This is a genomic window from Stenotrophomonas sp. STEN018 (assembly GCF_056760235.1).
Genome location: NZ_JBRREK010000020.1, coordinates 1 through 57,671 on the forward strand (window position 1 = coordinate 1; position 57,671 = coordinate 57,671).

General features: G+C 62.5%; 46 protein-coding genes and 1 pseudogene (1 of these 47 running past the window's edge). 23 read left to right on the forward strand and 24 right to left on the reverse strand.

Features of this window, described 5'->3' with window-relative positions; translation table 11 throughout:
• Positions 1 to 198 precede the first annotated feature (198 nt).
• From motA to ACVOMB_RS09555, 4 genes are all read left to right on the forward strand, one after another.
• A complete protein-coding gene (gene motA / locus ACVOMB_RS09540) occupies positions 199 to 1,053 on the forward strand; it encodes a flagellar motor stator protein MotA (RefSeq protein WP_481530952.1) in 855 nt (284 codons plus the stop codon).
• A gap of 10 nt (positions 1,054 to 1,063) precedes the next feature.
• On the forward strand, positions 1,064 to 2,017 hold the full coding sequence (gene motB, locus ACVOMB_RS09545; RefSeq protein ID WP_481530953.1) for a flagellar motor protein MotB: 954 nt from the start codon (positions 1,064 to 1,066) through the stop codon (positions 2,015 to 2,017).
• A gap of 67 nt (positions 2,018 to 2,084) precedes the next feature.
• A complete protein-coding gene (locus ACVOMB_RS09550; protein ID WP_481530954.1) occupies positions 2,085 to 2,564 on the forward strand; it encodes a hypothetical protein in 480 nt (159 codons plus the stop codon).
• 14 nt (positions 2,565 to 2,578) lie between these two features.
• A complete protein-coding gene (locus tag ACVOMB_RS09555) occupies positions 2,579 to 2,854 on the forward strand; it encodes a DUF4031 domain-containing protein (RefSeq protein ID WP_481530955.1) in 276 nt (91 codons plus the stop codon).
• 117 nt (positions 2,855 to 2,971) lie between these two features.
• Here ACVOMB_RS09555 and ACVOMB_RS09560 read toward each other — a convergent pair whose 3' ends face one another.
• A complete protein-coding gene (locus ACVOMB_RS09560; protein WP_481530956.1) occupies positions 2,972 to 3,514 on the reverse strand; it encodes a DUF6630 family protein in 543 nt (180 codons plus the stop codon).
• Positions 3,515 to 3,655: 141 nt separating this feature from the next.
• On the opposite strand from ACVOMB_RS09560, the gene ACVOMB_RS09565 reads away from it, so the two are divergent.
• A complete protein-coding gene (locus tag ACVOMB_RS09565) occupies positions 3,656 to 3,904 on the forward strand; it encodes a DUF3297 family protein (protein WP_481517905.1) in 249 nt (82 codons plus the stop codon).
• 174 nt (positions 3,905 to 4,078) lie between these two features.
• On the opposite strand, the gene ACVOMB_RS09570 is transcribed toward ACVOMB_RS09565, so the two are convergent.
• On the reverse strand, positions 4,079 to 5,725 hold the full coding sequence (locus ACVOMB_RS09570; protein ID WP_481530957.1) for a Na+/H+ antiporter: 1,647 nt from the start codon (positions 5,723 to 5,725) through the stop codon (positions 4,079 to 4,081).
• A 191-nt stretch (positions 5,726 to 5,916) separates the two neighbouring features.
• Entirely contained in the window at positions 5,917 to 6,714 is a 798-nt protein-coding gene (locus ACVOMB_RS09575; RefSeq protein ID WP_481530958.1) for a DODA-type extradiol aromatic ring-opening family dioxygenase, read from the reverse strand.
• Between the two features lie 98 nt (positions 6,715 to 6,812).
• Between ACVOMB_RS09575 and ACVOMB_RS09580 the strand changes: the two genes are divergently transcribed.
• Positions 6,813 to 7,712, forward strand: coding sequence for a LysR family transcriptional regulator (locus tag ACVOMB_RS09580; RefSeq protein ID WP_481530959.1), 900 nt, complete (start codon positions 6,813 to 6,815; stop codon positions 7,710 to 7,712).
• Here the strand turns inward: ACVOMB_RS09580 and ACVOMB_RS09585 are convergent.
• Complete coding sequence (locus ACVOMB_RS09585) at positions 7,704 to 10,616, reverse strand: bifunctional diguanylate cyclase/phosphodiesterase (RefSeq protein ID WP_481530993.1); 2,913 nt, start codon at positions 10,614 to 10,616, stop codon at positions 7,704 to 7,706. The two genes, ACVOMB_RS09580 and ACVOMB_RS09585, sit on opposite strands and share 9 nt — an antisense overlap.
• Before the next feature lie 354 nt (positions 10,617 to 10,970).
• Between ACVOMB_RS09585 and ACVOMB_RS09590 the strand changes: the two genes are divergently transcribed.
• The gene (locus ACVOMB_RS09590; RefSeq protein ID WP_481530960.1) at positions 10,971 to 13,076 is read left to right on the forward strand and encodes a M13 family metallopeptidase; all 2,106 of its coding nucleotides are present in this window, start codon (positions 10,971 to 10,973) and stop codon (positions 13,074 to 13,076) included.
• 431 nt (positions 13,077 to 13,507) lie between these two features.
• Here ACVOMB_RS09590 and ACVOMB_RS09595 read toward each other — a convergent pair whose 3' ends face one another.
• Positions 13,508 to 14,434 (reverse strand): oxygenase MpaB family protein, encoded by a 927-nt coding sequence (locus ACVOMB_RS09595; RefSeq protein WP_481530961.1) that lies wholly within the window; start codon positions 14,432 to 14,434, stop codon positions 13,508 to 13,510.
• Positions 14,435 to 14,765: 331 nt separating this feature from the next.
• On the opposite strand from ACVOMB_RS09595, the gene ACVOMB_RS09600 reads away from it, so the two are divergent.
• A complete protein-coding gene (locus ACVOMB_RS09600; protein WP_481518011.1) occupies positions 14,766 to 15,368 on the forward strand; it encodes a hypothetical protein in 603 nt (200 codons plus the stop codon).
• Between the two features lie 48 nt (positions 15,369 to 15,416).
• On the opposite strand, the gene ACVOMB_RS09605 is transcribed toward ACVOMB_RS09600, so the two are convergent.
• The 10 genes from ACVOMB_RS09605 to ACVOMB_RS09650 all read right to left on the reverse strand — a co-directional run bounded on the left by ACVOMB_RS09605 (position 15,417) and on the right by ACVOMB_RS09650 (position 25,192).
• Entirely contained in the window at positions 15,417 to 15,746 is a 330-nt protein-coding gene (locus ACVOMB_RS09605) for a hypothetical protein (RefSeq protein WP_481530962.1), read from the reverse strand.
• Positions 15,747 to 15,774: 28 nt separating this feature from the next.
• Positions 15,775 to 16,548 (reverse strand): LytR/AlgR family response regulator transcription factor, encoded by a 774-nt coding sequence (locus tag ACVOMB_RS09610; protein WP_481530963.1) that lies wholly within the window; start codon positions 16,546 to 16,548, stop codon positions 15,775 to 15,777.
• A complete protein-coding gene (locus ACVOMB_RS09615; RefSeq protein ID WP_481530964.1) occupies positions 16,538 to 17,851 on the reverse strand; it encodes a histidine kinase in 1,314 nt (437 codons plus the stop codon). The genes ACVOMB_RS09610 and ACVOMB_RS09615 overlap by 11 nt, the downstream gene beginning before the upstream one ends.
• A 237-nt stretch (positions 17,852 to 18,088) precedes the next feature.
• Positions 18,089 to 20,062 (reverse strand): hypothetical protein, encoded by a 1,974-nt coding sequence (locus ACVOMB_RS09620; RefSeq protein WP_481530965.1) that lies wholly within the window; start codon positions 20,060 to 20,062, stop codon positions 18,089 to 18,091.
• Positions 20,063 to 20,324: 262 nt separating this feature from the next.
• A complete protein-coding gene (locus tag ACVOMB_RS09625; RefSeq protein WP_481530966.1) occupies positions 20,325 to 21,974 on the reverse strand; it encodes a M28 family metallopeptidase in 1,650 nt (549 codons plus the stop codon).
• A 65-nt stretch (positions 21,975 to 22,039) separates the two neighbouring features.
• Positions 22,040 to 23,290 (reverse strand): RNA polymerase sigma factor, encoded by a 1,251-nt coding sequence (locus ACVOMB_RS09630; RefSeq protein WP_481530967.1) that lies wholly within the window; start codon positions 23,288 to 23,290, stop codon positions 22,040 to 22,042.
• A 225-nt stretch (positions 23,291 to 23,515) separates the two neighbouring features.
• A complete protein-coding gene (locus ACVOMB_RS09635) occupies positions 23,516 to 23,872 on the reverse strand; it encodes a DUF1428 domain-containing protein (protein WP_481530968.1) in 357 nt (118 codons plus the stop codon).
• Between the two features lie 13 nt (positions 23,873 to 23,885).
• On the reverse strand, positions 23,886 to 24,299 hold the full coding sequence (locus ACVOMB_RS09640) for a VOC family protein (protein WP_481530994.1): 414 nt from the start codon (positions 24,297 to 24,299) through the stop codon (positions 23,886 to 23,888).
• On the reverse strand, positions 24,296 to 24,730 hold the full coding sequence (locus tag ACVOMB_RS09645; protein WP_481530969.1) for a VOC family protein: 435 nt from the start codon (positions 24,728 to 24,730) through the stop codon (positions 24,296 to 24,298). The genes ACVOMB_RS09640 and ACVOMB_RS09645 overlap by 4 nt, the downstream gene beginning before the upstream one ends.
• A 30-nt stretch (positions 24,731 to 24,760) precedes the next feature.
• Positions 24,761 to 25,192 (reverse strand): YciI family protein, encoded by a 432-nt coding sequence (locus ACVOMB_RS09650; protein ID WP_481530970.1) that lies wholly within the window; start codon positions 25,190 to 25,192, stop codon positions 24,761 to 24,763.
• A gap of 165 nt (positions 25,193 to 25,357) precedes the next feature.
• Here ACVOMB_RS09650 and ACVOMB_RS09655 point away from each other — a divergent pair, with 165 nt between their 5' ends.
• The 5 genes and pseudogenes from ACVOMB_RS09655 to ACVOMB_RS09675 all read left to right on the forward strand — a co-directional run bounded on the left by ACVOMB_RS09655 (position 25,358) and on the right by ACVOMB_RS09675 (position 36,032).
• Entirely contained in the window at positions 25,358 to 25,732 is a 375-nt protein-coding gene (locus tag ACVOMB_RS09655) for a YciI family protein (RefSeq protein WP_481530971.1), read from the forward strand.
• 30 nt (positions 25,733 to 25,762) lie between these two features.
• A pseudogene (locus tag ACVOMB_RS09660) lies at positions 25,763 to 25,858 on the forward strand (DUF1187 family protein); the annotation flags it as partial.
• A 126-nt stretch (positions 25,859 to 25,984) separates the two neighbouring features.
• Positions 25,985 to 29,092 (forward strand): TonB-dependent receptor, encoded by a 3,108-nt coding sequence (locus tag ACVOMB_RS09665; protein WP_481530972.1) that lies wholly within the window; start codon positions 25,985 to 25,987, stop codon positions 29,090 to 29,092.
• Between the two features lie 521 nt (positions 29,093 to 29,613).
• The gene (locus tag ACVOMB_RS09670; RefSeq protein ID WP_481530973.1) at positions 29,614 to 32,643 is read left to right on the forward strand and encodes a TonB-dependent receptor; all 3,030 of its coding nucleotides are present in this window, start codon (positions 29,614 to 29,616) and stop codon (positions 32,641 to 32,643) included.
• A 353-nt stretch (positions 32,644 to 32,996) separates the two neighbouring features.
• On the forward strand, positions 32,997 to 36,032 hold the full coding sequence (locus ACVOMB_RS09675) for a TonB-dependent receptor (RefSeq protein WP_481530974.1): 3,036 nt from the start codon (positions 32,997 to 32,999) through the stop codon (positions 36,030 to 36,032).
• Positions 36,033 to 36,136: 104 nt separating this feature from the next.
• Here the strand turns inward: ACVOMB_RS09675 and ACVOMB_RS09680 are convergent, their stop codons facing one another.
• Positions 36,137 to 38,221 carry an NHL repeat-containing protein gene (locus ACVOMB_RS09680; protein ID WP_481530975.1) on the reverse strand — a complete coding sequence of 695 codons (2,085 nt, stop codon included), beginning with the start codon at positions 38,219 to 38,221 and terminating at the stop codon, positions 36,137 to 36,139.
• An 87-nt stretch (positions 38,222 to 38,308) separates the two neighbouring features.
• Here ACVOMB_RS09680 and ACVOMB_RS09685 point away from each other — a divergent pair, with 87 nt between their 5' ends.
• Positions 38,309 to 38,770, forward strand: coding sequence for a hypothetical protein (locus ACVOMB_RS09685; RefSeq protein WP_481530976.1), 462 nt, complete (start codon positions 38,309 to 38,311; stop codon positions 38,768 to 38,770).
• Positions 38,771 to 38,943: 173 nt separating this feature from the next.
• On the opposite strand, the gene ACVOMB_RS09690 is transcribed toward ACVOMB_RS09685, so the two are convergent.
• On the reverse strand, positions 38,944 to 39,717 hold the full coding sequence (locus ACVOMB_RS09690; protein ID WP_481530977.1) for a lytic transglycosylase domain-containing protein: 774 nt from the start codon (positions 39,715 to 39,717) through the stop codon (positions 38,944 to 38,946).
• A gap of 123 nt (positions 39,718 to 39,840) precedes the next feature.
• Here ACVOMB_RS09690 and ACVOMB_RS09695 point away from each other — a divergent pair, with 123 nt between their 5' ends.
• Positions 39,841 to 40,149 (forward strand): ASCH domain-containing protein, encoded by a 309-nt coding sequence (locus ACVOMB_RS09695; protein WP_481530978.1) that lies wholly within the window; start codon positions 39,841 to 39,843, stop codon positions 40,147 to 40,149.
• A 313-nt stretch (positions 40,150 to 40,462) separates the two neighbouring features.
• Here ACVOMB_RS09695 and ACVOMB_RS09700 read toward each other — a convergent pair whose 3' ends face one another.
• Entirely contained in the window at positions 40,463 to 41,533 is a 1,071-nt protein-coding gene (locus ACVOMB_RS09700; RefSeq protein ID WP_481530979.1) for a chitinase, read from the reverse strand.
• 187 nt (positions 41,534 to 41,720) lie between these two features.
• On the reverse strand, positions 41,721 to 42,686 hold the full coding sequence (locus ACVOMB_RS09705) for a hypothetical protein (RefSeq protein ID WP_481530980.1): 966 nt from the start codon (positions 42,684 to 42,686) through the stop codon (positions 41,721 to 41,723).
• 184 nt (positions 42,687 to 42,870) lie between these two features.
• Here ACVOMB_RS09705 and ACVOMB_RS09710 point away from each other — a divergent pair, with 184 nt between their 5' ends.
• The gene (locus ACVOMB_RS09710) at positions 42,871 to 44,619 is read left to right on the forward strand and encodes an acyl-CoA dehydrogenase family protein (protein WP_481530981.1); all 1,749 of its coding nucleotides are present in this window, start codon (positions 42,871 to 42,873) and stop codon (positions 44,617 to 44,619) included.
• A gap of 266 nt (positions 44,620 to 44,885) precedes the next feature.
• On the opposite strand, the gene ACVOMB_RS09715 is transcribed toward ACVOMB_RS09710, so the two are convergent.
• The gene (locus ACVOMB_RS09715) at positions 44,886 to 46,379 is read right to left on the reverse strand and encodes a SulP family inorganic anion transporter (RefSeq protein ID WP_481530982.1); all 1,494 of its coding nucleotides are present in this window, start codon (positions 46,377 to 46,379) and stop codon (positions 44,886 to 44,888) included.
• Positions 46,380 to 46,694: 315 nt separating this feature from the next.
• On the opposite strand from ACVOMB_RS09715, the gene ACVOMB_RS09720 reads away from it, so the two are divergent.
• Positions 46,695 to 47,537 carry a class I SAM-dependent methyltransferase gene (locus ACVOMB_RS09720; RefSeq protein ID WP_481530983.1) on the forward strand — a complete coding sequence of 281 codons (843 nt, stop codon included), beginning with the start codon at positions 46,695 to 46,697 and terminating at the stop codon, positions 47,535 to 47,537.
• Positions 47,538 to 47,718: 181 nt separating this feature from the next.
• A complete protein-coding gene (locus ACVOMB_RS09725) occupies positions 47,719 to 48,360 on the forward strand; it encodes a CDGSH iron-sulfur domain-containing protein (RefSeq protein WP_481530984.1) in 642 nt (213 codons plus the stop codon).
• Between the two features lie 121 nt (positions 48,361 to 48,481).
• Here ACVOMB_RS09725 and ACVOMB_RS09730 read toward each other — a convergent pair whose 3' ends face one another.
• The 4 genes from ACVOMB_RS09730 to ACVOMB_RS09745 all read right to left on the reverse strand — a co-directional run bounded on the left by ACVOMB_RS09730 (position 48,482) and on the right by ACVOMB_RS09745 (position 54,050).
• Positions 48,482 to 49,747, reverse strand: coding sequence for a serine hydrolase domain-containing protein (locus ACVOMB_RS09730; RefSeq protein WP_481530985.1), 1,266 nt, complete (start codon positions 49,745 to 49,747; stop codon positions 48,482 to 48,484).
• A gap of 176 nt (positions 49,748 to 49,923) precedes the next feature.
• Positions 49,924 to 52,224: a TonB-dependent hemoglobin/transferrin/lactoferrin family receptor gene (locus tag ACVOMB_RS09735; RefSeq protein WP_481530986.1), complete on the reverse strand. Its 2,301-nt coding sequence runs from the start codon at positions 52,222 to 52,224 to the stop codon at positions 49,924 to 49,926.
• Between the two features lie 156 nt (positions 52,225 to 52,380).
• Entirely contained in the window at positions 52,381 to 53,229 is an 849-nt protein-coding gene (locus ACVOMB_RS09740; protein ID WP_481530987.1) for an EF-hand domain-containing protein, read from the reverse strand.
• A 26-nt stretch (positions 53,230 to 53,255) separates the two neighbouring features.
• On the reverse strand, positions 53,256 to 54,050 hold the full coding sequence (locus ACVOMB_RS09745) for a DUF4198 domain-containing protein (protein ID WP_481530988.1): 795 nt from the start codon (positions 54,048 to 54,050) through the stop codon (positions 53,256 to 53,258).
• 700 nt (positions 54,051 to 54,750) lie between these two features.
• On the opposite strand from ACVOMB_RS09745, the gene ACVOMB_RS09750 reads away from it, so the two are divergent.
• The 5 genes from ACVOMB_RS09750 to ACVOMB_RS09770 form a co-directional block, all read left to right on the forward strand.
• Positions 54,751 to 55,863, forward strand: coding sequence for an alpha/beta hydrolase (locus ACVOMB_RS09750; RefSeq protein WP_481530989.1), 1,113 nt, complete (start codon positions 54,751 to 54,753; stop codon positions 55,861 to 55,863).
• A 128-nt stretch (positions 55,864 to 55,991) separates the two neighbouring features.
• The gene (locus tag ACVOMB_RS09755; protein ID WP_481530990.1) at positions 55,992 to 56,174 is read left to right on the forward strand and encodes a hypothetical protein; all 183 of its coding nucleotides are present in this window, start codon (positions 55,992 to 55,994) and stop codon (positions 56,172 to 56,174) included.
• A 93-nt stretch (positions 56,175 to 56,267) separates the two neighbouring features.
• Positions 56,268 to 56,549, forward strand: coding sequence for a hypothetical protein (locus ACVOMB_RS09760; protein WP_481530991.1), 282 nt, complete (start codon positions 56,268 to 56,270; stop codon positions 56,547 to 56,549).
• A 108-nt stretch (positions 56,550 to 56,657) separates the two neighbouring features.
• The gene (locus ACVOMB_RS09765; protein WP_241900157.1) at positions 56,658 to 57,503 is read left to right on the forward strand and encodes an HNH endonuclease; all 846 of its coding nucleotides are present in this window, start codon (positions 56,658 to 56,660) and stop codon (positions 57,501 to 57,503) included.
• 4 nt (positions 57,504 to 57,507) lie between these two features.
• Positions 57,508 to 57,671 carry the 5' portion of a GIY-YIG nuclease family protein gene (locus tag ACVOMB_RS09770; RefSeq protein WP_099470530.1) on the forward strand. It continues 658 nt past the right edge of the window, so only the first 164 of its 822 coding nucleotides appear in the window; it begins with the start codon at positions 57,508 to 57,510; its stop codon lies beyond the right edge, outside the window.

Sequence of the window (57,671 nt, forward strand, 5' to 3'; positions counted from 1 at the left end):
CGCCGCCCCCCCCCCGGGGGCCGCCCCGCCCCGGGCCGCGGCCCCCGCCCCGCGCCCGCCCCCCCCCCCCCCCCCCCCCCCCACTACAGGGCTTGCTGCACCCAGCCGAGCATGGCTCGGCACTACATGAGCCGCCCGGCGCTACAGATTTTCCGCTGACGGCCGACAACGGGATATCCCCATCCCTTGTCTGCCCCCATGCTCATCATCGTTGGCCTGCTCGTTGTCATCTTCGCTGTCCTGGGCGGCTACGTCGGTGCGCATGGTCGCCTGGGCGCACTGTGGCAGCCTTACGAGCTGGTGATCATCGGTGGCGCCTCGTTCGGCGCGTTCCTGATCGCCACCCCGCTCAAGACCGTCAAGCAGACCTTGCGGGCCACGCTCAGCGTGTTCAAGGGCCCGCAGTACAAGCAGCAGGACTACCTGGACGTGCTCAGCCTGCTCTACGAACTGCTCAACAAGGCGCGCCGCGAAGGCTTCATGGCGCTGGAAGAACACGTCGAGAACCCGCAGGACAGCGCGGTGTTCGCCAATTACCCCAAGGTGCTGGCCGACCACCACCTGCTGGACTTCATCACCGACTGCCTGCGGCTGATGATCGGCTCCAACATCGAGCCGCATGAGCTGGAACCGCTGCTGGAGCTGGAGCTGGAAAAGCACCACCACGAGGCGATGGAACCAGCCCACGTGCTCAATAAAGTCGCCGATGGCCTGCCCGGCTTCGGCATCGTCGCCGCGGTGCTGGGCATCGTCATCACCATGGGCTCGATCGGCGGCGACATCAAGGAAGTGGGCGCCCACGTGGCCGGTGCGCTGGTCGGCACCTTCCTCGGCATCCTGCTGGGTTATGGCTTCGTCGGCCCGCTGGCCGCGGCACTGGAAGCCCGCGCCGAACAGGACGCACGCATCTACGAATCAGTGAAGACCGCGCTGCTGGCCTGCCTGCGTGGCTACAACCCGAAGATCGCGCTGGAATTCGCCCGCAAGACCGTGCCCTCGGCACTGCGCCCGGGCTTCAGCGAGTTCGAGCAGCACCTGAAGTCGGTCAAGTAAGGCCCGCGCCATGACCGAGACCAAACCCACGGTGATCGTGCGCCGGGTGAAGAAAGTCCAGGGCGGCGGCCACCACGGCGGCTCATGGAAGGTGGCCTACGCCGACTTCGTCACCGCGATGATGGCTTTCTTCATGGTGCTGTGGCTGATGGCCGCCACCACCAAGCCAGAGCGCGCGGCGATTTCCGAGTACTTCCGCAACCCCAGCCCGCTGGCCGGCAGCAGTAGTACGCCGGCGCCGGGCATGGCCGGGCCTGGCGGTGCCAGTACCTCGATGATCAAGCTGGGCGGCGCTACCGATGTGTCGCGCGGCAACAGCAATGATCCCTTCCAGAACAAGCAGGAAGCGGTGCCCACGCCGGTGCAGGAGCGCGAACGCGACAAGCGGCGGCTGGAAGCACTGAAGCAAGAACTGCAGGAAGCGATCAGCAAGAGCCAGGCGCTGGAGCCGTTCAAGGACCAGCTGCTGCTCGACATCACCCCTGAAGGCCTGCGCATCCAGATCGTGGACAAGCAGAACCGGCCGATGTTCGACCTCGGCAGCGCGCGGCTGATGCCGTATACGCAGACGATCCTGGTGGAGCTGTCGCGCTACATCAACCAGGTGCCCAACCACATCAGCCTCACCGGCCATACCGACACCACCGCCTATTCCACCCAGGTGGGCTACGGCAACTGGGAACTGAGCGCGGACCGTGCCAACGCCGCGCGGCGTGCGCTGCTGGAAGGCGGCATGGACCCGGCCAAGGTGGCGCGGGTGGTCGGATTGGCGTCTTCGGTACTGTTCGACAAGAGCAACCCGCAGAACCCGATCAACCGCCGCATCAGCATCGTGGTGATGAGCCAGGAAGCCGAAGCAGCGGCCCTTAACCAGGCCGACAGCCTGCCGGTGCCGGTAGCCACCATCGTCCCGGCGGCCGCTGCAGCGGCGCCGGCTGACAGCGTCAGCGACGGCCCCGGCTGAGCCCTGTTCCGGCAGCAGGGGCCCGCTGCGCCTACAATGGGCATCGTTTTCCTATCAGCCGAACATCATGTCCAAGCTCTCCAAAGCCAAGCGCGACAAGCGCAAGAAGCAGGCCCCGCGCCGCCCGTTCTCCCGCCTGAACGCCCAGCAGCCGGTGCAGAACCACGCCGTGCTGGTCAACGAAGAAGGCCAGGTCGTGGCCGCCATCGGCCTGCAGGGCACCGAGTGGCTGCTGGCCATCGGCGGCCAGACCATGGGCAATGCCGACAACCCGGTGCCGATGCTGGCCATGCTCAAGCACCTGGCCAATGTGCAGGAGAAGGAAGGCCGCAAGGTCACCCTGGAGTACTCCGCAGCGCTGCAGCAGATGATCGACGACCTGGCCGCCGACGAAGGCAAGACCGCCGACGATTACCTGGCTGGTCTGGTGTCCGAGTTTGAAGGCATCGAAGGCGAAGACGCTGCTGAAGAAGCTGCCGAAGTGGCTGATGATGTCGTCGCTATCGCCGAAGAAGTACCGGCTGACGACGACAAGTCCAAGGCCTGAGTCCAAGGCCGAACGTGACGGTCTATATCGACGATGCGGTACATCCCTGGCGCGGTGAGCGTTGGGCGCATCTGATGGCCGACACCTTGCCCGAGCTGCATGCGCTGGCGCAGCAGCTCGGGATTCCGCGCAGAGCCTTCCAGAACCGCCCCAGCGGCGTGCACTACGACGTGCCGGCGCCATTGCGTGAGCAGGCGCTTGTGCTGGGAGCACAGGCGATATCGCGGCATACCGATCGCGCGCAGATGCGGCGGGTGATTGCCAATGCGCGGGCGTTGTATCAGCCCTGACCAGCGGTTTGTAGGAGCGGCGTAAGCCGCGAAGCACGTATTCCGCCAGATCACGGACATGCAGATCGCTTCCCTGATGCCAGCTTCGCGGCTTACGCCGCTCCTACAAAAACCCGCTTAGAACGGGTCGCTGCCCGGGCGGACTTCCACACCCAGCAACGAGCACAGTGCCAGCATCGCTTCGTCGTCGCGGCTCAATGCCACCCAGCCGGCGTAGGCGTCGCCACCGGTATTCCAGTTCCACACGGTGTAGCCGTGCTCGCGCAGGCGGTCATGGGCGGTGGTCATCAGCATGGGCACATCGAGGTCGTCGGTGAAGTCTTCATCATCGAAGTCGCCGCCCCAGGCGATGTTCAGATTCCAGCGCGCGGCCATTTCGTCCAGCGCGGCAACGAAGGAATCGGTGTCCTTCCAGTCCACATAGAAACCTGAACGCCAGTCGATGGCGTCCTTCAGGTCCCACAGCCATTGCTCGTCGCTCGGGTCTTCTTCGTTGCCCGCACGCGCTTCGCGCCAGGCATCGAACTGCTGCAGTGCCGCGTCTTCATCGCCGGGATTGATCAGCCACAGCAGGTTCCAGACCCGCGCCGGATGGTCGTCTTCGTCAAAATCCGGGCGCAGTTCGTCGGAGTCTTCGTAATCGGCGCTGTTGTCAGGCATGGGGCGGTTTCCACTACGTAATGGCGCGCATTTTGCCGCTCCCGGGCCGCCAACGGAAGTCATCAAAAACCGAAGCGAGGGCCGCAGCGGTTATCCTGTGCGGCAGAAGTCGGCCACGGTGGCCTGCACCCAAGAATCACGATGAGCGATACCCCTCCCGATCATTTGGCGATCAACCCGCAGAGTCCGTTCCACAATGCTGAAGCCCTGCAGCGTGGTGTTGGCGTCCGTTTCAACGGCATCGAGCGCGATGACGTGGAAGAGTATTCCGTGCAGGAAGGCTGGATCCGCGTACAGGCCGGCAAGGCCCGCGACCGCCGCGGCAACCCGATGACGCTGAAGATCAAGGGTACGGTTGAGCCGTATTTTCTTGAGTTGAAGAACGCTTAAAAGCTTAAAGGCTGCATTTTTAGCCAGGAGCCTGCCCTCACCCCAACCCCTCTCCCGCAGGCGGGAGAGGGGCTCGGATTGCGAGGGGCTCGTAGTGCACTAGCCCCTCTCCCGCCTGCGGGAGAGGGGTTGGGGTGAGGGGAAGCTTCTAGCTAAAGAAGCCCAAAACCACCCTCAATCCCTCTGCCGGGTCTCCAGCAGATCCAGATTACGGATCAGCTTGCGCGCGATCTCATCAGACACCTGTCCGCGCCGGGTCAGCCGGAACAGCTCCTCGCGCTCGGCATTCAAGCCGGCCGTACGCAGACTACGATAGGCCTGTTCCATGCGCCGCACTTTCTCCGGGTCTTCATCCGGGCCCTGACCCTTTTCCAGATTGCGCTGGTACAGCAGGCTCACCCGTGCCGCAGCATCGTTGAGCAGCTGCACGGCGCCAGTTGATTGGCCCTCGACCAAGCCCTGACGCGCCTTCTCAACCGCCGCCAAGGCCGCCTTGGACGAGGCCCTGCGGGCCAGATCTTCCTCGCGCCGGCTGTCGTCGTCCTTGGGCAGCTCCAGTCCCTTGAGCAGGCGCGGCAGCAACAGGCTGGCGCCAACCAGCGACACCAGGATCACCGCAGCAGCCAGGAAGATCACCAGATCACGCGCCGGGAACGGCTCGCCGCCGGGCACCATCAACGGCAGCGTCAGCACACCGGCCAAGGTGATCGCGCCACGCACGCCGGCCACCGACATCGCCAGCACTACCCGCCATGAGGTACTGGTCGTTTCTTTTTCGCCACGCATCCGCGCCCGCAGCAGGTTCCAGCGCAGCGACAGCCATACCCAGACCAGTCGCAGTACCACCAGCACCGCATTGATCGCCAGCACATAGACCAGCAGCCACCACGCGCTGTGATGGCCAGTGGAGGACATCGTCTCGATCGCGCGTTCAACAATGCCCGGCAGCTGCTCGCCGAGCAGCACGAAGATGATGCCGTTGAAGCTGAACTGCACCATGTTCCAGACCGCATTGCGCTGCACGCGCATGCTGCCACTGATGCGGCCGGTCAACTCCACATAGCTCATGGTGACGCCAGCGGCAACCGCGGCGAGGATGCCGGATGCATGCAGTTCTTCGGCCAGCAGGTAGGCGGCGAACGGAATCAGCAGGTTGACCAGCAGCGCCGCGCCCGGTTCTTCGCCAAAGCTGCGCCACAACCAACGCTGGAAGGTCGACACCCCCAAGGTCACCGCCACGCCAATCGCCAGCCCGGCCAAGGCCACCCACAGGAAGGTCAGCGAGGCCTGCGCCAGCGAGAACGAGCCGGTCATCACCGCTGCCACCGCGAAGCGGAAACAGACCAGACCGGAGGCGTCGTTCAACAGCGACTCGCCCTCCAGGATGTGCATCAGCCGCTTGGGAATCGGCACGCGTGAGGCAATCGCACTGACCGCCACCGGATCGGTCGGCGAGATGATCGCCGCCAACGCAAACGCCACTGCCAACGGCATCGATGGAATCATCCAGTGGATCAACAGGCCGGCACCGAGCACGGTGAACACCACCAGCCCGAACGCCAGTTCCAGGATCGCGCCCTTGTCGCGGAACAGGCCCTGTTTGGGAATGCGCCAACCATCCAGGAACAGCAGCGGCGGCAGGAACAGCAGGAAGAACATGTCCGGCTCAAGCGCATGGCCGCGATTGAACACGCCTGCAATCAGCGCGCCCAAGCCGATCTGCACCAAGGGCAATGGCAATGAGAAGGGGAGGATTCTTACCAGATAGCCGCTGGCGACTACCGCCACCAGCATCGCCAGAACTACTTCAATCGTGTGCATGCCCGTTCCACGGATTCACTACCACGACAGCAGGCTGCCGACACTGGCAGTGGCGGATGAATACCGGGAAATTACCACAGCAACCAGCCGATGCTGTCGTCGATGTGTTCGATGATCGCTCGCAATCGCATCACGCCAGGGCGAACCGGCTTGGCGTGCATCGCTTCACGCCAAGCTATCACCTGCAAACCTCATTGCGCCTCGCCATCGAAGCGATAGATGTCCATCGCCAGAAACCCCATGTCGATACCGGCATCAATCCGCTGCGCACCAAGTTCATCACTGCCGGCCGCACCCATCGCGAAGTACAGCGGCAAAAAATGCTCGTCGGTGGGATGCGCTTGGGCCGCGAATGGCGCCTGCTGGCGGTAGCCGAACATCGCAGGCAGGTCATTGGCCTCCAGCTTCTGCTCCACCCACTGGATGAACGGGCGCACATATGGCGCCTCCTTGCCCTCGTGGTATTTGCGCCAGTCATGCAGATTGTGGGTAATGCTGCCCGAGCCGATCAGCAGCACGCCCTGCTCGCGCAGCGGTGCCAGCGCACGGCCCATCGCAAACTGGTGCTTCGGGCCGAGCCCCGGTTGGATCGACACCTGCAGCACCGGGATGTCGGCCTCCGGATACAGGTAGCGCAACGGCATCCAGGCGCCGTGATCGAGTCCGCGTTGCGGGTCGATGCCAGGTTGCAGGCCGGCATCGGCCAGCCGCTGGGCCACGTCCCGGGCCAGCGCCGGTGCACCGGGTGCCGGGTACTGCAGCTTGTACAGCGCCTCGGGGAAACCACCAAAATCATGGATTGTCTCCGGCTGGGCCGCCGCCGATACCTGCGGTGCATGCCCCAGCCAATGCGCCGAGGCCATGACGATGGCGCGCGGCCGTTGTATCCCGGCAGCCACTTCAGCCAGCCGCGGCCCAACCACCCCCGGCTCCAGGGCGGTCATCGGTGAACCATGCGAGATGTAGAGGGAAGGCAGCGAACTGCGCATCGTGGGCTCCCTGAAGGATTCGGAGAGTGCAGGTTATTGCCCGGAGCCCCAGCAATAAATAATCTCAGCGGTAACGTTTTATTGCGGAAACGGAAACAATGGACACCATCGATGCCATGCGGGTGTTTGTCGCGGTGGTTGAGCGCAATGGCTTCAGCGCCGCCGCTGATGCGCTGGACATCTCCACCGCCGCTGTCACCCGTCAGATCGCCGCGCTGGAGAAGCGCCTGTCCACCCGCCTGCTCAATCGCACCACGCGCAGGGTCAGCCCGACCAGCACCGGTGCGGCCTACTACCAGCGCTGCGTGCAGCTGCTGACCGAGTTCGACGAGCTGGAGGCCTCGGTCGGTGCCCAAGCGCTGCAGCCGTCCGGACGGCTGCGTATCAATGCGCCCGTCAGTTACGGCATCGCCCGGCTGGGTGCATTGCTGCCTGCATACAGCGCGCGCTATCCACAGGTGGAGCTTGACCTGCAATTATCCGACCGCCTGGTCGACATGGTCGAGGAAGGTTATGACCTTGCCATCCGCATCACCCGCCAGCCAGCGCCAAATCTGATCGCGCGGCATCTGGCGCGAGTCCGCATCCATCTGTGCGCGGCGCCGTCGTATCTGGCCCGATACGGCACGCCGCTCACCCCGGAGGATCTGGCGGGGCACCAGTGCCTGTACTACACCTACTCCACCGCAAACGATGCCTGGCAGTTGACCGGGCCGCAGGGCGAAGTCAGCGTCCCGCTACAGCCCCACATGCGCGCCAACAATGGCGATGTGCTGCGCGAAGCCGCCATCGCCGGCATGGGCATCATCGCCCAGCCGGATTTCATCGTCGACCAGGCGCTGGCCGACGGCCGTCTGGTACCGGTACTGACGCAATGGGAAATGCCTGCCAGCATCTATGCGGTCTACACCAGCCGCAGCCACCTGGCGCCCAAGGTGCGCAGCTTCATCGACTACCTGGTCGAATGCCTGGACGAGGACGCCGACCGCTCAGCTTGAGCGGCTGTCTTCCAGCATCGTCAGCACCTGCTCCAGCGGCATCGGCCGGCCCAGCAGGTAACCCTGCACCTGGTCGCAGCCATGTGCGGCCAGCCAGCGCCGCTGGCCCTCGGTCTCCACGCCCTCGGCGATCACCGACAAGCCCATGCTGTGGCCCAACGACAACAACGCACGGCAGATGGCGGCGTTGCGCGGATTGGTTTCGACGTCGCTGACAAAACCGCGGTCGATCTTCAGCGAATCCAGCGGCAGATGCTGCAGGTAGGACATGCTGGAGAAACCGGTACCAAAATCATCCAGTGCCACGCCCACGCCATTGGCATGCAGATGGCCAAGGGTCTGCAACGCCTGGGTGGGATTGCGCATCAGCACGCTCTCGGTGAGCTCCATCTGCAGCGCACCGCGGGCCAGGCCATGGTCCTGCATGGCACGGCTGAACTCGCCTACCAGGTCGCTGTTGAACAGCTGCACGGCCGAGACATTCACCGCGATCGGCAGATGCTGCCAACCAGCGGCAGACAATTGTTTCTGCGCACGCGCGGCGGCGTGGATCACCCAGCGGCCGAGCGCGATGATCAAACCGGTGTCTTCGCACAACTGGATGAAGTCACCCGGCGCGATGAAGCTGCCATCGGCCTGCGGCCAACGCAACAAGGCCTCCAGCGCCACCGGGCTGCCCTCGGAGGCATCCATGATGGGCTGGAAGTGCAGCAGGAATTCACCGCGGTCGATGGCCATATGGATGCGCCCGGCCAACTGCAGCCGCTCGGTGTAATGCGCCGCCATACCACTGTGGAAGTGCAACAGCGCCACACCAGTCTCGCGCGCGGCATGCGCCGCCTGGGCGGCGCGGCCCAGCACCTGCTCGGCCAGTTCGCCATCCTGCGGACAGCTGGCCACACCGATGCGTGCTTCCAGCTGGTGATAGGTATCGCGACCACGGATGGGCTCTGCCACCGCCGCCAGCAAGGCATTGAGTGCCATCTGCGGATCGCCCTCGCCTTCTATCGCCAGCACGAAGTCCTCGGCCGGCTGGTGCGCCAGCAGGCCATAGCGGGCGGCAAGGCCACCCAGCCGCACCGACACCGCGCGCAGCGCCTCTTCACCGGCATCGCGGCCGAGGGTATCGGTGATCATCTGCAGGCCACGCAGCTGCACGTGGGCAATGGTGTAGCCCAGACTGCCGGCATCCAGCCGCTCGGACAGCGCGCGCACGGTCAGCAGGCCAGTGCCGGCATGGTGACTGGCGCGGTAGGCCAGTTCGTTCTCGTAACGCAGGCGTTGGCTGACATCTTCGGCCAGCACCAGGCAAGCATTGCGGCCGGCGAATTCCAGCTTGGCGAAATGCCCCTGCACATGGAAGGCGCTGCCATCCTTGCGCAGATGGGTGCTGACCTGCAGCCCCAGCAGATCACCACTCAAGGCACGGCCGGCGGTCTGGCGGATTTCATCCCACTCCGCTGCAGGGCGGATGTCGAGGATGGACATCGCCAGGAACTCATCGCGGCTATAACCGTACTGATCGATCGCGGCCTGGTTCACCTCCAGGAAGCGCAGGGTAATCAGATCGAAGATCCAGAACGGCGCCGGGTTGCGATCGAACACCAGCCGGAACTGGCGCTGCGCCTCCTGCGCCCGCGCCTCGGTGTTGACCCGCTCGCTGATATCGACCACCGCACCGGCCAGACGCTTGCCGTCACCCGCATCGTCGACCAGCTCACCGCGCGCGGACAGCCAGCGCAACGAACCATCACCGCTGCGCAACCGGAACATCGCATTCAAGGCGCCCTTGCCAGCCAGCGCGCGCACCAGCATGTCCTTCAACCAGGCGCGGTCTTCCTCGTGCACCCGCGCCAGAAATCCTTCCAGCGAGGTGCTGCGCCCAGCCACGGACAGCATCTGCTGGGTCAGCGCCGACCAATACACGATTGGTCGTTCGCCATGGATGGACCAGGTGCCGACCTTGCCGACTTCATGTGCCAATGCCAGTTCGGCATTGCCGGCCTGCAACTCTTCGCTGAGCTGCTGCTGGTGACGGGTACTGCGGTCAACCCGATACAGCAGGTAGGCAAAGCCAGCCAGATACAACAGATAGATACCGATGGAGGCATACAGCAGCAGATACCAGCCGGCCATCACCTCGCGGTAGGACAGTGAGGCGTACAGGCTCAAGGGGAAATCTGTTGGCACGCTGACCGCTGCGATGCGGCGCTGACCATCAAAAGGACTGGTCACCACACCGCGTTTCAACACCGTCGGTGATGGCTGCAGAACCTTCATCGGCCGCGCCAACGGGTTGCCAACCAAGTGTTCGGGGTCACGGCTATGGGCCAGCAACTGCCCGTAACGGTTGCCAATGGAGGCGGTGCCATCGCGGCCCAGATCCAGGCCGCTGACCACTTCCTGGAACGCTCCCAGCCGCACCCGTGTCAACAACCACTGGCCCGGCTGCACCTGCAGAGCTGCGCGCAGCACCCAATGTTTGTCGGGCGCCTGCTCCAGCGCACCGACATAGAGGCCACCATTGAGCAGGCGGTTCTCCGGAACCACCCAACTCTGCAACGTGAGGTCGCCTACCCCTGCCGACAGTGGCACGCCACGGTCATCCACCAAGGTGATGGAGGCAAGGTCCTGGTTACGCTCCAGCACACCGCGCAGGCTAGCCTCAAACAAAGCAGGCGCCTGATCAGGCACCTGTCGATAGAACTCCCTGGTGTCACTGGCGGTGCCGCGCAACGCGCGTTCCCAAGTGACCAACTGCGCGCGCAACAGACGGCTGCTGCCGCTGGCCAGCGCGGCCGACTGCCGCTGCGCTGCCTCAAGCCGGCTGTTGCGGTCGTTCCACAGCATGCTGATCATGCCGCCCGCCAACAGCAAACCCACCGCCACGCCGGCAATGATCATGACCCGCAATGGATGAGCCGGCGTCCGAGTCACCGGTGGGTCCAACGTATCAGTAGGCGGAAAGCTGGCATTGCGTATGTTGGTCCTGGCATCACTACAACTAGGAACCGGCAGGTGGGGACCTGCAACGGTCGCATGCGAACACCACATACTCCACCCTGCCAATGTCTCCCCAGACACCATCTGCAGCGCGTTCGCTCAAGCATGCAGCACAATCACCGTCGGCGTGAAGAGTGCGTGACCAATTTTCTCGCATTCCCCGCACTTGTGCACATCCGTCAAGTGCCAGAATCAATATCTTTGTGAACGGGGTTCGAGGTCTAGACTTGTCATACACATCCTCTGGATATCGTCATGGCTTTGCAACGTTCCTTCCTGGTACTGGCAATCGGCACCGCACTCGCTCTCAGCGGCTGTGCAAAAGATGCCAGCGCACCCGCCGCTGATACCAACGCAACACCCGCAGCGGCCACCGCCGCCGCCAAACCGCAGCTGGGCAGCTTTGGCTTTGATGCCGACGGCATGGACCGCAGCGTCGCCGCGGGCGACAACTTCTACGATTTCGCCAATGGGCAATGGGTGCAGCGCACCGAGATACCGGCTGATCGCTCCAGTTATGGCAGTTTCAATGTGATCGCAGAGAAAACATTGGCCGACACCCGCGCCATCATGGAAGAAGCCGGTAAAGCCAACCCCGGCGAAGTCCGCAAGATCGGTGATTATTACGCCGCATTCATGGACGAAGCGGGCATCGAAGCGCGTGGCAACGCGCCGGTGCAGCCGGCGCTGCAAGCCATTGCCGGCATTGCCGACAAGCCCGCCTTGGCCAAGGCACTGGGTGCCAGCATGCGCGCCGACGTGGACCTGCTCAACGCCACCAATTTCTACACCCCGCACCTGTTCGGCGTGTGGGTGTCGGTGGATCTGCTGCAGCCCGATCGCAACGCGCCCTACCTGGTGCAGGGCGGCCTGGGCATGCCGGACCGCGACTTCTACCTGCAGGACGGCCGCATGGCCGAGCTGCGCAAGGCCTATGAAGGCTATGTGGCCAAGCTGCTGGAGTTGTCCGGCGACAAGGATGCGGCTGCCAAGGCGGCACGCATCGTCGCGCTGGAAACCAAGATCGCCCGCGCCCACGCCACCCAGGAAGAAACCAACGACGTGCAGAAGGGCGCAAATGCCTGGAAGCAGGCCGACCTCGCCGGCAAGGCACCGGGCATGGATTGGAAGGCGTTCCTGGAAGGCGCCAACCTGGGTGCACAGCAGGACTTCATCGTCTGGCAGCCCAAGGCTGTAGCCGGTCTGTCCAAGCTGGTCGCCAGCGAACCGCTGGATGTATGGAAGGACTACATGGCCTTCCACGCACTGGATGAGGCAGCGGCGTATCTGCCCAAGGCCTTCGCCGACGCTCACTTCGCCTTCCACGGCACTGCGATGAGCGGCACCCCGCAGCAGAGCGATCGCTGGAAGCGTGCGGTGGCCGAGACCAACACCGCCGTTGGCGAGGCGGTTGGCAAGATCTACGTCGAGCGCCACTTCGATGCCAACACCAAGGCACGCGCCGATGAGATGGCCAAGAACATCATCGCTGCCTTCGCCAAGCGCATCGACGCGCTGGAATGGATGTCGCCGGAAACCAAGGCGCACGCCAAGGCCAAGGTTGCCGGGCTCAAGGTGGACATGGGCTACCCGAGCGAGTGGCGCGACTACAGTGCGCTGGAAGTGAAGGCGGACGATGCACTGGGCAACGCCCAGCGCGCTTCGCTGTTCGAATACCAGCGCAATATCGCCAAACTCGGCAAGCCGGTCGACCACAGCGAATGGGCGATGCTGCCGCAGACCATCAATGCGATGAACGTGCCGCTGGAAAACCGCCTGGTGTTCCCGGCCGCGATCCTGCAGCCGCCGTTCTTCGACGGTGCCGCTGATGATGCGATCAACTACGGCGCCATCGGTGCGGTCATCGGTCATGAAATCAGCCACGGCTTCGACAATGCCGGCGCGCTGTTCGATGAAACCGGCAAGCTGCACAACTGGTGGACGGCGGATGACCTGAAGAAGTTCAACGCTGCCGGTGATGCGCTGGCCATGCAGTTCGACAGCTACGAGCCGTTCCCGGGCGTGCACGTCAACGGTCGTCTGACCCTGGGCGAAAACATCGCCGACGTTGCCGGCCTCGGCACCGCCTATGACGCCTATCGCCTGTCACTGCAGGGCAAACAGGAGCAGACGCTGGAAGGCTTCACCCCGGACCAGCGCTTCTTCCTCGGTTTCGCCCAGGCATGGCGCAGCAAGGCACGCGAGCAGGCGCTGCGCAATTCGCTGTTGACCAACGTGCATGCACCGGGCCAGTTCCGTGCGTTGACCGTACGCAACCTGGATGCGTGGTATCCAGCGTTCGAGGTGAAGGAAGGGCAGAAGCTGTATCTGGCACCTGAGAAGCGGGTGAAGGTCTGGTAATCGGCCATGCGCTCCCTCCCTTTGGCCGAAGGCCAAGGGGAGGGTTGGCTGTGCTGCTGTCGGTAGTGGGGGGGGGGGCGGGGGGGGGGGGGGGGGGGGCGGGGGCGCGGCCCCGCGGGGGGGGGGGGGGGGGGGGGGGGGGGCGCCGCGCGGGGGGGGGGGGGGGGGGGGGGGTGGTGGGGGGGGGGGGCGGGGGCTGGCCCGGGGGGCGGCCCCGCCCCCCCCCCCCCCCCCCCCCCCCCCCCCCCCCCCCCCCCCCCCACTACAGCTTGAGCCCCTCTCCCGTTCACGGGGTGAGAGGGGCAGGGTGCGAACCACAGGTTCGCTGCCCATCGAACGCCCTTGCGCCAGCGCAAGGGCCGGGGCGCGGAGCGGGGGTTGGGGTGAGGGCGGCCTTTTGCTGGTAAAGCCCTGCCGAGCATGGCTCGGCACTACGTCAACTCAGGCCACGCTGAAAGCACCGCTGGGTCCTGCCCTACCCGCTTGCAGGCGCGGGTCGAAATGCCATCGTTCAAGGCAATCCGGAACAGCGGCGCCACGCTGCGCAGCACCCGCGCCGCCACCACCGACTGCAACTGCTGGCCGCGACTACGGCCGAGCAACTGCACCGCCCACTCCGGCAACAAGGCCGCGCCCGCAGCCAGAAACACATCGCGCGACACGCCCGGTAGTGGCACCGGCAAGCGCACCTCGCTCAGCACCTCCAACACCTCACGCGAGCGCTCATCCATGCTCAGCTGCGATTGCTGCGCCTGGAAGTACTCACGCACCTGCGCTTCGCTGGCCGGCACATCGCGCGCACCCAAGGCCTCGGCCACGCGCCGGTATTCGTCGTAGTAGCGATCAGCAATGGCGGCAGGAACCTCACGGCAATAGCGCCGGCAACCTTCCAGAAATCCGTACGCTTCGGTGACGTGCACCCAGGTCAGCAGCTGCGGATCATCGGCGGCATACGCGCGGCCGTCCGACAGCGTGCCCACCACCTGCGCATGAATGCGCCGCACCTTGGCGATCAGCTTGTCGGCCTCGGCCGCTGGCGCGTAACTGGTGCCGGCCACAAAACTGGTGGTGCGACGCAGCCGCCCAACCAGATCCTCGCGGAAGTTGGAGTGGTCATAGACCCCGGCCAGTGCACGCGGGTGCAGCAGCTGCAGCATCAGCGCGCACAGCCCGCCGGCCAACATACCGGGGAACTCGGAATGAATGCGCCAGGTGACGCTACCCGGCCCAAACCAGCCCGGATCGCCCAGCGGCGTGTCGTATTCAACGCCATTCTGGTTACGTGGAAAGGCATCCAGCACCCAGCGACGGATATGGGCGGTGGCGGCGGCAGAGACAGGACTGAACAGGGATGACATGGCGCCTATCGTACCGGTCCAGCTGCGCAGCTGGCTGACTTGAGCTGTCGATCCGGCACCCGTACAGCCGCCGTCAAGGCCCGCCGCCAGCTGCGGATACTGCATGTGCGGATGCAGCAAAGAATTCAAGGAAAACTGAAACGTCCATTGGCTTGGACGATGACGCACCGCAAAATTTCCATGCTGTCACGGCGTCACGGCAAACACCGCTGGTCAGTTCTTCGCACTGCCCCCATTGCCAAGCACGACGAAAGTGCTAGAACTGAGCCTGCCTGACCGCTTCAACCTGCATCCGTCGCTCGTTCCAGCAAGTATCTGCAAGGAGCTCACCATGATCGCACTGTTCAAAGGTTTGGGATTGTTGTTGCAAGACAACGAGCTGTACAACAGCCCGTTCGAAAAACAGGTTGATCATTGGAAGAATCTGAGCGATCAGCAGATACGTGAGGAAGTGTCGGTGCTGGCCAAGGCCAAGTGTCAGTGGCTGATGGCTTCGATCGTGCTGTGGCAGGCATCGTCACTGCTGATTCTTGGCTTGATCACCAACTACCTGTGGCGCGATGACTTCCATATCACCTTCACCCGCGTGGTGATCGTGCTCGGCTCGTGGGTGTCGATCCTGTTCGTGATCTGGTTCATGGCCAACATGTTCGACCATACCGCCGGTTTCGAGCGCTGGATGAAGGCCTTCAACAGCCGTGCCCGGATCAGCTCCGACGCCGACAGCGTGGATGAAGTGGCCGAGGCACTGGAAATGGCCAAGCACTATCCGGAAGTTCTGGATTACAAGCAGGCCGTCACCAGCACCCGCGAGCTGCGCCATGAGGACGTGCGCATCATGCGCGAACTGGGGCGCATGCGGCAGCATTCGGAACTGGTCGGAAAACTCAATCACATCGGTGACGATGGCTTACGACTACAGCCCGCGTTCTGAGCCAGTCGCACTCTCGGAAAACCCATCGCCGCGCTCGTCGCGGCGATTTTATTTCTGCAGGGTTACCTGCTGGGAATACCCGCTGGGCAAGCCGCTCAGCTGGCGGGTGGTGCCGACCACGACAACAAAATCGCCCAGGCTTTCGCGACGGCACAGTTGAGCATCGCCAGCACCACTGCAGTGCTCGCGGTACAACAGGTAATTGCAGCGACCCGTATCACTCTGCAGGCACTGGAAGCGGCTGACGCCGTTGGCCACGGTGGTGCGGCTGAGCAGGCTCTGTTCACCGCTGATGCGGGTTACCGAGGTCTGCCCGGGGGTTTCATGGATGCCCAGCATCGACAGCAGGCTGCCGATCAAAACTGTCAGGTAATGCATGGCAATACTCCGGCAAGCGGGGGCGGCATCACATGCCGCGGAACAGACTCATGAAGGATTGGCTGACCACCAGCGTTTCACTGCGCTGTTTCAGCCGTAATACGCCGCGGCCGCTGTCATCGCGGCTCACTGCTGCAACCGCCTTCATGTTGACGATGGTGGCGCGGTGGATCTGGCGGAAGCTGTTGGCATCCAGGGCAGCCGTCAGTTCGCGCAGCGAGCTGCGCAGCAGCAGTTCTTCCTCGGCAGTAACCACCACGGTGTATTTGCTGTCGGCGCGGAAATACAGCACTTCGTCCAGCATCACCAGGCGGGTTTCGCGCCCGTTGCTGGCGGTGATCCACGCCAACGGCGGTGCAGCCAGCGCTGCGGCAGGCTGCCTTGCCAACTGCTGCAGCAGCCGCTCCAGTACACCCGGGTCCGCATTGCCGTTCTGCCTGCGCGCCAACATGCGCTGACGGGTTGCCAGCAGGCGCTCATCGCTGACCGGCTTGAGCAGGTAGTCAACCGCGCCCTGCTCGAACGCGCTGATCGCGTACTGATCGTAGGCGGTGACGAACACCACTTCGGTCTGCGGGCTCAGCTGCTGCAGCGCGCGGGCTACATCCAGTCCAGTGATGCCGGGCATGCGGATGTCGAGGAAGGCCAGATCGGGCTTATGCGTTTCCAGTGCTTCCAATGCGGCAGCACCGTCTTCGCACTCGGCGACGATGTCGAGCTCGGGCCACAAGCGCTGCAACTGGGCCAACAGCGCCTGCCGCAGCAGCGGTTCGTCTTCGGCGATGAGTGCTTCAAGATGCACGTGGCAACTCCGGTATGCTCACTGTTGGCCGTACAGGTGCGCTATTAGCCATCGACGGCGGTGAAGCGACGCGCTTGGGCAGGCTGATGGTCGCGGCCATGCCGCTGGGGAAGTTGGAAACCAGCGCAAGCGTGGCCTGTTCGCCGCAGCTCAGGCGCAGGCGTTCACGCAGGTTCTTCAGGCCGATGCCGGTACCGCTGTTGTCGGTGCTGATGCCCTGGCCGTCGTCGGCGACGGTGATCGTCAGCTGACCATCCAGCTCGCGCGCCAGTATCCACACCGTGCCGCCGCCGCTCTTGGGCTCCAGGCCATGCTTGATCGCGTTCTCGACCAGGGTCTGCAGCGACATCGACGGCAGGCTGACGCCATACAAGGACTCGGGCACATCGATCTGCAGGTTGAGTCGCGAGCCCATGCGGATCTTCAGGATTTCCAGATAGGCCTGCACGCGTTCCAGTTCCTGGCCGAGCGTGGACACCGATTGGTCGATGCCCGGCAGTGAGCTGCGCAGGTACTGGATCAGGTGCCCAAGCATCTGCTCGGCACGGGCCGGATCACTGCGGGTCAGGACCTGCGCATTGGCCAGCGTGTTGTAAAGGAAGTGCGGCTCCACCTGTGCATGCAACAGGTTCAAACGGGCCACACTGAGTTCCTTTTCAGCCTCGGTGCGTGCAGCGTGCGCGCGTTCTTCGCGGCGCTGCTGGGCGACCTCGCCGCTCAAGGCGTGGGTAATGGCTTCGGCGTTTTCGTAGTTGCTGCCTTCATCGAGCAGCCACAGGTCGACCCAGGCGCCGGCATCGGGTTCGAAGAACAGGGTGACACTGCTGGTATCCGCGCCGGGAATCACGCGGGCGGTGATCTGGTTGTGCTTGATTGCCAGCCGCGCCATCGGATTCCAACGCGACGGCGGACGCTCACCATAAGGATCAGCGCGGCGCTGGGTGGCACGCAGCTGCAAGGTGCCGATTGAACGCTCCAGGCGTTCGATGCGCGGCATCTGTCCGATTACCTGTTCCAGCAGAGCGAACGCAGTGGGCGCATCCAGCGGCAGCTCGACCTGGCGGCGATGCCGATTGGCCAGCGACTGTGCATCGAGGCGATCGGCGATCAGGGTGACCCGGCGGATATGGCCGACCACCGCGGTCAGCGCGAACACCGCCAAGGCCATCGCGGCGAGGCCGAAGATCCAACCCGGCGACCGGTCCATGCCGCTGAACAGCCCACTCCACAGGAACGCGGCGACGAGAATCGTCAGCGCCCAGGCGGCGAGGATGCGGAAACCGAGAAAGAGGCTGGCGAACATGAGGCAATCACCGTAGGGATTGGGGTCGAGCATAGGCCCCGCCCCTCAGGCTGCAAGCAACCTGCGACGAAACCCGGAAAAGGGCGACCAAGCCCGGTTTGGCGGGGATGGAAAAGCCAAGACGTTGTAGGAGCGGCGTAAGCCGCGAAGCTGGCACCAATGAGCACCCGGACAAACCCGCAATCAGATGATTCACCTGCTTCGCGGCTTACGCCGCTCCTACAAACCCCACCTGCATCACCGGGACCGCCACTCTACCGGCAACGCCCAACGCACCACGCCGTCGCCGCACAGGCCAAACAGCGCATCGCCCTGCGGCGCCCAGTGCAACTGGCGCAGATCCCAGCAGGCCGAGCGGCTGGGATTCAACGACAGCGACTGCCCCGACTCAAGATTCCACACCGCCAGCACCGGGGTGCCGCCATCGTTGCCGCCCAAGGCCAACAGGCGCCCGTCAGCCGAGGCCGTTGCCGCATTCAATGAATTCAGGCCCGGCAATGCCAATGAATGCCGCAGCTTGCCGCTGGCCAGATCCATCACATGCATGCCCGGATCTCGCCGCTCACCGTCCATCAGCACGAAGCCCACCGCGACCCAAGCACCCTTGGCTGAGCCCAGCGGCGCCGGCACCCACTGCGCCATGCCGGTGTCGTCATTGCCATCGGCCTTGCCAAAACGGCGCGGCAAGCTCAGTACGCGGCTGACCCGACCGGTCGAGGCGTCCAGCTCGGTCAAGCCCGCCGGGTCCTCGATCCAGAAGCCCTGCCCCGGTCCGTCCCAGCGCACCGGCTTGACCAACGAGTTGCCGGGATAGCTGCCAACCACGCCCTGTCGTGTCGCGTCGAAGCGCTGCGCATAGACCCAGGGCTCGCCGTCGGCCGATGGCGTCGCCTGCGGCTGTAACACGCGCAGTACATCGCGAATCACGCCACCGCCATCCAAGGCATGGTCGTACGGCACAGGCCTGCCCTGCGCATCCTGCATCCACTTCCAGCCGCCGCTGATCGGCTGACGCACACCGGCTGCCCAGCGCAGCGGATGCGCCAGCGCACGTTGCTGATCCAGGCTGAAGCTGACGACCTGCTGTTGCACCGCAAGCCAGGCATTGCGGCCCTGCGCATCCACGCTCAAGCCAGCGCGGCCGACATCCGCGCTGGCCTGCCAAACCCGTTGCGGCTTATCGCCCATGTCCGGCGCCCAGCGCCACAAGGCCTCCGGGTAGCTGCTGAGCAACAGCACACTGCCATCGGCCAGCGGCCGCATGTCGTAATAGTCACCACTGCCGAAGGCCAGCAGACGTTGCGCGCCCGCCGCATCCTTGGTGTTTCCAGGCGCGGTCAAGCTCGGCTCCACGATGCGGTTGTCGGCCGCTGCTGCGGGCTGCCAATCACTGGCGTTCACGCCTATCTGCAAGGCAGCAGCGGGCAGCTTGCGCACGGCATCGTAGACCGGATTGAAAAGCGCCTCCGGCACGCGACGGCGGCTCAAGCGTGGCGACGGGCCGCCGCCCATTACATTGAACTCGCGCAGCTGGTCGACGATGCCACCATTCGGATTGGGCCAGTCATCGGTGCGGCTCAGGGTGATGACCGTGGCCGGTTTGCCCAGTGCTTCGTCGACCTGCATGACCCGCACTTCGATTGTGCTTTTGGCGCGACCGAGTACACCGTGTTTCTGTTCGGCGCTGGCCTGCCAGCTGGCGAAGCTGCCTTGCAGTTCGACCAGTTTGTCACTCATTGCATCGACCGTTGGGTCGCGCTGCAGGCGCTGCTCGCGTAGCGGCAGTTCTTCGGCCAACAATGCGCCCTGTTCCACCGCCGTACGCAATGCGGGCATGCGGTAGCGACGGATGAACTCGGCCTTCAGTTCAGGACGGCGCGCGATCAGTACATTGCCCCAGCCGTGATCCATATACGCCACGCGGGTACGTTGCACCGGTGCGTTGAACTTGCCCACCGGTGCCAGGCTGGCTTGTACCACCGGCAGCACTTGATCGAACGGCAATGCCACCAGCAACTCGACCTGCTGCAGCGGGCGCTGGTTCTTTGCCAGCAGCGGCGCCTGCAGGGCCGAAGGCAGGCCTTTCTCTGCTTCCTGCTGGACTGTGGGCAGCAGCTGCCAGTTTGCCGGCAAGGGCGCAGCGGAGGCCAACAACGAAGAGGTGATGCCGACCAGGCACAGGATCGCGCGGCAGGCGCTGGTGTTTGTCATGGGTCTTCCTTGGTGGTGCTGTTGCGGGATTCTGGAGGCGCCATATGTATGTGGGGAGCCCCGACCCTCACCCCAAGCCCTCGCCCGAAGGGAGAGGCACCTGTAGTGCCGAGCCATGCTCGGCAGGGGCACTACCGTAGCGCCCGAAGGCACGGCAGCGCTGCGCGCTGCGCAAAAGCTTCCCTCACCCCAACCCCTCTCCCGTGAACGGGAGAGGGGCTTCAAAGCATTCAAAAGCTTCAAAAGCCTGGAGCTTCGCGCCTTACTTCCGCTCAGCTGAACTCGCATCACGCGTCGCACGGAAACTTTCTTCCGGGCTCCAGTTCGGCCAGTCGCGCGAGTTGGCCAGCTTCTCACCCAGGGTGTACAGCACTTCCAGGTCACGTGCGGCGCCAGCGAAGGTCCAATCGGCCTGCCACTCATCGCCCTGCTGGTGGTAGCGCTTGGCGGTGTACTCGTCGGAGGCCTTCTTGCCAGCGGCTACGCCACCGTCAATCCAGTCCTGCCCCGCCCCGTAGGAAAGCGCAGGCACGCCGCGCTTGGCGAACGGGAAGTGATCGGAGCGGAAGAACAGGCCGGCTTCCGGTTTGGTGTCCGGGGTGTAGCGGATGTCCCAAGCCTTGGCCACGTCCTTGAGCTGGTCCAGCAGCTCGACCTTGGCCGTGCCGTAGATACCGAAGTCGCGCGACGGGCTGTACGGCGACATGCCGTCCATGTTGATCACCGCCACGGTCTTGGCCAACGGATACAACGGATTGCTGGCGTAGTACTCCGAGCCGAGCAAGCCTTTTTCTTCCGCTGTTACGGCGAGGAACACCACCGAACGCTGCGGCTTGGGCTGGGTGGCAAAACCACGTGCAAGCTCAACCAGTGCGGCAGTGCCCGAAGCGTTGTCCATCGCGCCATTGAAGATGCGGTCGCCGCGTGCGTCCGGCTCGCCCACGCCGATGTGATCCCAGTGACCGGAGTAGATAATGGTTTCGTCCGGATGGGTGCTGCCTTCCAGGCGTGCGACCACGTTGTGCGAGGTGATGACTTCGTTCTTGACCTGGTAGTTGGCCGAGAAGGTTTCGCCCTTCAGCTCCACCGGCTGGAAGTCACGCGACTGCGCCTGCTTCTTCAGCGCTTCGAAATCCAGACCGGCGCGCTTGAACAGTTCCACCGCCAGGTCGCGCTGGATCCAGCCTTCCAGCGCCGGGTGCGCTTCGGCCGGGTTCTGCCGGACCACATCGAACATGGTGTTGGTATTGGAACCGGCCACCGTCGCCCAGCCATAGGAAGCCGGTGCGGTTTCGTGGACGATCAGCACGCCGGCCGCGCCCTGGCGCGCGCCCTCTTCGTACTTGTAGGTCCAGCGGCCGTAATAGGTCATGCCCTTGCCGTCGAAATCGCCGGCGCCGGTTTCAAAATCCGGATCGTTGATCAGCACCACGGCGATCTTGCCCTTCAGGTCCACGCCCTTGAAGTCGTCCCAGTTGCGCTCTGGTGCCTTGACGCCATAGCCCAGGAACACCAACGGTGCGTTGCTGATATCCACCGCGCTGGCGCCGTTCATGGCCGCACGCACGGCGATTTCCTGGCCCTGGGTCAGCGTCTGCGGCTTGCCCTGGCTGCTCAGCGACAGCACCGGCTTGCCGACGATATCTCCCTTGAGCAACGGCACGGCCTGGGTCCACAGGCGCTTGCCGTCCTGCAGGTCACCGCCCGGCTGCATGCCGGCAGCGGCGAACTGCTTGCTCAGGAAAGCGATGGTCTTGTCCTCGCCGGCGGTCGCCGGGGAGCGGCCTTCATAGGCGTCTGAGGAAAGCTCGCGGACGTCGGCCGAGATGCGTGCACCATCAAACTTGGGCGGGGCAGCCATCAAGGCCGTGGATACCGACATCGCCAACAGGCTGATTACGACTCGTTTCACGCAGTACTCCAGTGGTAAGGCAACCTTTGGAGTGTAGCCAGCCCAGCACGCTGATGTGCAGTGTCTTATTGCAGGGTTGCCGCACGACCCAGCAGCGCCTCGCGCTCGCGCGCATTGCTGCTCAGCTCAGCGGCCTGCTCGAATGCCTGCCGCGCTTCGGGCACACGCCCAAGCCGCGCCAGCAGATCGCCGCGTACGGCCTGCAGCGGCGCATAGCCCTGCAGCTGCGGGTCATCGATCAACGCCTGCAGCAAGCGCCAGGCCGGTGCCGCGCCGTGGGCTTGCGCCACCGCTACCACGCGATTGAGCTCCACCACCGGTGACGGCATCACCTCGGCCAGACGCGCATACAAGGATGCAATGGCCTGCCAATCGGTCTGCTCGGCCTGTCGTGCGCGTGCGTGACAGGCGGCGATACCGGCCTGCAATACGTAGACATCGTCGGCCCCGCCCAGTTCTATTGCCTGATCCAGCGCGGCTTGGCCGCGCGCGATCTGCAGCCAATCCCAACGGCTGCGGTCCTGATCCAGCAATAGCACCGCCGAACCATCGGCGGCGACGCGCGCTCGCACCCGTGATGCCTGCAACTCCATCAAGGCCAGCAGGCCGAGCACCGATACCGTGTTGGGCATCAACCCGGCCAGCACCTTGCACAGTCGCAGCGCTTCTTCGCATAGCGCCGGGCGCATCCAGTCCTCGCCACTGCTGGCGGCGTAACCCTCGTTGAACACCAGATAGACCACGTCCAGCACCGACTGTAGCCGCCCGGAAAGTTCATGCAAACGCGGCACTTCGAACGGCACCTTGCGCTCGGCCAGCAGGCGCTTGGCACGGACGATGCGCTGGGCGATGGTCGGCTCTGGCAGCAGATAGGCACGGGCGATTTCGGTAGTGCTCAAGCCGCATAGCAGACGCAGGGTCAGTGCGACCCGTGCATCGGCTGGCAATTCCGGATGGCAGGCGACAAATACCAGCCGTAGCAGGTCGTCACCGATGTCATCAAGATGGTCGGACTGATCCGCACCCATGGCGTAGTCCTGTTGCTCGTCGATAACCTGCGCCTGCCGCTGCGCATGCAGGCGCCGTTGCCGCAGCCGGTCGATCGCGCGCCGCTGTGCGGTGGCCATCAACCAGGCGGCGGGATTGTCGGGAATGCCTTGCTTGGGCCAATGCTCCAATGCCGCGACCAGCGCATCCTGCGCAAGTTCTTCGGCGCTATCCAGGTCGCCGAGCATGCGTGCCAAGCGCGCTACCAGGCGCGGCGACTCCATGCGCCAAAGGGTGTCCAGCAATCGTTGCAGCTGTGGGTCGGTCATAGGGCGCGATCAGAGCATCGCGCCGCGGTCGCCGCAAGTGACAAATAGCTGCTTTTGTAGGAGCGGCGTGAGCCGCGAAGCTGGAGATACTTCATGCCTGGGCGCTTTCATTGCTCATGCACGAAGCAGCGCAAAGACTACCCCTCCCCAACCCTCCCCTCCGCCTTCGGCGCAAGGGAGGGGGCAGAGCCCGCCTTCCCTGCTCGAAGGGGAGGGAGCGACGCCTCACAATTGCACGAAAGGCTTGAACCCACCCCAGAACATGCGCTTGCCATCAAACGGCATGTTCTGCGGCCCCATGCCGGCCAAACGTGGATCGGCCATCGCCTTGGCGTTGACCTTGTCGCGGTGCGCGCGCGAACGGAACACAACGTAGGCGAAGACCACCACCTCGTCCTCCTTCAGCTTCACCGCCTGCGGAAACGAGGTGCGCTTGCCCGGCTTCACGTCCTCGGCCACCGCTTCGACATAGGCCAAGGCGCCGTGCTCTTTCCACACTTTTCCGGCCTTGCGCGCGATGCGTTTGTAGTCATCTATTTTCGCGCTGGGTACCGGCAATACATATCCATCCACGTAAGCCATGATCGTCTCCTGGTTATTGGCCCGGCTCGCCATCCATATGGGCGATTTCCCACAGGTGGCCATCCAGATCCTGGAAGCCGCGTTGGTACATGAAGCCGTAATCACGCGCCGGCATCGGTTCGCTGCCGCCTGCAGCCAAGGCCTTGTCCACCAACTCATCAACCGCCGGCCTGCTGGCCGCCGACAAGCAGGTGATCACCTCGGTCTGCCTGCGCGCATCGCTCAGCGGTTTGGTAGTGAAGGTCTGGAAAAACGGCTCCACCAGCAGCATCACGAAGATGCTGTCGCTGATCACCATGCAGGCCGCGTTGTCATCGCTGAACTGCGGGTTGAAGCTGTAGCCCAGCGCCGCAAAGAAGGTTCTGGATGCCGGCAGGTCACGCACCGGAAGGTTGACGAAGATCATCTGCGGGTTGCTCATGCTCAGCCCCCCGCCGGCATCGGCTTCATGCAGTTGACCATCCACGGCTTGCCGTAGCGGTCCAGCAACATGCCCCAGCGGTGCGCCCAGAAGGTTTCGGCCAAGGCCATCTGTATCTGCCCACCTTCGGCCAAGGCTGCAAATATGCGCTCGGCTTCGTCGATGCTGTCCACGTCGATGTTGATTGTGGTCGCACTGGGGCCGGCGCCTTGCGGACCGTCGGCGGCCATCAGCGTCGCGCCCTTGGCTTCCAGTTGGCAATGCGCCACCCAGTCCAGGGTTTCCACCGGCATCTCGCCGCAGCCTTTCATTTCATCGTTCATCGGCATATCGCGGTAGTGCATTTCCGATACCACACTGCCGCCCAGCACCTTGGCGTAGAAGGCCATCGCCTCGTGGGCCTGGCCGTTGAAGCCCAAAAACGGAATCAATTTCATTGTCCTGCTCCTGCTGCTCTGGGTTGGGGTTCAGTTGTTGCGCTCGATCTGCTCGCGTAGACGCTGCTCCTGCGCCTGCAATTCCGGGGTGAAGGCCGCACCGAAATCTTCAGCTTCAAAGAACGGCCGGATCTCCACTTCCACAGCACTGCCGTTGGTTGGGGTGAACGGCGCCCGTTTGAGCCATTCCACTGCCTCGTCCAGCGAGCGCACCTGCCAAAGCCAGAAGCCGGCGACGAGCTCGCGGGTTTCGGCAAACGGGCCATCAATGACGCTGCGGCCTTCAGCTGAAAAACGCACCCGCGCCGCATGCGAAGTGGGCTTCAAACCCTCGCCGGCCAGCATGAGGCCGGCCTTGACCAGTTCTTCGTTGAAGGCTCCCATCGCCGCGATCTCCGCCTGCGTGGGCATGACCCCGGCCTCGGTTTCAGGAGAGGCTTTCACCAGCACCATCACTTTCATCGCTGTACTCCGTTGCAGGCGGCATGCCCGCTACACAACAGGTACGACGAAGCACAGTGGGAAACCTCGACACGCTTGCGTGGCCATTTTATGAACCCGTTCATGCGGCAACGCAGCAGGTTCGATACGACATGATGTGCGCCTCCTGTGCGTGAGGCTGGACCCATGAAGTTCATGTTGTTGATCTACATCGACCCGCAACTGCTGCAGACCTTGCCCAGCGACGACTACGACGCGCTGATGCGTGGCTGCCTGCAGCATGCCGATGCCCTGCAGGCGCAGGGCACGCTGTTGATGTCACAGCGCCTGCAGTCAGCAGCCAGCGCACAGACCCTGCGCAGCCGTCAGGGGCAGTCGCGGATCATCGATGGTCCGTTCGCGGAAACCCGCGAAATCCTGGCCGGCTTCAACCTGATTGAGGCCGCCGACGCCGATGAGGCCATGCGCATCGCCAGGCAGTTCCCGTGGACGGCTTACGGCAGCATCGAGGTGCGGGCGGTGGATGACCTGGATGCTGAGAGAAGTCGCCTTCGTTTGTGACTTCCGAGCCGAGCGCCCAAGCAGCAGGTCACTACTTCAGCCAAAAATCGGGGCGGCGCGCCAACCAAATGGACCCATTACCATTGTCCCTTGACATTCAACGCGATGATTTTTAAAGAAAATTAATTTTTCTTCGAAAAATTTAATGAATGGCTATTAACTTTCATGCGTAACTAGCGTTATCTTTCGTTTACCTGGAATTTAGGTATCTAACTTGATGCCTGCCAGTGGACACCCTTTTCGGAGAGAGAGATGACCCATCGCAAGACCATTCAACGGGCTGCTTTGAGCGCTGCCCTGACCCTATGCCTCGCCGGCGGCGCCTATGCGCAGAGCACCACCGGTAGCATCTACGGCACGGTTCCATCGGCCGAAGCTGGTACCACCGTCCAGGTCACCAACAATTCCGGCTTCTCGCGCACGGTAACGGTGGGCGCTGACGGCCGCTACAACATCAGCTCCCTGCCGATCGGCAACTACAAGATCAACGTGCAGCGCGACGGCCAGATCATCGGTACACGCGACGTGTCAGTAATCGTCGGCGCAGGTACGGATGCCTCGTTCGCCAGCAGCGGCGGCAGTGCATCCACACTGGAAACCGTCAATGTCACCGCTACCGCTGCTGCAGCCATCGATCTCACTGCCGTGGATACACGCACGGTGATTACCGCCGAACAGCTCAAGCGCCTGCCAATCGGCCGTACCGCTGAAGCTATCGCCATGTTGGCGCCAGGCGCCGTTGGCGGTGCCGGCGGCTACGCCGCACTGGCCAACCTGGTTTCGTTCGGCGGTGCCGGCGCATCGGAAAATGCGTATTACATCAACGGTTACTTCACCGGCGAGCCGCTTTCCAATCTGGGTGGCTCGGGCCTGCCGTTCGTCGCTGTTGCCCAGCAGGAAACCTACACCGGCGGCTACAGCGCCAAGTATGGTCGCTCCGATGGTGGTGTGATCAACCAGGTCGGCAAAAGCGGCACCAATGAATGGCAGTTCGGTGCGCAGATCGATTGGGCACCGAAGTCCCTGCGCTCGCGCCGCGACGACCTGTACCTGCCTGACATCGATCTGTCGCAATACAACTCCAATCCCAACCTGCCGTCGACCTGCGGTACCGCCAAGAACGAAAAATGCGAATGGGGTTACTCGGATCCGAGCCTGGCAGGCACCAAGTACCAGAGCGGCAAGGGCGTGGAATTCGGCTCTACCCGCTACAGCGGCTACGTAGGTGGCCCGATCGTGCAGGACAAGCTGTTCTTCTTTGCAGGCGGTGAGTGGTACAAGACCGACTCGGTGACCAACCCGAACACCTTGGGCAACCCTCGCAGCATCCATGCCGAGGACGACAACTCCAAGTACTACGTCAAGATCAACTGGAACATCAACGACAACAACCTGTTGGAAGCAACGTGGTTCCAGCAGAACGATGACTACAGCGGCAACTACCGCGCGTATGACCTGGGCAGCTTCACTGAAGGGGCAAAGCTTGCCACCGTACCTACCCCGATCATCAAGGAAACCGATTATCGAGTCCTGAAGTACACCAGCTTCCTGACCGACAACCTGACCTTGAATGCCACCTACGGCACCAGCGATTTCACCAACCGCCAGGTCAATCCCAGCATCCTGCCGAACACCCCCTATATCGCCGGTTCGGCGTTCCAGAACCCCGCTGCCAACGGCGGCAAAGAGGTGAAGAACATCCAGGGTGGCTATCAGTCCATTGATGCGAAGGACAAAACCCGTGGCCTGCGCGCCGACCTGGAATGGGTGGTGGGCGACCACACCCTCAGCTTGGGCGTGGACAACATCAAATTCGAGGCCAAGAACGAAGGCACCTCACAGGTTGCCGACTACTGGGAATACCGGAAGGCCAGCAGCGGATCCACCAACATCTCGCCGTCGCTGGGCGTAGGTGCACCCGGCGGTGACGGCTACTACGTGCGTCAGTTGAAGTATTTCAACAACACCAGCATGTCGCTTGACCAGAAAGCCTGGTATCTGGAAGACCGCTGGAAGGTGACCGAGAACCTGTTGCTCTCGATCGGCCTTCGTAACGATGAATTCACCAACAAGAACGACGCTGGCCAGGCCTACATGGATGCCAAGGACCAGTGGGCTCCGCGCCTGGGTTTCAGCTGGGACGTAATGGGTGATGCCTCGCTGAAGGTGTTCGGTAACGCCGGCCGCTACTTCCTGGCAATGCCCAACAACGTTGCAATCCGCGGCGCATCGGCTTCTACCTATACCTATCAGTACTACACCTACACCGGGATCGATGCCAGCGGCCTGCCCACCGGCCTCGGCGAGATTTCTGGTCTCAACGGCGCACCCGCACCGGGCCCGGTATCGTCCAACGGTGAATATGGCGTGCCGATTGATGTGCTGGCCTTTGCGCCGAAAGACATGAAAAACATGTACCAGGATGAGTACATTCTGGGCTTCGAGAAGACCTGGGGTGCCGACTGGGTTTACGGCGCCAAGTTCACCTACCGCGACCTGAAGTCATCCATCGACGACATCTGCGACAGCGGCAAGATCGTCGACAAGCTCATTGCCAACAAGATCGACCCGGATTCGGTTGAAGTAGCAAGCTGCTACATGTTCAACCCGGGCGGCACCAACACCTTCAGCCTGAAGAACGTCAATGGTTCCGGCCGCACCGAAATCAAGATGAGCGGCTCCGACTGGGGCTTCGAGGAAGGCGTCAAGCGCACCTACAAGGCAATTGACCTGTACCTGGAACATCCGTTCGACGGCAAGTGGGAAGGCCGCGTGAACTACACCTACAGCAAAAGCGAGGGTAACAACGAAGGCCAGGTGAAGTCCGAGTTCGGCCAGACCAACATCTCCAAGACCCAGGATTGGGATGCTGCCGAGATGATGCGCTTCGCCAACGGCTACCTGGCCAATGATCGCCGCCATCAGCTGAAGATGTTCGGCAGCTATGCCATTACCCCGGAATGGATGGTGGGTGGCAACATCCGCGTGATGTCCGGCTCACCGATCAGCTGCCTTGGTTACTACAACCCGGACGGTGGCATCAACGAAGGCACTTCGGCCGGCGATCCGATCGGTTATGGCGCCGCTTACCACACCTGCCTGGGCAGCATTGCCAAGCCGGGTGCACGCCGCAACCCTTGGACCAAGAACATCGATCTGGCAGTGACGTACCGCCCGTCGTACTTCGACGAAAAGGTTACTTTCAGCATGCAGGTATTCAACGCCCTCAATGAGCAGAAGGTGACCCAGGTGGATGTGACTTCGGAAGAAGACGCGTTCACGGTATCCAACACCTACATGGTGCCGATCGCCCGTCAGAGCCCGCGATATGTGATGTTCTCTGCCACGTACGACTTCTAAGAAACACCAGTTGCCAGAACCAAGCGGCCCCTGATCGGGGCCGCTTCTCTACAGCCCCGGCCATCTCGCAGAACCGAACTGCTGTCCCGGTATCTGATGAGTTGTACCCGTCAACCATCCGTGGCCCACATCACTGCGCCGAAACAACCGGACCCTGTGTTGATGGGTTCTGACTGCAACTGATTTGAACCTGCTGTGGCCATCCATTCCCCAGTGGTTCGGGCGACCAACAAGATTGCTCTCTGACACGTGACTGACCCCGGCCTTGGCCGGGGTCTTTTTTTTCCGCAAACGGCCCATAGCAGCACCGAGAGCAAGTGAGAGTAACGAAAATGAACGGGGGCAAACTCTCAATCTCATAATTTTATTGATACTTATCAGTTACTTGAAATTGGTTACAGCTGATATTGCAAATAGCATCCAAGTGAAATTAATATTTCGTTCAGCTGTAACGAAAACTTCATTTCTGTGCAGCGTGGTTGCAACAGCAGTTTGCTAAATCAATGAAACAAGGAAATTTGATGACCCGCAGCACAAATGTCACCCGGCTCAAGCGCACCGCGCTGGCCATTGTCCTCACCTCCGTCATCGGCGCCGCCGCTGCCCAGAGCACCACCGGCTCCCTGTTCGGCAACGCCCCTTCGGCAGCCGGCGCCACCATCACCGTCCAGAACGAGTCCGGCCTCAAGCGCAGCGCAGCGGTTGATGCCAATGGCCGCTACAACCTCGGCTCGCTGCCGGTGGGCAAGTACTCTGTCAGTTTGGAGCGCGATGGCCAGATCGTCGACAAGCGCGAGAACGTGCAGCTGCGCGTCGGCGCTGGTACCGAGGTCTCCTTTGGCGGCGAAGGTGCAACCACTCTGGATGCAGTGACCGTCACCGCGGCCAACATCCCGAAGATCGACGTCAGCAACACCGTTTCCAAGTCGGTCATCACCTCCGAGCAGCTTGATGTGCTGCCACTTGGCCGCAGCGCTGAAGCCATCGCACTGCTGGCTCCGGGCGTCGTTGCAGGCAGTGGCCAGTTCACCAATGGCTCGCGCTCCGTGCTGTCGTTCGGTGGCTCCAGCGTCACCGAGAACGCGTACTACCTCAACGGCTTCAACGCTTCCAACCCGTTGAACAACCTGGGTGGCATCAGCCTTCCCTACGGCTCGATCGACCAGCAGGAAACCTACACCGGCGGTTACAGCTCGCGCTACGGCCGTTCGACCGGCGGCGTGCTCAACCAGCTGGGCAAGCGCGGCACCAATGAATGGCATTTCGGCGCGCAAGTAACCTGGGCACCAGACAGCTTGGCCGCCTCCCCGCGCGATATCAACTACCCGAACTACGATCTGCCCGACCGTTACGGCTATATCAATACCACGCGCCCTGGCACGCTCTATCGTTACCGTGACGGCGACACCGCAACCCGCACCACCTACAGCGGCTACGCCAGCGGTCCGCTGATCGAAGACCGCCTGTTCATCCACGTTTCCGGTGAATCGGACAAAACCGACGGTGTCTCGACGGCCAACCGCGTCGCATCACAGCAGGTGCGTAACCACTACAGCTACAGCGCGCCGAAGTTCTACGGCAAGATCGACTGGAACATCAACGACAACAACACGTTGGAGTACACGCGCTTCCAGACCACCGATCGCCAGGCCGGTTACCACAACTCGTTCGACTACGCTGACCTCTCCGAAGGCGGCCGTGCCGGCACCTATGCCGACACGATCAAGATCAAAGATGACTTCGACATCTTCAAGTACACCAGCTACATCACTGACGACCTGACTCTGAGTGCCGTCTGGGGCCGCAGCAAGGAAGTGAACCTGCAGACCAACCCGGGCAACTCGGCCAATCCGTACCTCAGCGGCGTGGCCAACCAGAACCCCGCCGCCAACGGTGGCAGCACGATCCGCAACGACCAGGCCAGCCTGTACACCAAGGCAGACGACGCTGGCAGCAAGACCCGTGGCCTGCGCGTGGACCTGGAGTACCGCATCGGCGACCACCAGCTGACCGGTGGTATCGACAACATGTACTTCAATGGTATCAACGAGGGCGAACACGTCACCGGCCCGGGTTACGCCTGGATCTATTCCAAGTCGCGGTCCCCGAGCTCAGCCATCTCTCCGGCACTGGGTGTCGGTGCGCCGGGTGGTGATGGTTACTACGTCTCCAAGTACATCCTTTCCACCACCACCAGCATGTCCGTCAAGCAGAAGGCCTACTACCTGGAGGACCGCTGGCAGGTGACGCCGAACTGGCTGCTGACCTTGGGTGTGCGCAACGACAAGTTCACCAACTACAACAGTGCCGCGCAGCCTTACGTTGACAGCGGCGACCAGTGGGCTCCGCGCCTTGGCGCAACCTGGGACGTATTCGGTGACTCCTCGCTGAAGGTATTCGCCAACCTGGGCCGCTACTACCTCGCCCTGCCGAACAGCGTCGCCATCCGCGGCGCCTCTGCATCGACCTTCACCTACGAGTACTTCAACTACACCGGCATCGACGCCAACGGAAACCCGACCGGCCTGACCGCGCTCGGCCCGGGCGCTGTGTCCTCCAACGGCGAATATGGTGCGACCCCGGATCCAGCATCGGTGGCTCCGACCGACCTGAAGTCGCAGTATCAGGATGAGCTGATCCTCGGCTTCGAGAAAACCATCGGTTCGGCTTGGAACACTGGCGCCAAGTTCACCTACCGTCGTCTGCAGTCGGCCATCGACGACATCTGCGATCCGGACAGTATGTTCGCGAAGCTGGAGTCGATGAACATCGACACCTCCAACCTCGACGTACCGCATTGCGCGATCTTCAACCCGGGCAAGACCAACACCTTCCTGGCCAAGCACCTTGATGGTTCAGGCTACACCTCGTTCCAGATGAGCGGCAGCGACTGGGGCTTCGGCGGCAACAAGGCCAAGCGTGACTACATCGCGATTGATCTGTTCCTGGAGCACCCGTTGTCCAACAACTGGTACGGCCGCGTGGACTACACTTGGTCACGTAACTTCGGCAACACCGAGGGTCAGGTGAAGTCGGATATCGGTCAGGATGATGTCTCCAAGACACAGGACTGGGACGGCTCGTACCTGATGGAGTACGCCGGCGGTTATCTCGCCAACGATCGTCGTCACCAACTGAAGGGCTACGGCGCCTACCAGTTCAACGACGAATGGACCGCGTCGGCCACGCTGCGGATCATGTCGGGTATGCCGAAGAGCTGCCTTGGTTACTACGGTGCCAACGAAGGTGATCCGATGGGTTACAGGACCGCCTATCACTATTGCGCAGGCCAGCCCTCGAGGCCGGGTGATGCCGGCCGCCAGCCGTGGACCAAGCGTGTTGACCTGGGTGTGATGTATCGCCCGGCCTTCGCCGACCACAAGCTTGCCTTCAGCTTGGATGTCTTCAATGTCCTCAACGAGTTGAAGCCCGTCCAGTCCGACGCCAAGTACAATGCTGACAGTCCGTACACCGTTTCCAACACCTATGGCATCGGCACTTACTACACCGCGCCGCGCTCAGTGCGCCTGTCTGCGTCCTACGACTTCTAAGCGCACGCCGAGCAACAACACAATCTCCCTGTAATGAAGTAATTGAGACCCCGGCCTTGCGCCGGGGTTTTTTTTGCAGCGATACCAGCAACACCGCGAATAACTGTACCCAAACTCGCGGATACAACGGCAAAGCAAGTTCATCTTCAAACATTCCGTCACTTCAAAGAATCGGTTCACGAAATTGATAAATAAAAAAAGCCCATAACAAAAATTTCAGCCCCGCATATTCATCGCAGTAATTTGCCAGGCAACAGACTGATTCGCCAAATTCACTTGGGATCGCCAACAGGCAGGCAGTCGCAACTTTGAGTTTGAGAGTCACCTGGCAACTACTTCCTTGAGGGGATTCGATGAGCACTTACACGCAGAACAGAAACTTCCTCCAGCGCACGTCATTGGCGTTGATGCTCGCTGCATGCGTGGCCTCGGCTTACGCACAGAGCACAACCGGCGACATCGTCGGCAATGGCTCCGCATCACAGCGCGTACAGGTGAAGAATCTGACAACCGGCAATGCGCGCGAGGCGCAGGTTGCAGCCGATGGCAGGTTCCGCATCTCAGCGCTGCCTATCGGAGAGTACGAAGTATCAACGCTGGATGGCGACACGGTGGTCAGCACTACCAGAGTGCGGGTGATCGCCGGGCAAGCAAACACAGCCAACTTCGCGGCTGCCGACGGTGCAACCTCACTGGACCGCATCACAGTGCGAGGGCATTGGCCGAACCAGATTGACACTACCAGCGTTGAAACCCGCACCACATTCACCGCCGAGCAGCTCAACACCTTGCCGGTAGGCCGCAACATCACCGCTGTCTCGTTGCTAACACCAGGCACGGTCGCCAGCTCTGGTTACTTTGGCCCAGCCTCTTTCGGTGGTGCTTCAGCTGCCGAGAACAGCTACTACGTCGACGGCTTCAACGTCACCAATCTGTACGACAGCCTGTCGTTCTCGGAGGTGCCATTCCAGGCCATCGATCAACTCGACATCCAGACCGGTGGCTACGGTGCACGCTATGGCTTCTCCACCGGCGGCGTTACCTCCGTCAACGTCAAACGTGGCACCAACGAATGGAAGGGGGGATTCAGCTGGAGCGGTGTTCCTGCGGGTCTGCGCGAGAAAGCACCCGACACCTTCCGCACCGATGGCAGCCTGCTGCGCTCATACGACAAGAACAGCAACAACTCCAATACCTATACCGCATGGGTGGGTGGACCGCTGATCGAAGACAAGCTGTTCGTGTTCGCCTTGGGCGAGTTCGGCCGCTCCAAGCAGACCCTTTACGGCTCCCGCGTCGGCAGCCAGATACGCAATGCTGCTGCCCCGGATACGCCAGTGGTTCCAGCCTCGTTGGACACGACTGCTTATGACTATGAGTCCAAGACCCCGTACTGGCTGGTCAAACTGGACTGGTACCCCAACGATGAAAACCACATCGAGTACACCGGTTTTGACAATAGCAGCCGCTATACCTACGACTACTTCAAGGCGGCCTATAGCAACGATGGCAGCAATGGAGAGCCATCCAAGATCAGTGGGCTGGGCCGGCTGGTTGGCAAGAGTGGCGGCCAGACCGACGTCTTCAAATGGACCAGCTACCTGACCGATACCTTGACCGCGTCGCTGCAGTACGGGCAGATGCGCAATCGCAACTCGCAGTTCACCATCAGCCCCGACGGCACCCTGAGCTACTACGATGGCAACGTCAACGGCGTCGCCGGCGCCTGCCCCTACGTGATAGGCACCAGCGGTTCGCAGATTGGCTGTGCGGCAACCAACACAGTCGGCATGAAGGGCGGAAAGGACAAACGCAAGAACACCCGCCTTGATCTGGAATGGCAATTGGGCAAGCACAAGATCAGCGGTGGCTACAGCGACGAAGATTGGGATTCCACCGCAGGTACATCCTATTCGGCGGGCGCCTATTGGCGCCTGACTCCATCCTATGCCTACCTGATAAATTTCCGCACTGGCGGCGGCATTGGCATCGACCAGAAGTCCTGGTACCTGGATGACCACTGGCAGATCACCGACAACTTCATGCTCTACGTCGGCGTGCGCAACGATTCGTTCAAGAACAAAAACGGCTCGGGCGCTACTTTCGTCAAGCAGGACAATATCTGGCAACCGCGGCTGGGCTTTTCGTGGGATCTGTTCGGCGATGGCAGCAGCAAGCTGTACGCCTCATTGGGCCGCTACTCATTGCCGATCGCCGCCAACGTTGCTCTGCGCGCCGCATCTGCCTCGTTCTACACCTACAACTACTACACCTATAACGGCTTTGACGCGGTCACCGGCGTACCCAACGTCACCGGCTCCTATGGCGACGGCGCATATGACTTTGTGGTGAACGGCGAAAATGGCGCCACACCGGACCCGAAGGCCGTCGCCACCAGGGCCCTGAAGCCCTATACACAGGATGAGGCCATTCTCGGCTATCAGTACGAGCTGCACTCGGAGAACAACTGGCTCGATGCATGGACGCTCAGTGCAAAAGCCACTTATCGCCGCGTCAACAATGTCATTGATGACACCTGCGATACCCGAGAGCTGTACAACGCTGCAGAGGACGCCGGCTATGATGTCTCCAGTTGGGGCGATGAGTGGGGCGTGCGCGAGGGCCTGCCAGGTTGCTATCTGTACAACCCCGGCCACGACCTCCGCCTGACCCTGGACGTGGATGGCGATGGCACCGCCGAAAACCTCAACGTTGCTGCCAACAAGCTGGGCCCCGATGCCAAGCGCTATTACAAGGCATTGACCCTCGCCGCAGAAAAGCACACCGACAAATGGTATGCCAGTTTCAACTACACCTGGGCCAAGCTCAGCGGCAACTACGAGGGCTTGGTGAAGAGCACCAACGGCCAGAGCGACACCGGCACCACATCGGACTTCGACTTTGCCGAGCTCATGTACGGTGCCGATGGCTATCTGTTCAACGACCATCGCCATACGTTCAAGCTTTACGGCGGCTACAACTTCAACGATGAGTGGCAGGTGGGTGCCAACATCCAGGTGCAGTCGGGCGCACCGATCAGCTGCCTGGGCGGCGGTACGGGCACATTCGGTACCGAGTATGGTTACGCGGGCGTGTTCCACACCTGCAACATTGGCGAAGACGACATCTCCAAGCTGGGCGGCTCCGGCCGCACGCCGTGGACACTCAACTTCAGCCCCAACGTGGTCTACAAACCGAAGTGGGCCGAAGGCCTGAGCATGCAGCTTTCGGTGCTCAATGCCTTCAACTCGATCAAACCGCTGCAGGTATATGAGACCAAGTACTCGACAAACTCGGTAGGCACCATCACTGACTTCTACAACTACCGGGCGGGCAAGTACTACACCACGCCGCGCTACGCCCGCCTGCAGCTGCAGTACGACTGGTAAGCAGCAAGCTGAAGCAAGGTGGCCACGGGTGACTCCATCCGTGACCACTTCCGATCAGTGCAACCCGCCATTCAACAACCTGCCGAGCAGACGCGTTCGCACAATCACTGGGCAATGCGGATATCGAGTGCGCTGCCCAGCGCGGCTTCATTGCCACTGTAGTCTTTCGCAGTGATCCGAATCGTGTAGTTTCCCGGCTGCAGCTCCATCGGCTGTAGTTCACCACTTCCCAGCAGACCATCACGCACGGTATTGGTCAGCACATAGCGGAAGCGGGTACTGCTGCTGCCATGCACGGTGATACCGCTGTCCGCCGCATAGGCGAGCTTCACCGCCTCGCGTTGTGGCGGCATGCGGTTGAAAACGATGTTGGTCCGCGGTTGTTCGTAACCGGGCAGCGCGCGGCCGGCGGCATCAAAAATCTGGTAGCCCAGACTGTAGAGGCCAAGGCGGCGTCGCGGCAGGTTGTTGTCGACCTGGTCCCAGGCTTCCACCACCAGCTGCAGACCACCGCCATCGCGCGGCACCTGCAGGCGGCCATCCACCTTCTCGGTCAATCGCTGGTTGTTGCTGTCGAGCAGGGCGATGTCATCGATTTTCGGGGCGACATGATCGGCGTAGTTGGAGAAGCCAAGACGCACTGCATTGCGTTCGTATCCTGATGGGCCCACTGCAAGATGCACATGTGCCTGGTTGTTGATGCTGCCCAGTGCATCACCGGGCTGGAAGCGCGTACCACGGCGCACGCGCACGCGATCCAATTGGCCGGCTTCGTCATATACGAGCTGCATGCGCGCTGGGTCCAGCGCACGGTTGGATGCATCGCGGCCAACCTTCATGTGGATGTAATCGAGCTTGTCCAGCGACAGGCCTTCAGCCTGGCCACCGAGTGACCAGGTCGATGCCGGGCTGCTGACCTTGGCGCTGGCGACGGCCAGCACGGCCTGGCCCACATCACCACGCACATCAAAGCCGCTATGCAGATGATGGCGGCTCTCGCCGCTGAAGTTGCCGCGCACCTCACCCAGCGTGCCGGTCACTTCATGCCAGCCCAGCTGTGGCGCCAGCGGCCAGCGCCCCTGGTTGGCGGGCAGCGGGTTATCTGGCGAGGGGCCAAGCTGCGGTGGCACATCGGCCGTCGCCGCAGTGCGCGGCAGCAAGTGATGGATTCGGTAAGCATCGGCATCGCTCAACAACAGGCTGCCATCCGGCGCCAGCGCCAGCCCCGCCGGGCGCGCGAAGCGCTGCGCATCGTTGCCGGCCACCGCCACCATATGGCCATGCGGAGACAGCTGCACCACACGTCCGCTCTGGCGCTCGCCCACGTAGACAACATCGTCATGGGTGATGGCCAAGGTCATCGGCCCCCACAGCACGCGATCGGCATTGGGCGTGCCGACGCGGGTGCTGACCAAGCCAGTGCTGCTGACCGTACGCAGCGCGTTGTTCTGCAGGTCGGCGACCCAGAGGTTGCCGTGGCTATCGAACTTGAGGTCGGTCGGCGTATCAAAACGCGCCTGTGCGCCCTGCCCGTCTTCCCAACCCGGCAGTGCGCCACCAGCCAGGGTGCTGACCGTACCGTCGATAGCAATCACCCGGATGCGGTCATTCCAGGTATCGGCGACATAGACGCTGCCGTCTGCGCCCACCGCCACACCCATCGGTCCATTGAAGCGTGCCTGCACACCCTTGCCATCGGCGAAGCCCGCCGTGCCGTCACCGGCCAAGGTAGTGACCTGGCCCTGCGTGCTGATCCTGCGGATGGCGTGGTTGCCGGTGTCGGCCACGTACAGATTGCCCTGCGTATCCAAGGCAATGCCCGAAGGCGTGTTGAACTTCGCCGCGGCGCCTTGGCCGTCGGCAAAGCCTTCAATGCCACCCGCCAGCACCTGGAAGGCCCCGTCCAGGCCGCGATACAGAATGCGATTGTTCTCACCGGCATCGGCGACGAACAACACGCCACCGCCCATCGCCAGGCCCCAGGGATCACTGAAACGGGTCTGCGTGGACTTGCCTGCGCTGTTGCCCGCCACGCCGTCGCCGCCCAGCAGCTCGATCTGCGCCTGCCAGCCCAGCGGCGTAGGCGGCGGGCCAGCTGGTGCTGGCGCCTGTGGTGCCCACACGAAGCTGGCAGCCAGCGCGGCACCAGTAACGGCGATGACGGCAATTACCCAATGTTTGCGATCCATGTACACCCAACCAACTACGGACCCGGCACGATAGACGCTCACGGCCCGCGGCGGAACCGCCGAAAGCCCTGCATGGTGGAGAACCGTATGCATCTATATCTGCAAGAAGACGCGATCCGCCTGCAAGCCGGGCGGACCACGGACATCAGCCTGCCACTGTCACTGTCCTCGCTGCTGGAGGCCGGCCTGCGGCATTTCCCGCCTTCCGAGCGTGCAGTGGAGCAGGCTATTGCCAGTACCGAAGATGCCTTGATGCCGTGGATTCCGGCCCTGCGCCTGGATTCGCTGGAGGTGCTGGAATGTGCCGATGCGGTGCTGGCGCCCTTGCCCGGCATGTTGGGCTATCCGTCGCAGGCGATCTGCGAGTTGGACATCGACGAAGTCGAGCGGGCGTTCAATCAGTTGGCGCAGGTAGCGGCGGGGATGCCCGCGAAGAGCTTGGGCCTGCCGGAGCGGCCGGATTTCGTGGCCGCGCTGGTGGTGGTGCGCGAGCTGATGCATCACGTTGGCTGGGAGCAGTTGCGGCTGCTTGAGATGGGGGCTGGCTGAACTGCAACGCCAGAGCACCCCTCCCCAACCCTCCCCTGCTGCGCAAGGGAGGGAGCTCAAGCCAAAGCAGCGGCACTGCACGATCCGCCCCCTCCCTTTGCCGCAGGCAAGGGGAGGGCTGGGGAGGGGTGCTTTTGCTCCGCTTTTGTCTTCCTCAATCCCGAAAGGCCCGACTACAACGCCGGCCGCTCCGGCCCAGTCCCCATCGCCTCGCGGTAGCGCCCATACAAGGCCAACACCTTGTCCACGTACTGCCGGGTCTCCGCATAAGGCGGCACCCCGCCATAACGCGCCACCACCCCGATCCCGGCGTTGTAAGCCGCTGCCGCCAGCGTCCGGTCACCGTTGTAGCGACGCAGCAGCGATTTCATGTAGCGCGCGCCGCCATTGATGGACTGCGCTGGCGACAAGGGATCGCTCACCCCGTACTCGGTCGCAGTCTCCGGCATCAACTGCATCACGCCCTGCGCGCCCTTGGGTGACACCGCTTTCTCATCGAACGCACTTTCGGCATGGGCGACGGCGCGCAACCAGGCGTCGTCCACACCGGTCGCCTTGGCCGCAGCGCGGAATTGAGGGGCGTGCCGATTCAACTGTGGCGTGCCCACCCGGCCCAGACCTTCATGGGCCGGCTCGCCCGGTGGCGTGGCCACGGTGAAACGCAGATAAGGCGCTGAGCCCGGCAGGTTGCGGGTGGAATAGACCAGTTTGCCGTCCTGCTCACGCTCGTACAGGGTGCCGCTGAACACACCGAAATTGCCCCATAGATTGGGCGTCTGCACAGCGTTGTCGTCAACCTCGATGGCCCTGCAACTGGAGCCTGGCTCCGGCGCGGTGGCCATGCTCACCGTGCCTTTCTGCACACAGCGGTACACCGTGCGCGCCTGCAACGGCGCACACAGCCCGTACAACAGCAGCAACAGCACAAGCGCGGCCACGCGCGGCATGGGGCCAGGTCCAATCGTGAGGAAGGAAACGATGCTGAGCCTGCCTGCTTGAACGGCAGGTGATGAAAAACACGCCAATCGCGCCCAGAATGAATACCTGCTTTCCAGCCCATTCCAGCGCCCATGACTGTGCCTCTGCTCGGCTTCGACAACCCTCAGTTCCATACCGGACGCAACACCAGCGTACGGCGAGGAGCCCGCTGGCATGGGGTGGCGCTGGCCTGTATCGAACTGGCTGAAGGCCGCCCGCTTGGCCCCTTGTCACTGCAGACCGAACTGCGGGCTTTTGATGCCCTGGATGAAGCCGATCTGCGCGATGAGCATGATCCTGGCTGTCGTACGCCTGCGGGACTACTGGCTGTGATGGAGCGCTTGTATCCCGGGTTTCGCCGCGATGAGCTGGTGACGCTGGTGCATTTCTGGGTGGAGTGAAGGCGCAGACCTGAGAGATGCGAAATAGATCGGCTTTTGGCTTTTGGCTTTTGGCTTTTGGCTTTTGGCTTTTGGCTTTGAGCTTTGGGCTTTGGCTTTGAGCCTTGGCTTTGAGCCTTGGCTTTGAGCCTTGGCTTTGAGCCTTGGCTTTGAGCCTTGGCTTTGAGCCTTGGCTTTGAGCCTTGGCTTTGAGCCTTGGCTTTGAGCCTTCCCTTCTCCCGTTCACGGGAGAAGGTGGTGCGAAGCACCGGATGAGGGGAGCTTTTGCTTTTGCTTCAACTAAAAACCAAAACCGCAAAAGCTCCCACCGCAATCAACGCCCCTGCGCCGCCCGCAGATGCCCGCCTACCGGCACCGAAAACGCACGCCCATCGGCCACATCCCAGTTGATCGACCAGGTCATCACCCCACGGAAATCCGGATGCGGCTGACTCGGCTTCACCTCATCGCATTGTGTAGCCGTGGTCAGGCAATCGAAGGCGCGATTGATATCCGCCGGCGTCGCATAACCATTGCCTGCAGCGCGCAAACCCGACGGCAACGCCAAGGCAACCTGATCCGCACGCAAGCCTGCAAACCGCCCCTTGCCACCGGCCAGATCAAAACCTTCGATCAACATCTTGGCCGAGCCCACCATCATGTCCACGCTGCCACCCGGGTACTTCTCGGCGCGGTAGGGCGTGGGCAGCCCGCCGTTGTTGTAGAGCTGCACGTGCAGCAGATCCAGCTCCTCACGCAGGCCGTCGATCAGCGGCAGATAGGCGCCCCAGATACCTTCCATCGACACAAAGCCACCCTGCACATACGGGTGCTCCGGTGCCATCGACACATACAGGTTCGGGTACATGCCGTGCAGGCGCTTCACCGCCGAGATCAGGTGCGGCGTAACCGGAGCACCGTGCACCACACCGGCAATCTTTTCCAGATCGACATCGATGCCATCGAAGCCGTAGGTGTTGATCGCATCGGCGGTGCTGCGGACGAAGTTGTCCTCATCGCGCTGCGTGTTCAAGGTCACCGTGCCCAGCTCGCCACCGAACGACAGCACCACGATCTTGCCCTGCGCACGCTTGGCGGCGATGTCGGCGATCAGCTGCGTGCGATCCAATGCGCGATCGGGAGTGAAGGCCACCTTGCCTTCGCCCTTGTCATCGGCGAAGGCCAGCACGATCACGTCCCAGCTTTCATCCACCTTGCCGACCGGCAAGACGCCAATACCGTTGTCGAAGTTATGCAGGTAGCCAACCAGCGCGTGCTTGGGCAGCGCATGGCTATGCCCGGGAGCGACGCCCACGCCTGCGGACGGCACCGGCACCGGCGTTGCCTGACAGCCAAATGTGGAAACAAGTGCCAACGTGGAGAACAACAGACCGATCGACTTCATCGCAACACCAGAAAGGGAAGACGCCCGATTCTAGGCATGCAAAACCATGAAAAGTCATTTAAAGACAATAGCTTAGGAAAGTCGTCCTGGTTTGTCCCGGTTTGTCCATCACATGACGCACAGCCTGGTCAATGAGCACCGGCAATGACGACAGCAAGGCTCGCCACTGGCCCGCGATGACCTCCGCTCAAGTGCACATTTTCATGCGTCGCTCGGCATCCCACAGCGCGCGCCGTGCCATGTCGTAGGCGCTGTCGGCAGCACTGAGCAGGCTGTGCTCTGCCTCAACCGGATCGGCCCCGTTGTTGTAACGGTATTCGGCGCGTTGCAGTGCATCCAGGTGCGTCATCACCGGGGCAAGCCACTGCCCGCGCTGCTGCGCATTGCAACGTGGATAGCGCTGCTCCAGTGCGCCCAGCGCAACACGAATGCGACGGCTGGCCTCACCCTTCATGTCCGGCGCTTTTTCGTAGCGGATGGGCGCCGCCTTATAGGCATCTCCGGTGGCTTCGCTACCGAGGTCGGACTTGCGCTCATGCAGGTTGGGGTTGAACGCCACCTCAGGCGGGCGCCGTGCCTGCGCAGGTTGAATGTCCGGGCCGTGAATCAAGCGCGCCCCCATCTGACCCAGGGTCGGCGGCTTGGTCTTGTCCTCGAACATGCCGGAGACCATTTTCTCCAGCGGCCGCTCGCCGACGCCGGTAGCCAGTTCATCACGGTGTTCGAACACGCGTTCGGTCGCACTCTTCTGGCGTGAATCTGCGCCGTCCTGGGGCACCGCCAAGTTGCCGTCCTTGCCATACAGTCGCTGCGACCACCCCGCCTGCGCTGCCGCAGGTGCGTTCGCAGCAGCCGCTACCGGCGCAGGTGGCACCTTGGCCGCAACTGCTCGTCCATCGACCACTGCCGCGACCGGTGCTGCCTGCTCATGCGACATGGCTGCTGTCGCTGTCGTCGCTTGTTGCGGCAGTGAGGCCACGGCAGGCGCCGTTGACGGCGCCAACCAGCGCAGCTGGATCCGCGTCTCTTCCCGCGCTACGTTCAGCTCCGGCAGCTGCAACATAAGGCGCGCCAGCCCTGACATGAACGCCAAAGCAATAACGCCGGCGGTCAGTCGGGTCGATAGCGGTTCGGCTGAACGGTCAGAACGCATGCAACTCCATCAGAAACACGACGCAGAGCACGAACCGGCCCTGTCACGGTACAAACGCACAGGACAGAGACCGACAAGAGCGCAACGAGTTCCACGATTGTGCCCTTCGAATGCGTGAACCTGTGGCAAGAGTGGGTCATCATCGGACAAACGCCGTCATCGTTCGCAGCACAAGGAGCCGTACGTGAATACCGTTGCAGCACAGAACCTGGATGAAAGCATCGCCAAGCAGCTGTTCTTTGGCCATATCGCCGAAGATGTATTGTTCCCCTATCCCCAGATCCGCGAGCGTGACCGCGAGATGCTGGGCGCGATGACCGATGCCATCGACCAGTTCCTGGCCGACAAGACCGCCGATCTGCGCCAGTACGACCGCGATGCCGAGCAGCCGCCGGAGTTCATCCAGGCGCTGCGTGACATGGGCTTGTTCGGCCTGATCATCCCTGAGGAATTTGGTGGACTGGAGCTGTCCAACGGCGCCTATGCACGTGTGTTGGGCCAGACCAGCAGCCATGACAGCTCGGTGTCGCTGACCATAGGTGCGCACAGCTCGATCGGCATGAAGGGCCTGCTACTGTTCGGCAATGACGAGCAGAAGCAGCGCTACCTGCCCAAGCTGGCCACCGGCGAGATGATCGCCGCGTTCTGCCTGACCGAATCCGGCGCCGGCTCCGATGCAGCCGCCATCCGCACCAAGGCACAGCGCAACGATGACGGCAGTTGGACGCTGAGCGGCGAGAAAATCTGGATCACCAACGGCGGCATCGCCGACTTCTACACTGTGTTCGCGCGTACCGACACGCCCGAAGGCAAGGTCACCGCCTTCATCGTCGAAGCCGGCTGGGAAGGCGTCAGCCACGGCCCGCACGAAGACAAAATGGGCATCCGCGCCTCGTCCACCACCACTGTCGCCTTCAGCGATGTGCGCGTCCCCGCCGCCAATGTGCTGGGCCCGGTCGGCAAGGGCTTCAAGGTGGCGATGAATATCCTCAACAGCGGCCGCACGGGTCTGGGCGGCGGTGCTGTTGGCGGCATGCGTGCACTGATCCGCATGGCCTGCGCCCAGGCCAATGAACGCAAGCAGTTCGGCCAGCCGATTGCCGAGTTTGGCCTGGTGCGCGAGAAGATCGCGCAGATGAGCGCTGACTGTTTCGCAGCCGAAAGCACGGTGTGGATGGTGGCGCACCTGATCGACAGCGGCCGCAGCGATTACTCGGTGGAAGCGGCGATGAGCAAGATCTTCGCCAGCGAGGCAGTGCAGCGCAGCTGCTACGAAGCCCTGCAGATTGCTGCCGGCAACGGCTTCATGCGCGAACTGCCCTATGAGCAGATGACCCGTGACACGCGCATCCTCTCGATCTTCGAAGGCACCAACGAGATCCTGCGCCTGTACGTGGCATTGAACGGTTTGAAGGGCGTCGGCGCGACCCTGAGCGAACTGCAGACTGCGGTGGGAGGCATCTTCAACGACCCGATCAAGGGCTTCGGCGTGCTCAGCGACTACGCCGGCCGCCGCGTGCGCGAGGCCACCGGCTACGGCACCGGCCGCATCCGCGCGCCACTCAACGAAGCACTGCGGCCGCTGGCGCGCTTGTGCGAGAAGTACACAGTGGAACTGTCCAAGGCCTCGGACCGGCTGCTGCGCAAGCACGGCAAGAAGATCGCAGACCAGCAGCATGCGCAGAAGCGTGTGGCTGATATCGCCATCGACCTGTTCGTTGGGCTATGCGTGCTATCACGCGTGGAGAGTCTGTTGCAGGCGGGACACCCGGCGGCCGATGACGCAGTGAAGATCGCCCGCCTGTTCGCCCGCCAAGCGCGTCGTCGCATGGCGCGCAACGTGCGGGGACTGGAGCGCAACGAAGATGACATCGTCGAATCGCTGGCGGCATCGGTACTGGAGCGCGGCGGCTACGCCTGGGACGTGATGTAAGCCCTCTAGTGTTTGTAGGAGCAGCGTAAGCCGCGAAGCCACTGCACCATCCGCCGAGAAAATTCCTGCAATTGCAAACTCCCAGGCAACCGGCAAGTGCATCAGCTTCGCGGTTTACACCGCTCCCACAACAGCATCACCTGTGGCCAACGCTTGTGGGAGCGGTGTAAACCGCGAAGCCACCGAACTACCGGCCGAAGAAGATCCTGTAATTGCAATCAACCTGGTGATCGGCAGTTCCACCGGCTTCGCGGCTGACGCCGCTCCTACAAAGGCAGGTCGTCTACAGCCAGCTCGCCCTCACGCAGCACCCGCCGCATCAATGCCCGCGCCTGTCGATCCAACCCCAGCACACGCGGCTTCACACCATGGTGGCGATAGCGGCTGACCACCTTCTCCAAAGCCGCCACTGCGGTGATATCCCACAGCTGCGCACCAGATAGATCAATCGTCACCTCACGCCCTTCAGCAACGCGCGGATCAAAGGCATCAATGAAGGCATCTGCCGACGCAAAGAACACCTGCCCGCGCACCACATAGCGAAGGCTGCCATCAGCCTGATCCAGCGCTTCCACACGCAGCAGGCGCGCTACCTTCAACGCGAAGAACACTCCGCTCAGCAGCACACCAACGCCAACACCGGCCGCCAGATTGTGCGTACCCAGCGTCACCGCCACCGTCGCCACCATCACCACACCAGACAGGCGCGGATGCCGTACCAGGGCGCCAAGGCTGCGCCAATCAAAGGTAGACACGCTGACCATCACCATGATCGCCACCAGTGCGATCACCGGCACCTGGCCAACCCATGGCTTCAGCAACACCATCAGCACCAGCAGGAACACGCCAGCAAACAAGGTCGAAAGCCGACCACGTCCGCCGTACTTCACGTTGCCGACGGTCTGCCCGATCATGCCGCAGCCGGCGATGCCGCCGAACAGGCTGGCGGTGATATTTGCTACACCCAGACCGGTGCATTCACGATTCTTGGAACTTGGCGTATCGGTAAGTTCATCGACCACACGCGCCGTCATCATCGACTCCAGCAAGCCCACCATCGCGATAGCCAACGCAGGCATCGCGATGATGCGCAGCGTCTCCAGATCAAACGGCAACGACGGCAAACCCATCCATTGCGGCAGCGCATCCGGCAGCTTGCCCAGATCGGCGACGGTGGGCAGATCGAGCTTCAGCCACGATGCCAGCACGCTCAGCACCACGATGCAGATCAGCGGCGAGGGAATCGCCCGCATGCCCGGTAAAGGCAGCCGCGGCAGTCCATAGATGACCAGTAGTCCCAACGCCAACATCGCCCAGGTTGCGGCCGTGGCCCCATGCAGCTGCGGCAGCTGTGCGGCAAAGATCAGGATGGCCAGCGCATTGACGAAGCCGGTGCGCACCGAGCTGCTGACAAAGCGCATCAATACGCCCAGCCGCAGCACGCCGAATACGATCTGGATGGCGCCCGCCAACAGACCCGCGGCAAACAGATACGGCAGACCATGCGCACTGATCAGCGGTGCCGCCACCAAGGCCACCGAGCCGGCAGCCGCCGTGATCATCGCCGGCCGCCCACCGAACACCGCGATGACGATGCTCAGCACGAAGGAGGCGAACAGGCCGACCTGCGGGTCCACCCCAGCCACGAACGAGAACGCGATGACCTCGGGGATCAGCGCGAAGGTGGCCACGGCGCCAGCCAACATTTCACGCAGGGGATTGGCGCGCCATTGCGCCAGTTCAGAATGCAGGAAGGACATACGGGCTGGCCGCCAGCGCTGGGAGAGCTGGCGGGATCGAAATAAGGGGCGCGAATTATGCCTGCTTGGGTTACTGGGCGCTGGCTGGGCCAGCTTCCATGAACGTCCAAAGCTACCCCTACCCAACCTTCCCCTTGCCTGCGGCAAAGGGAGGGAGCTACAGCCACACCCTGCCAGTTCGCAGCAAAGCGGCCTTTGCCCCCTCCTCTTGCCGCAGGCAAGGGGAGGGTTGGGGAGGGGTGCCCTTCGAGCAGAACCAAACCCCCAAAACCCACCCTGCGGTAGCATTCCCTCCCCCGCATCGCCTTCGCCCCCATGCCCCACTACACCGGCCCCCTGCTCACCCGCCCCCTGTTCGAGCAGCTGCAAAGCGCCCTGAAGAGAGGCAGCAGCGAGTTCAGCACCTCGCTCGACCTTGGCCGCAGCCAGGAACCGGTCAGTCTGAGCACCGACAGCTGGCAGTACCGCGGACAGCGCTACCCGTGGCCGGCCAAACTCAAGGACCGTACCATCTACTACTGGGATGGCGAGGAGTTCAGCGCCGCCTCGCGCTTCGGCAGCGGACTGTACAAGCTGGTGCCCACCGACTGGGGTATCCCCACCTTCGAGATCGACGGCATCAAGATGCTGGTCAGCGCGCAGATCTCGCCGCTGGACGACGCCCGCCGCAAGGTGGCGCTGGTGGAGCCACGCGGCAAACAGGTGCTCGATACCTGCGGCGGCATGGGTTACTTCGCCGCCTGCTGCCTGGACGAAGGCGTGGCCGCCATCCGCTCCTTTGAAAAGAGCCCGGAAGTGCTGTGGCTTCGCACCCTGAACCCGTGGTCACCGGATCCCGATGGTGAACACGCAGGTGGCCGCCTGCAGTTGAACCATGGTGATGTTTCCAAGGAAATCGAAGGCATCGCCGACGCCTCGATGGACGCCGTCCTGCACGACCCACCGCGCTTCGGCATTGCCGGCGAGCTGTATTCGCAGGTGTTCTACGACCACCTCGCCCGCGTGCTGCGCAAAGGCGGCCGTCTGTTCCACTACACCGGCGCCCCAAACAAGCTCACCAGCGGCCGCGACGTCCCCCGCGAAGTCGCCAACCGCCTGCAGAAAGCCGGCTTCAAGGCCGAGCTGGCGCTGGATGGCGTTCTGGCAGTGCGCAGATAACAAACAAACTTGTGGGAGCGGCGTAAGCCGCGAAGCTCGCCCCCTATCAGGGCCCCGTCCGATCGCCACTTCATTGGCCCCAGCTTCGCGGCTCACGCCGCTCCCACAAAAAAAACGGCTGTATACGCCCCGCCTTCACCTCTTCCGCGCGACACTGCGCATTCCGAAGCGGAGGCAGCCCATGGCAACCGAAACCGTACGCGGCAAAATCGTCACCATTCACTTCGACGGCGAGCGTTGCATCCACTCACGCAACTGCGTGCTCAGCCATCCGGACGTGTTCGTGCCAAATGTGGTGGGTGAATGGATCCACCCCGATGCGGTCGCCCCGGAAGAAGTGGAGCTGATCGCGCGCAACTGCCCCTCCGGCGCCATCCGCTACGAATACAACGACGGCACGCACAGCGAACCGGCGCCGGTAGTGAACCTGGTACACATCCGCGAGAACGGCCCCCTCGCCTTCAACGCTCCCTTGCTGATCGCCGGCAAGGATGAAGGCATGCGCGCCACGCTATGCCGCTGCGGCGAATCGCAGAACAAACCCTTCTGCGATCACCGCCATGTCGAGTGCGGTTTCATCGCCACCGGCGAACCGGCGGAGAAAAAATCCGAAGCATTGCCACAACGCGATGGTCCGCTGCAGGTGAATCCAACCAGGAACGGCCCACTGCACGTCATCGGCAATCTCGAAGTGGTCAGCGGCACCGGTCGCACAATCGATCGCCTAACCGAAACCTGGCTATGCCGCTGCGGACACTCCGGCAACAAGCCATTCTGCGATGGCAGCCACAGGAAGGCCGGGTTCCAAGCCGATGGCGGGTAGTTAGATGCATTGAACAGAACCACCTCGTTGATCCATGACCTCCGGATCAAACGCCGAACTGGGGCGCTTAGAGCATCCGGCCCGGGCAGCTTTTGCAACCGATCAGGTTGCAGAAGCTTGGTTATAGATCGTAGGAAAGCAGGTCATACCCCGTCACCGCACGCACCACGCGCTGATGCACCAACGATCCGCTGCCTCCATTGGTCAGCACCACAATCCCGCGTCTGCGTTGCGCATCACCCACCGCGAAGTTCTTGAAGATGCCGCTGTTGCTACCTGAGTGATAAAAAACCGGGCCGTCGCGGGTCTGCTCTGTATTCCAACCCAGCCCTTTCTCGGTCCATCGCCCAGGCAAGCTGATCTGCGGTGTGAGCATGGCCTGCCGCGCAACCTCGCTGATCTCCCATGACGCGCGTTGTCGCCCGGCCATCATCAGACTCAGGAAGCTCGCATAATCCTGCACCGTCGTACGCAGGCTTGCTGCTGCATTGGCGAGGATATCGCCCGGCCATGTCACCAACCCCGGTGACGCCAGCGTCAGCACTTGGGGCATCGCACGTTCGGCATCTGCGTACTTCCACGCGGACAGCGGCTTACCCCAACGATCTGCAACCTGCTGTGCGAAGCCCCATTGTTCGCGAAGCACTTGGCGTGGCGTTCCGCCATCCACACGATCATGCGCGGAATGACCATAGACCGAGCGTTCCGCCAGATCCGCATTCCATGTGTAGCTGCTGTCCTTCATGCCGGCCGGGCCGAACAGATGCATCTGCATGGACTCATCCAGACTCTGTCCGGTGATCGCCTCAACCACCAGCTGCAGCCAGACGAATGCCTCACCGGAATAATTGATGCGCGTACCAGGCTTGACCATCGGCACCAGCTTTTCAGTCGCTGGCGACTTGCGCCAATCGGGCAAACCGGTCGTATGCCGCAGCACATCGCGCGCGGTAATCAGCGCAAGCCACGGATGATCGCCGAGATAGTCGGGCCGCCGATAGCCAACCAGTGGAACATCCAGATCGATTCGCCCCTGTCCCACCAGCTGCATCACCAGATAGGCGAACACCGGCTTGCTGAGCGACGCGTCTTCAAACACCGTGCGCGCATCGATATGCGCGTGCGTCTGTGCATTGGCCAAGCCGAAACCTCGACTCCAAGCCACAGCACCGTCTTCCACGACGGCGATGCCAACACCGGGGACCGCGAAGGCCTGCATGATCCGAGGCAGCTCCGCGAGGAAGGTGTCGTTCGGAATCCATGAGCTGTTGGCAGTGTCTTTGCACGACGCAGCCAGCGCCCGCGCCGGAGGCAGCACAGCGAGAATACCCAAGGTGGTGGACTGCGCAATAAAGCGACGGCGACCTGGAACTGTGCGAATCGGCATTGCCAGCAGCCTCCGTTACGGATTGCTGAGCTTAGCCGGTGTTTGGGTAGAGTTGGGCGATACATTTGGAAGCGTTGTCGCCTGCATGTAGAACCACACCGGCCCATCCAAAGAACAACAGCGCATTGTCTGCGCTGTTGTTCCAGGGGCAAGGGGCGGGGCTCAGCCCCCACGACTCAGAACGAGTACGCGACGGTGACACGGGCGTTGCGACCCGGCTCGCTGTAGCGCCCAATGCCATCATCGTTGACGTAGCCGTACAGCGTGTTGCTGCCCTTGTTGATCACCCGCACGCGCTGCCACAGGTAGTACTCGCGATCGGTCAGGTTGTAGATGCCCGCCGTCACCCGCAGCTGCGAGGTGATGTTCCAGCTGCCGGTCAGGTCCAGCACCGTGTAGCCATCGGCCTTGCCCGTCCACGCCGGTACCACCTGCGTGCCATTGGCCGATGTGGTGTAGGCGTCGCTGGCACTCTTGCCCCAGGCATGGGTCAGGTTGGCGCTGACGTTCCACAGCGGCGAAGGTGCATAGCGCACACCCAGTACCGCGCTGGCCGGCACGATGCTCTCCAGCGGATCACCATTGTGCTTCTCGCCCTTGCTGTACGCCGCCGCCATCCGCGACGACCACGCGTCGGCAATCTGCCAGCGCCCTTCCAGCTCGGCGCCCTTCACCGTCACCTTGCCCGCATTGATCGGCATCGTGCTGTTGTAGGTGTACTGCACGGGGCCGGTTGCCGTTGTGCGGTAACCATTGGCATGCGGTACCGCCGTGGTCACCGTCTCGATGAAGTTGTCGTACTGGTCGCGGAACACAGAGAACCCCAACTGCGCGCGATCGATGGTCCAGCGGTAACCCAGTTCGATGTTGAGGCTCTTCTCTGCATCCAGGTCCGGGTTCGACATCGAGGTATCCAGCTGGATCGGTGCACCACTCACTGCATCGAAGGCGGCGCTGGCGCTGGTCGGCGAATACAGGTCGGCCACGCTCGGTGCTCGGAAGCCACGGCCCAGCTGCGCCCACAGCGCATGGTCGGGCAGGAAGCGGAACTCCGCCCCCACCTGCCAACTCGGTGCAGAGAAGCGCAGGTCACGTACGCTGCCGGTCTTGTCGACGAAAGTGCTGTCCACCTGTGGCGAATAGTCGTAGCGGTCATAGCGCAGGCCACCGCTGAGCAGCAGACGTTCGTCGAACAGGCTCAAACTGTCGCGCACGTACAGGTTCCAGGAGCGTGCATCGGTCATGGGCACCTGGCGCGGGTCATGCTCCACGCTGGCAATGTCACCGGCCGCATTCCAACGGGTATCCACCGCGGTGTAGTCGATGTCGCGCTGCTGCCAGGCCAGGCCGTAGCCAATGTCATGCCGCACCGGGCCTTCCAACACCTTGCTGAAATCCAGCGCTGCGCGGTCCAGCGTCTGCTCGGTGGCGCGGTCTTCGCTGCGCTTGCAGGGAGCACCGCCACCCGGGCAACCGCTGCCGGCCAGAATGCGGGTAACGCCGCGACTGTCGGTGATCTGGCGATCCAGCTGTGCATCAAGCGTGTCGAACAGGGCGTTGCCTGCACGCCACTGCCAGGTCGCGCCATAACGGTCGCGGTCATTGCGATCGTCGCCCTTGCGCTCCAGGTAGCCCGGCGCGTAGACGCGGGAAAGATTGTCGACCTGGTTGTGGGCGCGGCCGCGCTCGTACATGAAGCCCAGCGTGTGCGCGTCCGACAACTGCAGATCAACCTTGCCCAGCAGGTTGTCACGTGTGCTGTCGACCGGATCCGGCGTACGCCGACCGACGCCGATCTGGTCCACCGTGCTGTCGTACCAGCTTTCGCTTTCATGACCTTCGCGGCGGGTGTAGACCAGCATCGACTCGACGATGCCGGTACGGTTGGCGAAGCTCAGCGTGCCCATGCTCTCGTCGTTGGAGCCGCTGTAGCCGAGCTTCAGCCCCACATGGGTGTCGTTGCCTTCAGGCTTGAGATAGTCCGCCGGGTCCTTGGTGGTGAATACCACCGCACCGCCGAGCGCACCGCTGCCGGAGGTGATCGAATCCGCGCCCTTGATCACCTGCAGGCTCTTCAGCGTATCGATGTCCACATCGCCGCGACCGCTGCGGAAGAACTCGTAGGAGCGCGCCGTCTCCACCGATTCGGCCAGGCTCAGACCATCGACGATGACCGCCACACGATCGCTTTCAAGCCCACGGATGTTGAAGCCGTTGTCACCGAAGCGGCCCATGTCGACCACGCTGACGCCCGGGATGTAACGGATGGCATCTTCCATGTTGTTGGCCATCTCGGCATCGAGATCGGCGGCGCTGAGCACGGTCACGTTCTGGTTGCGCGACTTACTCTTCTTTGCCCGCTCGGCCTCGACCCGGACTGTGTCCAGGTTAGACGCGTCAGCCAGCGCTTCGGCGCGGGCAGTGCCGGACAGGCTGGCCAGAACGGCCAGCGCAAGCAGGGATACAGCTGCATTCATTGGAGATCTCCACAGAAAGGTAATGGCGGGAATACGCCTTTCCTGGCTGCTCGATCACATGGACCATGCCGGCTGGGGGGCATCGGCGCCGCGCGAGCGCCGTGTCATTGCAGAAACTGAAACGACCCGTAGCATGCAGCGTCCGGTACGCGGGGCTCAACGGTTGCCGTTGGCCGAATGGGCACCGGCAACCGGCTCGGGATCGCGGGCGTCAACGATGCCATCGCCATTGCTGTCAGCACGGTCGAACAGGCGCTTTCCGGACACCTGATACTCGGCAAAAGTCATGCGGCCATCTTTGTCGGCATCCAGCGAAGCGAAGCGCACACCGGCCTGGCGGCTTGCCGCGTCGCGAACCTTGCTGCGCTGCGCGTCCAGCCGGCCTTCAAACTCGGCGGTATATTCGGCCAGATCCAGCACGCCATCGCTATTGGTATCAGCAGCAGCGAAGGTCGCACCACGTGCGGCATCGAATTCAGCGCGCTCAACCAGTCCATCGCCATTGCGGTCGTACAACTCCAGCATGCCGTTGGCGGTGTGCGAGGTCGGCATCTTCAGCGGATCGCGGTTGTCACTGGCAGCGGTTTCCCGGGTGGCGTCCTGGCTCTTCTCGTAGCCGGCCCAGGTACGCTCACCGGCGGCATCGAACTCGGCCCGGCTGATGCTGCCGTTCTTGTCGCGGTCCAGCGCCTTGAAGCGGGTATCGGTCTGCCGCAGGTGGCCGGCACGCGCGTCAGCCAGGCGCACGTCGAAACGCTGAAGGTATTCGTCCACGTATTCCTGGCGATCGACGTGCCCATCATTGTTGGCATCGGTGGCGTCATAACGCTGCCGACGGAACTGCTCGAAGGCTTCCCAGCTCACTGCGCCAGTCTTGTCCGGATCGAACTGGGCCAGGAAAGCGGTAACCGTCGGCGATACCACGGGCGGCGCGGCGGCCTGCGCCGAGGCAAGCGGGGCCAGCACCGCTGCCAGCAGCGTGGCAACAGCAAAGGAGGTTTTCATCGGGGATATCCGTGTTGGAAAGCGGCTTAGGGTTCGAGCACGCGGAAGCTGAGCGTGTAGTTATTGCCATACTCCGGCGCGGCGGCCCCGGCCGGCGCCGGCCCGCGGTAGCGGATCAGGGCCAGATAGGTGCCCGGCTCCCGCAAGGCGAACGAGGCCTTACCGGCAGCATCGGTGGTCAGTTCGACCGGAGCCGGCTGGATCTCGTCATCACCGCGCGCGGCGTGGATTTCCACCTTCTGTACCGGCAACGGCTTGCCGTCGTAATGCACCTCGAAAACGAACTGCTCACCGACATACAGGTCCGATGGATGGGTTACCGGCACCAGTTCCAGGCCCTTGCCGTAGGGCACCAGGGCCTGCCGGGTCGGCTCACCGGCAGTCAGGTAGACCTCCGAGCGCGACAGGCTCTGGTAATGCGAGAGCATGGTGGCACCAGCCGGCAGCGGCTTGGCCGGATCACGGCTGCTTTCCTTGCGGCCATCCACTTCCCAGGTGCGGAACACGGCGCCAAGGCGGTTGCCGGTAGAGAAGCGGTACGTGCCCTTCTTGCCCGGCAGGGTCTGCTCGACCACGGCCCGGGTCTTCAGTCGCTGCACCACGTCGGGTGCGTGCTGCACGCCATCGGGATCGGTGACGACGAACTCGCTGTTGTCGAAGACTACTTCGGGCACGAAGAAGTGCTCGGCGAAGCTGGCATCGAGGGTAACCGTGCTGGTCGGCTGCACCTTGAAAGTGGCCGGGGCGAGGTACGGCGTATGCGCCTGGGCAGGCAGTACCGCAGCGGCCAGCAGCAGGCAGGCCAAAGGACGGAAGTTCATCGACAGGTCTCATGAAAGGGCCCGGCGCGATGCCGGCGGGCGATACGTTAAGTCAATTGCGAATGATTCGCAATACGATCTGATCGAAATCGGTACCATTAGCCAAGCCTCTCGTGGCCGACCGAGGTCCGGAGTCGGGGCAACGGCAACCACTGCCGCAACAATGGATTCGCGTGCGTCGTGCGTCGTGCCAATGAGCTTCAGGCAGATGTAGCCCTGCAGGAGTTGTATCAGGCACGGCAGCACGCGAGCCGCCAAAAGACTCCAAGGTTCGACCAACTGCAGTTCGACTATCACTGGGTAGGTGATTTGCTGCTCCAGGTTGCAGCCGCTCCAGGCTGCCGCATCGCCGCTGATACAGCACGCCTTGCTTACAACTCCCCAAGCTGGCACGCGAGGAGCACAAGACTTTCTATCGGACAAGGCAGCCCGTATAAAGCACCGGCCGTTCAGCAGAAGGGAGATACCCCATGATCAACACAGCCACTGAAGCGCTGGCCTTATCCAACTCGTGGTACGCATGTGTGAAGTCAGACAAACCAATATCTATCTTGGGCTCAAGGCCCTGACGGCCTCCATCGCAAGCGATTCGCTGGACAAAATTCGAGCCTCTCACGATCAAACGTTGAAGTGCAGCGAAGCTGAGATGGCTTGCCTGTGATTGCTGTAAAGTTCGTGAAAAAAGGGATCGGCTCGAACAATGAAACACATAGCGTTCGCTTTGGCTGCATCAATTCTTTGCTACTCCTCCTCCGCTTTGGCTGAAGAAGACCAACGATATACGCGGGAAGAAGTGAGGTCTGCAATCGGTGATATTCAGAAGATTGTGTCGCCCAATGGCGTTCAGGAGCAGCTTGAGATTCCGATCGGGGGCATAAAGCAATGGATCAGCGTTCGCGGACGTGATCGCCAAAACCCAATCCTGCTGGTCATCCACGGGGGGCCGGGTTCGGTGGAAATGCCCCTGGGCTGGATATATCAAGCCGGCTGGGAAGACTACTTCACGGTAGTTCAATGGGATCAGCGAGGTGCGGGAAAAACACACGCGTCCAATGATGCCAAGTTGGTCGAGCCAACATTGACCATTGAGCGCATGATCTCTGATGCTGGCGAGGTAGTGCAGTATCTGCAAAAGCACTACGACAAGAAAAAAGTGTTTGTGCTCGGACATTCCTGGGGGAGCGTGCTCGGGCTGAGCTTGGCCAAGCGCCATCCAGAGTGGCTCTATGCGTACGTGGGCGAAGGTCAGCTGCTGAACGGTCACGACAATGAGCGTGTCGGATACGCCAATACACTGCAGTTTGCGCGAGAGGCAGGGAACACACAGGCCACCAAGGAGCTTGAGGCCATCGCCCCATATCCGAATGTGGACGGGAGTACGCCGTTGGAGAAGGCCCGTGTGCTCAGGAAATGGTCGGGGCACTATGGAGGGCTGACTGCCGGCAGGAGCTCGCACGGCTGGTACGGCAATGCAATCGAAATGTCTCCCGAATATTCGGACAAGGACATAGAGGCCATCGATAGCGGAACGTCCATGTCGCTGAAGTCTCTTCTTCCTCAAGAGGCAAAGCTGGACCTGACCGGTTTCACCAGGTTCGATACGCCGATCATCATTTTCGCGGGTCGCCATGACAATACGACGCCCTCCGAGAACGTCGCCTCTTGGCTGCCAAAGGTCGACGCGCCCTTCAAAAAAATAGTGTGGTTTGAAAATTCGGCCCACATGATTGCAACCGAAGAGCCGGGACGAGTGCTGGTGCATCTTGTTCAAGACGTGCGCCCACTGGCCGGAAGCGACCTTCCCGATTACTAAGCGCCGATGACTGGAGTTCCCAGGATTTCCTGGACAGAGCCGGCCTTTGTTGGGACGACCTCGGGAGCCAAGACAAGATCGCGCGCTGGACTCCTGAGCTACGGGCGGCATGGGATGACGCCAAAGCATTGCGTGCAAAGATCCTTGCACGGGACCGCAACAGCGCGCGTCTCGCGCTGCTCAAGCCTGAGCAGCGTCCTATCTTCATCGCAGAGAGCGGCGACCAGGTGACGAAAGATGGTCCAGATACAGCGTGGCAGAAGATGATCACCGCTGCGATGACCGACGGCGTCAACGCAGAATCCAAGTGATTCAGCCCGCACGGCCTCAAGCATCGCGGCATCACCGACACGTCGGGAAACAGAGCCGTCAAGCAACAAAGCGGCGATCATAAGGACGAGGGAATGCTCGACTCCCATGATCACGACGTTCCAGTCGTCGAAGCAAAAAAATACCCGATTTCTCGGGACATTTTTCAGGAGTCTCCAACATCACCAAGAAGCAAAACGGATAAACCGTTGAGCCGCAAGGCGTTTAGTGGTGGCCCACCATCAATCACATTCATTCCACAAGAGATTGTTGGGGAAGAACTTTTCTCAGGCGGCCAGCTGCGGTTACTCGCACCGTTACTCACATTCCCCAGAAGGGGACTGGATTCGAAGCCTGACGATCGCTGTGAGCAGTGAAGCAATAGTCCCACGCTGTACAGGAAAGTACTATCCAGTCTTCTTCATCGCGCCGCGCGTGGGCTGACCTCCATGGGCCGTGGCGACAATTGGCAGGGGACGTAGCCGATGGCCGCTACACAGAAGCCGGGACGCGATGGCGTCAAGTATTGGCGAGCCGTAGACGCCATTGAGGCCTTGGGCAGCGCGTCGCTGGCCGAGGTCGAGGAGTGGGACCTGTCGCGCCACCCTCACGACCCGCTGGGCAACGCCCGCGCTGACCTGGAGTTGTTCACGGTCAATTCGCCCAGCCGAGTTCACTACAACTACTCGCGCACGAACTGGCGAAGCGACCAAGATCACCCGCACGACCGCTTGTTCAAGCTGGTCGATCCCGGCCCGCCGCGGCGCACGCGCTACGTTCTGTTCAATCCAGCGGACCACGGGCACGTGGACCTGCAAAAGGGTGGCGACGGAAAGTGGAAAGCCAGACCCCTGATCATGGACGATCAGGCGCGGGTGGAGGCAGACGCGCAGGCAGGCGCGTTCACCGCTCCAGTGGACAGCGACCACGACGCCCGCGTGTGGGCGATGCGCGCCGTGGCCCAGCGCCGCGGCCAGCCGTTGTTCCGCGCCAAGCTGCTGGACGCCTACGGCGGCCGCTGCGCCATCACCGGGTGCTCGGCGATTGAAGTGCTGGAAGCCGCGCACGTGCTGCCCTACAAGGGCATACATACCAACCGGGTGGATAACGGCCTGCTGCTGCGCGCCGACCTCCACACGCTTTTCGATTGCCAACTACTGTGGATCACCCCCGTGCATACGGTGGCCTTGGCGCCGTCCCTGCTCACCACCGACTACGCCGCCTTGCAGGGCAAGGCGCTGGCCTTGCCCGCTTCACCGGCCCACCGCCCCAACGCGGCGCACTTGGCCGATCACGCGGCGCGGTGCCAAGCTCGCCACTCGGGGCTCTAAGCCGATGCGACTCTTCGACCTGCTCAAAGTATGGGAGCCCGCGTTTGACGCGTCGAAGGCCAAGGTCCACCTGGCGCGCTACAACGGCAACGAGCGGCCGCTGGACGTGTTCCTGGAAGGGAAATTCGACTGGTGGCAGCGCTGGCAGACCAAGCGCAACTTCCAGCG

Bases quoted from the DNA above. Each gene is read 5' to 3' on its own strand.
- ACVOMB_RS09620 (WP_481530965.1), bottom strand. From the start codon at position 20,062: ATGACAAACACCAGCGCCTGCCGCGCGATCCTGTGCCTGGTCGGCATC.
- ACVOMB_RS09735 (WP_481530986.1), bottom strand. From the start codon at position 52,224: ATGAATGCAGCTGTATCCCTGCTTGCGCTGGCCGTTCTGGCCAGCCTG.
- ACVOMB_RS09740 (WP_481530987.1), bottom strand. From the start codon at position 53,229: ATGAAAACCTCCTTTGCTGTTGCCACGCTGCTGGCAGCGGTGCTGGCC.
- ACVOMB_RS09675 (WP_481530974.1), top strand. From the start codon at position 32,997: ATGAGCACTTACACGCAGAACAGAAACTTCCTCCAGCGCACGTCATTG.
- ACVOMB_RS09595 (WP_481530961.1), bottom strand. From the start codon at position 14,434: ATGTCATCCCTGTTCAGTCCTGTCTCTGCCGCCGCCACCGCCCATATC.
- ACVOMB_RS09760 (WP_481530991.1), top strand. From the start codon at position 56,268: ATGCTCGACTCCCATGATCACGACGTTCCAGTCGTCGAAGCAAAAAAA.
- ACVOMB_RS09680 (WP_481530975.1), bottom strand. From the start codon at position 38,221: ATGGATCGCAAACATTGGGTAATTGCCGTCATCGCCGTTACTGGTGCC.
- ACVOMB_RS09715 (WP_481530982.1), bottom strand. From the start codon at position 46,379: ATGTCCTTCCTGCATTCTGAACTGGCGCAATGGCGCGCCAATCCCCTG.
- ACVOMB_RS09745 (WP_481530988.1), bottom strand. From the start codon at position 54,050: ATGAACTTCCGTCCTTTGGCCTGCCTGCTGCTGGCCGCTGCGGTACTG.
- ACVOMB_RS09570 (WP_481530957.1), bottom strand. From the start codon at position 5,725: ATGCACACGATTGAAGTAGTTCTGGCGATGCTGGTGGCGGTAGTCGCC.
- ACVOMB_RS09670 (WP_481530973.1), top strand. From the start codon at position 29,614: ATGACCCGCAGCACAAATGTCACCCGGCTCAAGCGCACCGCGCTGGCC.
- ACVOMB_RS09565 (WP_481517905.1), top strand. From the start codon at position 3,656: ATGAGCGATACCCCTCCCGATCATTTGGCGATCAACCCGCAGAGTCCG.
- ACVOMB_RS09615 (WP_481530964.1), bottom strand. From the start codon at position 17,851: ATGTTCGCCAGCCTCTTTCTCGGTTTCCGCATCCTCGCCGCCTGGGCG.
- ACVOMB_RS09695 (WP_481530978.1), top strand. From the start codon at position 39,841: ATGACTGTGCCTCTGCTCGGCTTCGACAACCCTCAGTTCCATACCGGA.
- ACVOMB_RS09580 (WP_481530959.1), top strand. From the start codon at position 6,813: ATGGACACCATCGATGCCATGCGGGTGTTTGTCGCGGTGGTTGAGCGC.
- ACVOMB_RS09550 (WP_481530954.1), top strand. From the start codon at position 2,085: ATGTCCAAGCTCTCCAAAGCCAAGCGCGACAAGCGCAAGAAGCAGGCC.
- ACVOMB_RS09600 (WP_481518011.1), top strand. From the start codon at position 14,766: ATGATCGCACTGTTCAAAGGTTTGGGATTGTTGTTGCAAGACAACGAG.
- ACVOMB_RS09645 (WP_481530969.1), bottom strand. From the start codon at position 24,730: ATGAAATTGATTCCGTTTTTGGGCTTCAACGGCCAGGCCCACGAGGCG.
- ACVOMB_RS09605 (WP_481530962.1), bottom strand. From the start codon at position 15,746: ATGCATTACCTGACAGTTTTGATCGGCAGCCTGCTGTCGATGCTGGGC.
- ACVOMB_RS09585 (WP_481530993.1), bottom strand. From the start codon at position 10,616: ATGATCATTGCCGGCGTGGCGGTGGGTTTGCTGTTGGCGGGCGGCATG.
- ACVOMB_RS09765 (WP_241900157.1), top strand. From the start codon at position 56,658: ATGGCCGCTACACAGAAGCCGGGACGCGATGGCGTCAAGTATTGGCGA.
- ACVOMB_RS09705 (WP_481530980.1), bottom strand. From the start codon at position 42,686: ATGCGTTCTGACCGTTCAGCCGAACCGCTATCGACCCGACTGACCGCC.
- motA (WP_481530952.1), top strand. From the start codon at position 199: ATGCTCATCATCGTTGGCCTGCTCGTTGTCATCTTCGCTGTCCTGGGC.
- ACVOMB_RS09655 (WP_481530971.1), top strand. From the start codon at position 25,358: ATGAAGTTCATGTTGTTGATCTACATCGACCCGCAACTGCTGCAGACC.
- motB (WP_481530953.1), top strand. From the start codon at position 1,064: ATGACCGAGACCAAACCCACGGTGATCGTGCGCCGGGTGAAGAAAGTC.
- ACVOMB_RS09730 (WP_481530985.1), bottom strand. From the start codon at position 49,747: ATGCCGATTCGCACAGTTCCAGGTCGCCGTCGCTTTATTGCGCAGTCC.
- ACVOMB_RS09630 (WP_481530967.1), bottom strand. From the start codon at position 23,290: ATGACCGACCCACAGCTGCAACGATTGCTGGACACCCTTTGGCGCATG.
- ACVOMB_RS09700 (WP_481530979.1), bottom strand. From the start codon at position 41,533: ATGAAGTCGATCGGTCTGTTGTTCTCCACGTTGGCACTTGTTTCCACA.
- ACVOMB_RS09690 (WP_481530977.1), bottom strand. From the start codon at position 39,717: ATGCCGCGCGTGGCCGCGCTTGTGCTGTTGCTGCTGTTGTACGGGCTG.
- ACVOMB_RS09560 (WP_481530956.1), bottom strand. From the start codon at position 3,514: ATGCCTGACAACAGCGCCGATTACGAAGACTCCGACGAACTGCGCCCG.
- ACVOMB_RS09635 (WP_481530968.1), bottom strand. From the start codon at position 23,872: ATGGCTTACGTGGATGGATATGTATTGCCGGTACCCAGCGCGAAAATA.
- ACVOMB_RS09725 (WP_481530984.1), top strand. From the start codon at position 47,719: ATGGCAACCGAAACCGTACGCGGCAAAATCGTCACCATTCACTTCGAC.
- ACVOMB_RS09685 (WP_481530976.1), top strand. From the start codon at position 38,309: ATGCATCTATATCTGCAAGAAGACGCGATCCGCCTGCAAGCCGGGCGG.
- ACVOMB_RS09575 (WP_481530958.1), bottom strand. From the start codon at position 6,714: ATGCGCAGTTCGCTGCCTTCCCTCTACATCTCGCATGGTTCACCGATG.
- ACVOMB_RS09720 (WP_481530983.1), top strand. From the start codon at position 46,695: ATGCCCCACTACACCGGCCCCCTGCTCACCCGCCCCCTGTTCGAGCAG.
- ACVOMB_RS09650 (WP_481530970.1), bottom strand. From the start codon at position 25,192: ATGAAAGTGATGGTGCTGGTGAAAGCCTCTCCTGAAACCGAGGCCGGG.
- ACVOMB_RS09750 (WP_481530989.1), top strand. From the start codon at position 54,751: ATGAAACACATAGCGTTCGCTTTGGCTGCATCAATTCTTTGCTACTCC.
- ACVOMB_RS09590 (WP_481530960.1), top strand. From the start codon at position 10,971: ATGGCTTTGCAACGTTCCTTCCTGGTACTGGCAATCGGCACCGCACTC.
- ACVOMB_RS09665 (WP_481530972.1), top strand. From the start codon at position 25,985: ATGACCCATCGCAAGACCATTCAACGGGCTGCTTTGAGCGCTGCCCTG.